The 57,671-nt window shown below is 39.7% G+C and carries 61 protein-coding genes and 2 tRNA genes (1 of these 63 running past the window's edge); 30 read left to right on the top strand and 33 right to left on the bottom strand.

Annotated elements, in window-relative coordinates:
* The 3 genes from VB733_RS17465 to VB733_RS17455 all read right to left on the bottom strand — a co-directional run.
* On the bottom strand, nt 1–806 hold the 5' portion of the coding sequence (locus VB733_RS17465) for an iron uptake porin (RefSeq protein ID WP_323341330.1). 1,198 nt of this gene lie to the left of the window's left edge; only the first 806 of its 2,004 coding nucleotides appear in the window; its start codon is at nt 804–806; its stop codon lies beyond the left edge, outside the window.
* Between the two features lie 205 nt (nt 807–1,011).
* Entirely contained in the window at nt 1,012–1,992 is a 981-nt protein-coding gene (locus tag VB733_RS17460) for a homocysteine S-methyltransferase family protein (protein WP_323341329.1), read from the bottom strand.
* 287 nt (nt 1,993–2,279) lie between these two features.
* Nucleotides 2,280–2,597, bottom strand: coding sequence for a hypothetical protein (locus VB733_RS17455; RefSeq protein ID WP_323341328.1), 318 nt, complete (start codon nt 2,595–2,597; stop codon nt 2,280–2,282).
* 247 nt (nt 2,598–2,844) lie between these two features.
* Between VB733_RS17455 and VB733_RS17450 the strand changes: the two genes are divergently transcribed.
* The 4 genes from VB733_RS17450 to VB733_RS17435 all read left to right on the top strand — a co-directional run bounded on the left by VB733_RS17450 (nt 2,845) and on the right by VB733_RS17435 (nt 5,760).
* The gene (locus tag VB733_RS17450) at nt 2,845–3,204 is read left to right on the top strand and encodes a hypothetical protein (protein WP_323341327.1); all 360 of its coding nucleotides are present in this window, start codon (nt 2,845–2,847) and stop codon (nt 3,202–3,204) included.
* 166 nt (nt 3,205–3,370) lie between these two features.
* Entirely contained in the window at nt 3,371–4,318 is a 948-nt protein-coding gene (locus tag VB733_RS17445) for a sensor histidine kinase (protein ID WP_323341326.1), read from the top strand.
* A 161-nt stretch (nt 4,319–4,479) separates the two neighbouring features.
* Entirely contained in the window at nt 4,480–4,935 is a 456-nt protein-coding gene (locus VB733_RS17440) for a histidine kinase dimerization/phosphoacceptor domain-containing protein (protein ID WP_323341325.1), read from the top strand.
* Nucleotides 4,936–5,103: 168 nt separating this feature from the next.
* Nucleotides 5,104–5,760 (top strand): response regulator transcription factor, encoded by a 657-nt coding sequence (locus VB733_RS17435; RefSeq protein WP_323341324.1) that lies wholly within the window; start codon nt 5,104–5,106, stop codon nt 5,758–5,760.
* A gap of 115 nt (nt 5,761–5,875) precedes the next feature.
* Here the strand turns inward: VB733_RS17435 and VB733_RS17430 are convergent, their stop codons facing one another.
* Entirely contained in the window at nt 5,876–6,376 is a 501-nt protein-coding gene (locus tag VB733_RS17430) for a peptidoglycan-binding protein (protein ID WP_323341323.1), read from the bottom strand.
* Nucleotides 6,377–6,842: 466 nt separating this feature from the next.
* Here VB733_RS17430 and VB733_RS17425 point away from each other — a divergent pair, with 466 nt between their 5' ends.
* From VB733_RS17425 to VB733_RS17415, 3 genes are all read left to right on the top strand, one after another.
* Nucleotides 6,843–7,259: a hypothetical protein gene (locus VB733_RS17425; protein ID WP_323341322.1), complete on the top strand. Its 417-nt coding sequence runs from the start codon at nt 6,843–6,845 to the stop codon at nt 7,257–7,259.
* 135 nt (nt 7,260–7,394) lie between these two features.
* Nucleotides 7,395–9,959 carry a tetratricopeptide repeat protein gene (locus VB733_RS17420; RefSeq protein ID WP_323341370.1) on the top strand — a complete coding sequence of 855 codons (2,565 nt, stop codon included), beginning with the start codon at nt 7,395–7,397 and terminating at the stop codon, nt 9,957–9,959.
* A gap of 4 nt (nt 9,960–9,963) precedes the next feature.
* Nucleotides 9,964–10,119, top strand: a complete 156-nt coding sequence (locus tag VB733_RS17415) for a hypothetical protein (protein WP_323341321.1) — start codon at nt 9,964–9,966, stop codon at nt 10,117–10,119.
* Between the two features lie 86 nt (nt 10,120–10,205).
* Here VB733_RS17415 and VB733_RS17410 read toward each other — a convergent pair whose 3' ends face one another.
* From VB733_RS17410 to VB733_RS17385, 6 genes are all read right to left on the bottom strand, one after another.
* Entirely contained in the window at nt 10,206–10,355 is a 150-nt protein-coding gene (locus tag VB733_RS17410; protein WP_323341320.1) for a hypothetical protein, read from the bottom strand.
* Nucleotides 10,356–10,472: 117 nt separating this feature from the next.
* Entirely contained in the window at nt 10,473–10,763 is a 291-nt protein-coding gene (locus tag VB733_RS17405; protein ID WP_323341319.1) for a GIY-YIG nuclease family protein, read from the bottom strand.
* A gap of 21 nt (nt 10,764–10,784) precedes the next feature.
* On the bottom strand, nt 10,785–11,012 hold the full coding sequence (locus VB733_RS17400) for an addiction module protein (protein WP_323341318.1): 228 nt from the start codon (nt 11,010–11,012) through the stop codon (nt 10,785–10,787).
* A gap of 47 nt (nt 11,013–11,059) precedes the next feature.
* Nucleotides 11,060–11,314, bottom strand: coding sequence for a type II toxin-antitoxin system ParD family antitoxin (locus VB733_RS17395; RefSeq protein WP_323341317.1), 255 nt, complete (start codon nt 11,312–11,314; stop codon nt 11,060–11,062).
* A 152-nt stretch (nt 11,315–11,466) separates the two neighbouring features.
* On the bottom strand, nt 11,467–11,691 hold the full coding sequence (locus tag VB733_RS17390) for a type II toxin-antitoxin system HicA family toxin (RefSeq protein WP_096612447.1): 225 nt from the start codon (nt 11,689–11,691) through the stop codon (nt 11,467–11,469).
* Nucleotides 11,688–11,891: a type II toxin-antitoxin system HicB family antitoxin gene (locus tag VB733_RS17385; protein ID WP_323341316.1), complete on the bottom strand. Its 204-nt coding sequence runs from the start codon at nt 11,889–11,891 to the stop codon at nt 11,688–11,690. The genes VB733_RS17390 and VB733_RS17385 overlap by 4 nt, the downstream gene beginning before the upstream one ends.
* 9 nt (nt 11,892–11,900) lie before the next feature.
* Between VB733_RS17385 and VB733_RS17380 the strand changes: the two genes are divergently transcribed.
* Nucleotides 11,901–12,113: a hypothetical protein gene (locus VB733_RS17380; RefSeq protein WP_323341315.1), complete on the top strand. Its 213-nt coding sequence runs from the start codon at nt 11,901–11,903 to the stop codon at nt 12,111–12,113.
* A 130-nt stretch (nt 12,114–12,243) separates the two neighbouring features.
* Here VB733_RS17380 and VB733_RS17375 read toward each other — a convergent pair whose 3' ends face one another.
* The 3 genes from VB733_RS17375 to VB733_RS17365 all read right to left on the bottom strand — a co-directional run bounded on the left by VB733_RS17375 (nt 12,244) and on the right by VB733_RS17365 (nt 13,250).
* Entirely contained in the window at nt 12,244–12,612 is a 369-nt protein-coding gene (locus tag VB733_RS17375; protein WP_323341314.1) for a clan AA aspartic protease, read from the bottom strand.
* The gene (locus VB733_RS17370) at nt 12,609–12,884 is read right to left on the bottom strand and encodes a hypothetical protein (RefSeq protein ID WP_323341313.1); all 276 of its coding nucleotides are present in this window, start codon (nt 12,882–12,884) and stop codon (nt 12,609–12,611) included. The genes VB733_RS17375 and VB733_RS17370 overlap by 4 nt, the downstream gene beginning before the upstream one ends.
* A gap of 183 nt (nt 12,885–13,067) precedes the next feature.
* Nucleotides 13,068–13,250 carry a hypothetical protein gene (locus tag VB733_RS17365; RefSeq protein ID WP_323341312.1) on the bottom strand — a complete coding sequence of 61 codons (183 nt, stop codon included), beginning with the start codon at nt 13,248–13,250 and terminating at the stop codon, nt 13,068–13,070.
* A 413-nt stretch (nt 13,251–13,663) separates the two neighbouring features.
* Between VB733_RS17365 and VB733_RS17360 the strand changes: the two genes are divergently transcribed.
* From VB733_RS17360 to VB733_RS17350, 3 genes are all read left to right on the top strand, one after another.
* The gene (locus VB733_RS17360) at nt 13,664–13,795 is read left to right on the top strand and encodes a hypothetical protein (RefSeq protein ID WP_323341311.1); all 132 of its coding nucleotides are present in this window, start codon (nt 13,664–13,666) and stop codon (nt 13,793–13,795) included.
* Nucleotides 13,796–14,105: 310 nt separating this feature from the next.
* Nucleotides 14,106–16,082, top strand: coding sequence for a long-chain fatty acid--CoA ligase (locus VB733_RS17355; RefSeq protein WP_323341310.1), 1,977 nt, complete (start codon nt 14,106–14,108; stop codon nt 16,080–16,082).
* A 42-nt stretch (nt 16,083–16,124) separates the two neighbouring features.
* Nucleotides 16,125–16,571, top strand: coding sequence for a YlqD family protein (locus tag VB733_RS17350; RefSeq protein WP_096612455.1), 447 nt, complete (start codon nt 16,125–16,127; stop codon nt 16,569–16,571).
* A gap of 191 nt (nt 16,572–16,762) precedes the next feature.
* Here the strand turns inward: VB733_RS17350 and VB733_RS17345 are convergent, their stop codons facing one another.
* Entirely contained in the window at nt 16,763–17,263 is a 501-nt protein-coding gene (locus VB733_RS17345) for a hypothetical protein (protein WP_323341309.1), read from the bottom strand.
* A gap of 639 nt (nt 17,264–17,902) precedes the next feature.
* Here VB733_RS17345 and VB733_RS17340 point away from each other — a divergent pair.
* Both VB733_RS17340 and VB733_RS17335 read left to right on the top strand, forming a co-directional pair.
* A complete protein-coding gene (locus VB733_RS17340; protein ID WP_323341308.1) occupies nt 17,903–19,198 on the top strand; it encodes a dihydrolipoamide acetyltransferase family protein in 1,296 nt (431 codons plus the stop codon).
* A 189-nt stretch (nt 19,199–19,387) separates the two neighbouring features.
* Nucleotides 19,388–19,861: a hypothetical protein gene (locus tag VB733_RS17335; protein ID WP_323341307.1), complete on the top strand. Its 474-nt coding sequence runs from the start codon at nt 19,388–19,390 to the stop codon at nt 19,859–19,861.
* A 148-nt stretch (nt 19,862–20,009) separates the two neighbouring features.
* On the opposite strand, the gene VB733_RS17330 is transcribed toward VB733_RS17335, so the two are convergent.
* Nucleotides 20,010–20,657, bottom strand: a complete 648-nt coding sequence (locus VB733_RS17330; protein ID WP_323341306.1) for a tetratricopeptide repeat protein — start codon at nt 20,655–20,657, stop codon at nt 20,010–20,012.
* A 341-nt stretch (nt 20,658–20,998) separates the two neighbouring features.
* On the opposite strand from VB733_RS17330, the gene VB733_RS17325 reads away from it, so the two are divergent.
* The 3 genes from VB733_RS17325 (at nt 20,999) to VB733_RS17315 (ending at nt 23,263) form a co-directional block, all read left to right on the top strand.
* Nucleotides 20,999–21,163 carry a hypothetical protein gene (locus tag VB733_RS17325; RefSeq protein WP_416336332.1) on the top strand — a complete coding sequence of 55 codons (165 nt, stop codon included), beginning with the start codon at nt 20,999–21,001 and terminating at the stop codon, nt 21,161–21,163.
* Between the two features lie 240 nt (nt 21,164–21,403).
* Complete coding sequence (locus VB733_RS17320; RefSeq protein WP_323341305.1) at nt 21,404–21,766, top strand: HPF/RaiA family ribosome-associated protein; 363 nt, start codon at nt 21,404–21,406, stop codon at nt 21,764–21,766.
* Between the two features lie 615 nt (nt 21,767–22,381).
* Complete coding sequence (locus VB733_RS17315; RefSeq protein ID WP_323341304.1) at nt 22,382–23,263, top strand: fasciclin domain-containing protein; 882 nt, start codon at nt 22,382–22,384, stop codon at nt 23,261–23,263.
* A gap of 174 nt (nt 23,264–23,437) precedes the next feature.
* On the opposite strand, the gene VB733_RS17310 is transcribed toward VB733_RS17315, so the two are convergent.
* Nucleotides 23,438–24,979 carry a phenylacetate--CoA ligase family protein gene (locus VB733_RS17310; protein WP_323341369.1) on the bottom strand — a complete coding sequence of 514 codons (1,542 nt, stop codon included), beginning with the start codon at nt 24,977–24,979 and terminating at the stop codon, nt 23,438–23,440.
* A 213-nt stretch (nt 24,980–25,192) separates the two neighbouring features.
* On the opposite strand from VB733_RS17310, the gene VB733_RS17305 reads away from it, so the two are divergent.
* From VB733_RS17305 to VB733_RS17290, 4 genes are all read left to right on the top strand, one after another.
* Complete coding sequence (locus VB733_RS17305; RefSeq protein WP_323341303.1) at nt 25,193–26,962, top strand: serine/threonine-protein kinase; 1,770 nt, start codon at nt 25,193–25,195, stop codon at nt 26,960–26,962.
* A gap of 201 nt (nt 26,963–27,163) precedes the next feature.
* Nucleotides 27,164–29,365 (top strand): protein kinase domain-containing protein, encoded by a 2,202-nt coding sequence (locus VB733_RS17300; RefSeq protein WP_323341302.1) that lies wholly within the window; start codon nt 27,164–27,166, stop codon nt 29,363–29,365.
* Nucleotides 29,366–29,686: 321 nt separating this feature from the next.
* Nucleotides 29,687–31,507, top strand: a complete 1,821-nt coding sequence (locus tag VB733_RS17295) for an ABC transporter ATP-binding protein (protein WP_323341301.1) — start codon at nt 29,687–29,689, stop codon at nt 31,505–31,507.
* 189 nt (nt 31,508–31,696) lie between these two features.
* Nucleotides 31,697–32,248: a GNAT family N-acetyltransferase gene (locus VB733_RS17290; protein ID WP_323341300.1), complete on the top strand. Its 552-nt coding sequence runs from the start codon at nt 31,697–31,699 to the stop codon at nt 32,246–32,248.
* A 4-nt stretch (nt 32,249–32,252) separates the two neighbouring features.
* On the opposite strand, the gene VB733_RS17285 is transcribed toward VB733_RS17290, so the two are convergent.
* On the bottom strand, nt 32,253–32,810 hold the full coding sequence (locus VB733_RS17285) for a hypothetical protein (protein WP_323341299.1): 558 nt from the start codon (nt 32,808–32,810) through the stop codon (nt 32,253–32,255).
* Between the two features lie 175 nt (nt 32,811–32,985).
* Entirely contained in the window at nt 32,986–33,792 is an 807-nt protein-coding gene (locus VB733_RS17280; protein ID WP_323341368.1) for a TIGR01548 family HAD-type hydrolase, read from the bottom strand.
* A 429-nt stretch (nt 33,793–34,221) separates the two neighbouring features.
* Between VB733_RS17280 and VB733_RS17275 the strand changes: the two genes are divergently transcribed.
* Nucleotides 34,222–34,521, top strand: a complete 300-nt coding sequence (locus tag VB733_RS17275) for a 30S ribosomal protein PSRP-3 (protein ID WP_096612391.1) — start codon at nt 34,222–34,224, stop codon at nt 34,519–34,521.
* 206 nt (nt 34,522–34,727) lie between these two features.
* Nucleotides 34,728–35,255: a membrane protein insertion efficiency factor YidD gene (gene yidD / locus VB733_RS17270; RefSeq protein WP_323341298.1), complete on the top strand. Its 528-nt coding sequence runs from the start codon at nt 34,728–34,730 to the stop codon at nt 35,253–35,255.
* Here the strand turns inward: yidD and VB733_RS27515 are convergent.
* The 7 genes from VB733_RS27515 to VB733_RS17235 form a co-directional block, all read right to left on the bottom strand.
* A complete protein-coding gene (locus VB733_RS27515) occupies nt 35,252–35,377 on the bottom strand; it encodes a hypothetical protein (protein WP_416336331.1) in 126 nt (41 codons plus the stop codon). The genes yidD and VB733_RS27515 overlap by 4 nt on opposite strands.
* Nucleotides 35,378–35,612: 235 nt before the next feature.
* Nucleotides 35,613–36,509: an ion channel gene (locus tag VB733_RS17260; protein WP_323341367.1), complete on the bottom strand. Its 897-nt coding sequence runs from the start codon at nt 36,507–36,509 to the stop codon at nt 35,613–35,615.
* Nucleotides 36,510–36,816: 307 nt separating this feature from the next.
* Complete coding sequence (locus VB733_RS17255) at nt 36,817–37,143, bottom strand: hypothetical protein (RefSeq protein ID WP_323341297.1); 327 nt, start codon at nt 37,141–37,143, stop codon at nt 36,817–36,819.
* 152 nt (nt 37,144–37,295) lie between these two features.
* Nucleotides 37,296–38,687 (bottom strand): ferredoxin:protochlorophyllide reductase (ATP-dependent) subunit N, encoded by a 1,392-nt coding sequence (locus tag VB733_RS17250; protein WP_323341296.1) that lies wholly within the window; start codon nt 38,685–38,687, stop codon nt 37,296–37,298.
* A gap of 189 nt (nt 38,688–38,876) precedes the next feature.
* Nucleotides 38,877–39,578, bottom strand: coding sequence for a DUF5331 domain-containing protein (locus VB733_RS17245; RefSeq protein ID WP_323341295.1), 702 nt, complete (start codon nt 39,576–39,578; stop codon nt 38,877–38,879).
* A gap of 33 nt (nt 39,579–39,611) precedes the next feature.
* Complete coding sequence (bchL, locus tag VB733_RS17240) at nt 39,612–40,478, bottom strand: ferredoxin:protochlorophyllide reductase (ATP-dependent) iron-sulfur ATP-binding protein (RefSeq protein ID WP_323341294.1); 867 nt, start codon at nt 40,476–40,478, stop codon at nt 39,612–39,614.
* 625 nt (nt 40,479–41,103) lie between these two features.
* Complete coding sequence (locus tag VB733_RS17235) at nt 41,104–41,319, bottom strand: Hfq-related RNA-binding protein (protein ID WP_323341293.1); 216 nt, start codon at nt 41,317–41,319, stop codon at nt 41,104–41,106.
* A 147-nt stretch (nt 41,320–41,466) separates the two neighbouring features.
* Here VB733_RS17235 and dapF point away from each other — a divergent pair, with 147 nt between their 5' ends.
* The gene (gene dapF / locus VB733_RS17230) at nt 41,467–42,306 is read left to right on the top strand and encodes a diaminopimelate epimerase (protein WP_323341292.1); all 840 of its coding nucleotides are present in this window, start codon (nt 41,467–41,469) and stop codon (nt 42,304–42,306) included.
* A gap of 87 nt (nt 42,307–42,393) precedes the next feature.
* Here the strand turns inward: dapF and VB733_RS17225 are convergent, their stop codons facing one another.
* The 3 genes from VB733_RS17225 to VB733_RS17215 form a co-directional block, all read right to left on the bottom strand.
* Nucleotides 42,394–42,996 carry a pentapeptide repeat-containing protein gene (locus VB733_RS17225; protein WP_323341291.1) on the bottom strand — a complete coding sequence of 201 codons (603 nt, stop codon included), beginning with the start codon at nt 42,994–42,996 and terminating at the stop codon, nt 42,394–42,396.
* 543 nt (nt 42,997–43,539) lie between these two features.
* Nucleotides 43,540–45,327: a protein kinase domain-containing protein gene (locus VB733_RS17220; RefSeq protein ID WP_323341290.1), complete on the bottom strand. Its 1,788-nt coding sequence runs from the start codon at nt 45,325–45,327 to the stop codon at nt 43,540–43,542.
* A 234-nt stretch (nt 45,328–45,561) separates the two neighbouring features.
* The gene (locus VB733_RS17215; RefSeq protein WP_323341289.1) at nt 45,562–45,855 is read right to left on the bottom strand and encodes a hypothetical protein; all 294 of its coding nucleotides are present in this window, start codon (nt 45,853–45,855) and stop codon (nt 45,562–45,564) included.
* Between the two features lie 406 nt (nt 45,856–46,261).
* On the opposite strand from VB733_RS17215, the gene VB733_RS17210 reads away from it, so the two are divergent.
* The gene (locus VB733_RS17210; protein WP_323341288.1) at nt 46,262–46,492 is read left to right on the top strand and encodes a hypothetical protein; all 231 of its coding nucleotides are present in this window, start codon (nt 46,262–46,264) and stop codon (nt 46,490–46,492) included.
* Between the two features lie 73 nt (nt 46,493–46,565).
* Here the strand turns inward: VB733_RS17210 and VB733_RS17205 are convergent, their stop codons facing one another.
* From VB733_RS17205 to cobO, 3 genes are all read right to left on the bottom strand, one after another.
* Nucleotides 46,566–46,805, bottom strand: a complete 240-nt coding sequence (locus VB733_RS17205) for a hypothetical protein (RefSeq protein WP_323341287.1) — start codon at nt 46,803–46,805, stop codon at nt 46,566–46,568.
* Nucleotides 46,806–46,921: 116 nt separating this feature from the next.
* Entirely contained in the window at nt 46,922–47,560 is a 639-nt protein-coding gene (locus tag VB733_RS17200) for a ThiF family adenylyltransferase (RefSeq protein WP_323341286.1), read from the bottom strand.
* A gap of 54 nt (nt 47,561–47,614) precedes the next feature.
* Nucleotides 47,615–48,274, bottom strand: a complete 660-nt coding sequence (gene cobO / locus VB733_RS17195) for a cob(I)yrinic acid a,c-diamide adenosyltransferase (RefSeq protein WP_323341285.1) — start codon at nt 48,272–48,274, stop codon at nt 47,615–47,617.
* Between the two features lie 168 nt (nt 48,275–48,442).
* Here cobO and VB733_RS17190 point away from each other — a divergent pair, with 168 nt between their 5' ends.
* Complete coding sequence (locus tag VB733_RS17190; protein ID WP_323341284.1) at nt 48,443–49,618, top strand: WD40 repeat domain-containing protein; 1,176 nt, start codon at nt 48,443–48,445, stop codon at nt 49,616–49,618.
* 91 nt (nt 49,619–49,709) lie between these two features.
* Here the strand turns inward: VB733_RS17190 and VB733_RS17185 are convergent, their stop codons facing one another.
* Nucleotides 49,710–50,294, bottom strand: a complete 585-nt coding sequence (locus VB733_RS17185) for a hypothetical protein (RefSeq protein WP_323341283.1) — start codon at nt 50,292–50,294, stop codon at nt 49,710–49,712.
* Nucleotides 50,295–50,603: 309 nt separating this feature from the next.
* On the opposite strand from VB733_RS17185, the gene VB733_RS17180 reads away from it, so the two are divergent.
* The 3 genes from VB733_RS17180 (at nt 50,604) to VB733_RS17170 (ending at nt 52,813) form a co-directional block, all read left to right on the top strand.
* Nucleotides 50,604–50,678: transfer RNA gene (locus VB733_RS17180), tRNA-OTHER, on the top strand.
* A tRNA-Lys gene (locus tag VB733_RS17175) sits at nt 50,678–50,747 on the top strand. Before VB733_RS17180 ends, VB733_RS17175 begins: the two co-directional genes overlap by 1 nt.
* A gap of 539 nt (nt 50,748–51,286) precedes the next feature.
* Nucleotides 51,287–52,813: a slipin family protein gene (locus VB733_RS17170; protein ID WP_323341366.1), complete on the top strand. Its 1,527-nt coding sequence runs from the start codon at nt 51,287–51,289 to the stop codon at nt 52,811–52,813.
* 33 nt (nt 52,814–52,846) lie between these two features.
* On the opposite strand, the gene VB733_RS17165 is transcribed toward VB733_RS17170, so the two are convergent.
* The gene (locus VB733_RS17165; RefSeq protein WP_323341365.1) at nt 52,847–54,580 is read right to left on the bottom strand and encodes an ATP-binding protein; all 1,734 of its coding nucleotides are present in this window, start codon (nt 54,578–54,580) and stop codon (nt 52,847–52,849) included.
* A gap of 306 nt (nt 54,581–54,886) precedes the next feature.
* Between VB733_RS17165 and VB733_RS17160 the strand changes: the two genes are divergently transcribed.
* Both VB733_RS17160 and VB733_RS17155 read left to right on the top strand, forming a co-directional pair.
* The gene (locus tag VB733_RS17160; RefSeq protein ID WP_323341282.1) at nt 54,887–55,027 is read left to right on the top strand and encodes a hypothetical protein; all 141 of its coding nucleotides are present in this window, start codon (nt 54,887–54,889) and stop codon (nt 55,025–55,027) included.
* 140 nt (nt 55,028–55,167) lie between these two features.
* A complete protein-coding gene (locus VB733_RS17155) occupies nt 55,168–57,402 on the top strand; it encodes a dynamin family protein (RefSeq protein WP_323341281.1) in 2,235 nt (744 codons plus the stop codon).
* Nucleotides 57,403–57,671 lie beyond the last annotated feature (269 nt).

Raw genomic sequence — 57,671 nt, 5'->3', positions numbered from 1 at the left:
TCTTCCAGATTATTTAAGCGTGCTTGAAGGATTGTCAGTTCTGGTTGAAATTCAGCTTGTAAGCGTTGTAGTTCAATTAAATCTTCTTGTTTGGCTAGATTTTCTTGATTAGTGGCGATTAACTCATTGATTTTATCCAGGCAAGCATTTAATCCCGCAGCAAACTCATGGCGAGACATGCTACGGTTCCCCTTAAATGTTCCATCTGGATATCCAGCCACACAACCATAGCGCTCGACTAAAGACTGTGCAGCACTAAAAGCCCAGTGAGAGGAATCTATATCCCCTAACTGCGATACGGATGTTACTTGCGACATGCCATCTGTAGATGTTGAATCTGGAAATGTTGAATCTGGAGACTTTGAATCTAGAGATATTGAATCAATAAATTCGGGAGTGGGTGATTGGGAGATGCGGTGAGGGGGAGACTCGGTGATTGGGAGACTCGGTGATTGGGAGACTCGGTGATTGGGAGATGCGGTGAGGGGGAGACGCGGTGAGGGGGAGAGTTCCTGTATTTCCTCGTCTCTTTTAGCTTTTTCTGTAATTTTATTTAATAATTTTTTTTGCTTTTGGGTTAGTTCCGATATGGTTGGTTGGGAACTATTTTCGGAAAGCGTTAATTCAGGTGGTGCGATCGTATTTTGTAATGTACTTTGAGAGGAAAATTCGGTTTTTCCCGCTTTTTCCTCCTTGTCAGATTCTTGCACGCTGTCTGGCTGAATTGCTGGCTCTTCCGGTAATTCTGACAGCGTTGCTTGCCCTGTCGTTAATATGCCCGCCATCAGCAGACCAATATCACTCATTGTATTCCTATCTACTAGTATCAATAGTCATTTAGACAGGAAAAATAATTGCAGACAGGATGTTTTAGTTATCAATACGTGATAAAAATTACTGATAAATAGTTTTATATGTAATTTTACTGAAGAAGATATCTATAGAAAATAAATCTCCGCGTCCCCGCGTCATCACCTGCTACTTTCTTTTGGAGAATTGGTATCACTATGCTCAGAGCTTGGCAAATGTATTCGCGAAATGTGCCCACAACAGTGGCAAAACGGCTTTGCAGATAGCTTCGACATGGCGTTCATCGGTACCACAACAACCACCCAATACATTGATATGTTTCAAGTTGTTGAGTAATTGACGGTACTGACTTCCAAGTTCTTCTGGGTTGCCATCATCAATTTCTACAGATTCATTTAGTTCCGCATGACTTTTGATCGAAGCATTGGCACGAATACCCCTAATTCTTTGAACCCAGGGTTCATTGGCTGCTAACACATCTGCAAAATGTGTCGGATGGGCGCAGTTGATTGCGTAATAAACAGGTGTATAGTCGGTGACTGTATCTACTTGTTCAATAGCATCTTTCAGGCTTTGACCTGTTGGTAATTTGCCATCAGTTTCAACTGTGAAAGATATTGCTACAGGCATTTCTGCTAATTTTGCTGCACGGGTAATACCAATTGCTTCTTCAGGATAGTTCATGGTGATTGCTGTCACCATATCGGCATCCGTATCACGAAACGTCTGAATTTGCTGGTGATGGTATAATTCCGCTTCATTTTCGGTCATTACCTCGGTGGGAACATAGCCATCTCCCCGTGGTCCAATGCATCCACTAATCACCATTCGTGCCTTTTCAGTCTCATATTCTTGGCGAATTTCATCGAGTAGCGCGATCGCTCTACGGTTCATCTCTGCAAGCGACTCATGATCATAACCAAGTTTTCTCCCCCAATCTGGGTTGGCGCGCCAAGTTGCACTTTCTAAAATGAAGCCGACTCCATATTTTTGAGCCATAGAAGCATAGGTGCGAAAGTATTGCTCAAGTGCTTGATAGCCTTGGCGATGCTTCAACAAATCAAAAGCAGCAAAATCAGGTAGTGTAATCCCTTGACGAAAGATGAGGGTTGTTTCCAGTCCACCATCGGTAAGGAACAAATCACTTGATAATTGGGGCAAACTGTCTCTATATCGTGCCATTTTCTTTCTCCTACTTATTTGCTGTCTCAAGCAAATATCAACTACTAACTAATTACACGATCGCTATTTATATATTATGCAATTGCTAACTAACTTCGTAATTATTAATCGGAGAATAATTTACACAAGAGGCACTTTTGCCCTCTGCAATAGCTGTTACACTGACCTGATTACTGACTCAATATCAACATTTTAGGACTTATGCAAAGAAACCTGGTTTCTGGCTTCACGTGCGTAAGCCCTGTGTTTGTTGGGAAGCAAGCCGCAACCCAACAATTATGTTCAAATTAAGATTTGGGTTGGGTTGGTGGCTTGGGATTCCCATTAATGTAATCGCGACAGGCTTTAGTATCAACAGGTTGTCCTTTTTTCGGATTGCAGGGATTTGCTTTTTTCTCTGCACTTGTGTCACCAGTTGTCACATTATCTTTAATCGGTTTCTGCCAAGGACAGGGAATGGGTTTGCCATGACGATCTTGACATGGCACATGTTGTTCAAGTCCACCAATTTCTGTTCTGAGGGATTGTTGTTGTGCCATCGCAGCAGGAGCAAAAAGCACGGTTGTCAAGAGTGTGATGTTAATTACTTTCTGAAGATGAGACATAATCAATATAGTTTGTGTTAGCTGTGTTCTACTTTGAATATGTTGGACTCTCCAGATTTATGCACTTAGTCACAAACTTGTTGCTATCACGTAGCCTCAATATTTCCTCTCTTCGATTTTCCATCCATCACATTATTTTTTTCAAATTGTGTATATTTTTTGATATAATGTTAGGCTATGAGATATTATAAAAGTAGGGAAACACCTTCACTAATTCCCTTCCACTCCTGTTAAGGGAGGTGAGAGTATGTTTAATAAAAAATTTTTAACTCTCTCTATTGCTGGCATCGCAGCAGTGGCTACCATCCTAGCGACTGCTAGTCGAGTTCAAGCAGAGCAAAGCTTGACCACAAATAAGGTAAACCCAGAATATAGGGTAGCGCAGGTTTATCGTCAACCTGGAAATGATCGCTATCCTGGTAATGGTCGTTACCCTGATCCCTATCGTCCGAACCCTTGGAATAATCGTAGAGCACTTGCAGAAGTATGGGAAAGGGCACGAATGCGCCGCTACCGCGAATGTATGGTTCGCTCCCATCATAATTGGAGGTTCTGCGATCGCATACTTAGGGAGCGCAACCCCTATGAAGGATATCGTTGGAATTAATTGCATAGTGATTGAAATTACCCAGATTTAAATAGCCAGATAATTAACCACCTTGCTGCATAGTAAGGTGGGGTTACTTTACCTTTTCCCATTGCCCAAAATTGCATAACTATTCCTTAACCAGAAATATAGAGAAAGTAGATAAGAAATTAGGGAGAGAGTAACTGTGGTAGAAGAACTATACACACCCGAAGAACTCGCTCAAATGCATGATTCTTTGTGGCAATGCGTGTTACAGTTTGCAAATTTATCAGCAAAACAAGAACGCGATCGCATTGCGCGAGATTTACATGATTCGTTGGGACATTCGCTAACGGCGCTGAATTTTCAATTACAAACTGCAATGAAATTATGTCAACCCAATCCCAGTCAAGCACAGGAGTTTTTAACTGAGGCACATCGATTGGTGGGAATTGCCACACGGGAAGTTCGTCAATCAGTAAAAGCATTACGCAGCGAAGCCGTGGAAACTCAGTCACTGGAAACGCTCATAGAATCATTGGTAAGTGATTTTGAACGAACAACAGGAATTTCACCCGAAGTTAACATAGATTTACCCATCGCCTTATCTTCCTATTTGGTTACACCTGTTTATCGAATTACCCAAGAAGCACTCAATAATATTCGCAAATATGCTAAAGCAACAGCAGTACAAATTAATATCTGCACAACTCCAACAGGGATATATTTAATTATTAAAGATAATGGTTGTGGATTTGATGTGACACAGGTTTCTGGTGGTTATGGCATTCAAGGGATGAAAGAACGGGTTGCAGTTTTACAAGGTCGTTTGCAACTAGAATCAAAACCTGGTCAGGGCTGTTGCATTAGTGTGGGGATTCCCATGCAAATATCTCGCATACCGGAAATTATTAGTCAGGAAGAAAATACACTAATTCAACCTAATTTCCCCAGCGATTTGAGCCAAAAAGATGTAATACCCGAATCTGAGTTGACAACATTATATAATTTCACCAACCTTGAACCTGTCAACATCTCAAATACAGCAACAAGCTTTGACACAGAATATATCCAACAGGAACCAGAGCTTTTGATATCTTCGTCAAAAATGGTCAAGATTAGTGAATGGCAACCTTTAAATTTGAACGCATAAGACTTTAGTATGACTCTCAACCATATGTATAGTGACTTTATATTCAACATAGATTCCCTTTCCAACTAAAGTTGGAAAAATCAAAAACTACTAGAGAATTTCCAATATTCAAGGTATTAATATAAGGAGGTGAACAAGTAAATTGCATTATACATTCACCGATGTTCTATCGTTATCAAGCGAAATATATGCTAGCTGTTCTGTTGTTGGTAGCTTTTCTATTAACTCTAATCTGGCAATTAGTGAATGCTGTTCATGCTAATTATCAAAAACACTGCCAATTAATATTATTTGAACAACAAATAAATCTCTATACATCTCAGATACTAAACATGACTGAGATACAGGAAAAAAATCAAAATTTAATCAACTTATATAATGCTTTAGGGCAATCGATCGCAGCTTTAAATATTCAGTTACAAGTTGCCCAAAAATATTGGTTTATCAACCCCGAACAAGCACATGAATCACTTACAGATGCTTCCCAACTCAGTGCCAGTTTAATGTATGAAGTTCGACAAATTGTCAAAGAAATGAGTGTAGAGCAAGTAATCGGAGAAAACTCAAAATGTTATGCTTCACAAGCAGAAATATATTTATTATCAAGTAAGTATTAAGTATATTTGTGTAATCATAAAAACAGTTTTCCTCAAAAAGTCAGATGATACTTGATACTTAAATCCCAGAAAACAGATTTATTTGCTCTTAAGCCTTATTTGATACATAGCCTCTACAATCTAAACATATCAAACCTAAAAATATCAAACCTAAAAATATCAAATCCTATGATTCGCTTATTACTTGTAGATGACCAAAGTTTAGTTCGTCAAGGTTTAAAAGCAATATTAAGTCTAGAAACTGACCTCGAAATTGTGGGGATGGCAGAAAACGGTGAAGAAGCGATCGCTCAAGTTGAAGCATTACAACCTGATGTCATATTAATGGATGTCCGAATGCCTGTAATGAATGGTGCCAATGCGACTCGAATTATTTGCGAAAAATATCCCCAAATGAAAATTTTGGTATTAAGTACCTACGATGAAGAACGCGATGTTAGTGATGTAATTCGCGCTGGTGCTAAAGGATATTTGTTAAAAGATATGCCTTCAGAAGAACTAGTAAATGCGATTCGCTGCGTTAACTCTGGCTATGCTCAACTAGCACCTGGCTTACTCGAACGAATCGTCAATAAAACATCATCACCAGTAAATACTTCTCCATCCACTTCTCCCCCACTTACCGAACTCACAACCAGAGAATTAGATGTTGCGAAATTAGTGGCAACTGGTGCAACTAATCAAGAAATTGCCGAACAATTATATATCTCAGAAAGCACTGTGAAAACTCATATAAATAGTATTTTTCATCGTCTCAATTTAAAGAATAGAGCGCAACTTGCTATTTATGCAAATTCAGCTTTTGGTCATGCAGCACCTATTTAAGTTTAACTGTAAGATTTAGATTTAGATTTAGTGTTAGAAAAAAATATTTTTACACAAAAATAGAGATGCTAACTAAATTCAACATCTCTATTTTTGTATGCATTTAATTTAGCAATTAGCAACCTTGTGGCTCGAAAATAAAACTGATTCTTTGGTCTGTGGGGATATCATGGGTAGTGAGCGATCGCAACGAAGACCAAGTTTTTGCTCCAACAATCCCATCTGCTGTTAAGTTGCGAGATTTTTGGAATTTAATCACTTCAGCTTTGGTTTTTGCTCCAAAAATACCATCGACTGTAAGTGTACCAAAGTATGAATTATATAACCCTTGGAATGCTTCTACATCAGCGCCTTTAGCACCTTCTTTCAAAACAGGTTGCTGTGCTGCCCATGCTTCATTATCAAGTGCGATCGCTGTATTATTACCAACAATACCATCTTTGGTTAAACCATTGGCTCCTTGAAACTTGATCACAGCTTCTTTTGTTTTCGCGCCAAAACTACCATCAATCTTTCCAGAATATAGCTTTAAAGTTGTCAAAAATCCTTGTATTATCGAAACTCCATCACCCACAGAACCCTCTTTGAGTGGAAGAATAGAAGTAGCTGTAGTCATGAGATTCTCCTGGTTTTAGTGAATTACTAATTTCTACTACGGTTGGATTTATTAACTAGTAGATTTACAGGTTAATAAATTTCTTTTTCAATTCAACCACGACAACTTCAATGTATATATAAAAACAATCTTAAGAATTGGAATCAAAGTCGATTTCATTAAATCAATGCACTTCCAGTAAGGATTTGAGATTATTTATGAGTTATTTTTTCTGTGGGATGTACAGTAAAAAGACACACTAAATTTTAGTTATAGTATAAAAAATCATACTTTGGATAGATGCAAATAATACTAGATGAGTTGCACTCAGAGATAGATTAATCTAGTATCTAGCGACACTTTAGCTAATTTCAAATCTCCAACGAAAAAACTGTAGATTGGAATTCAAAAAATATGTACATTTCCGGAATCAAATAAATTGAGCAGGTATCATTTAAAATAATATTTAGCTAGAGCAAAGTGGTTTATGGAACCGATAACAGCTGCAACGATCGCAACTCTCGCTTTTACTAAAGTTTTTGAAAAAACGATTGAGAAATTTACAGAAGCAGCACTACAAAAGATGGATGAGTTGCGGAAAAAGATTTTTGACAAGTTTCGTGGGAATGTCAAAGTCGAAACAGCATTGAGAGCAGCAGAAAAAGGTTCCAAAAAAGATTTAGATACAGTTGCCGCTTACTTACAAGTATTAATGCATGAAGAACCACTTTTTGCTGACGAAATTCGCGCGATCGCAAGAGACATAAAAGCGGGTGAAAAGCAAGATAATAGCACTATGACTCAGATTAACCAAGATAATGCTAGAGGTTGGCAAACAAAGGTTGACGGTGGTACTGCTTATATAGGCGAAAATACCATCAACCAAGCACCTCCCAATTCTTAAGGAATGCGAATTAAATAAAGTATAAAAGTAGGGTGCTGTTAGCGCAGCGTAACGCACCATTTCATATTTGTTCGCATTATATTTGTTCAGAATTATAAGTTATTAAATTCCTGTTCCTAAGATGATTTGGTGATGATGAGCCAAGAAAATAGTGGGAATGCCCAAGGTTTCCAAACTCAAGTTAATGATGGTGGTACCGCTTATGTTGGCACTAACCATATCAATATCAATCATGTACCCAAAAAAACTGCAACTGCCGTCAATTCTATTCCCTATCTTGGTGTTTCTCATTTCGTTGGACGTAGGAATGAGCTAACAATAATTCACGAAAAATTGCACAAAGAAAATAACACTGTGGCAATTTCTGCGGTGTCAGGGATGGGTGGGATTGGAAAAACAGAATTGGCGGTGAAATACGCCAGAGAACATATAAATGATTATCCCGGTGGAATTTGTTGGTTAAATTCCAGAGATACTAATTTAGCTGCGGGAATTATTCAATTTGTGCAGTTGCAAATGGGTTTGGAAGTTCCCCAGCAAGATTTCCAAGGAAATCCACTGACGCTGATTCAACAAGTAGCTTGGTGTTGGCAACATTGGCAACCAGCAGAAGGTTTGGTATTGGTGGTTTTGAATGATGTGACGAATTTAGATGGTTTTGCTGAATTACTTCCCACAAATAACCGCTTCCGGGTTTTGATGACAACCAGGTTACGAAATCTGGACACAAATATTCAAGAAATACCCCTTGATGTGTTGTCAGCAGAGGAAGCATTAGAATTATTGATTAATTTAGTTGGTGAAAAGAAGATAAATAAAGAATTAGCCACAGCGAAGGAATTATGTAAATGGTTGGGATATTTACCTTTAGGAATAGAATTAGTCGGACGATATTTAGTTAAAAAAACTCCCCATTTCACTTTAGCGAAAATGTTGGAGCAGTTGAAACAGCAACGACTGCATCAGGAAGCGATTAATCCGCAACAAAAAGGATTGAGTACCGCACAACGGGGGGTTTTAGCTGCATTTGAATTAAGCTGGGTGGAATTGAATCCAGAAACACAAAAAATCGCCGGGTTATTAAGTTTATTTGCAGCAGATATTTTTGTGTGGAAATGGGTAGAGTCGATGACTAAATCCCTCAATTGGGATGAGTCGGATGTGGAGACAGCAATTGAGCTACTTTACCAACGTCATTTCGTGCAATGCTTAGAAGAAGATTTATATGGTTATAAAATTCACCCCTTAATTAGAGAATTTTTAAAAGACAAATTAACCGCAGATGGGGAAAGCAAGGAAATTAAACAAGCATTTACCAACACCTTTATGGAAATTGCTCAAACAATTCCCCATACACCAACTTTAGAATTTATCAACTCACTCAAAACAGCGATTTCCCACTTAACAGAAGTCGTCGAAAATTTTATCGATACTGTCAGCGATAAAAATTTAATTTGGGCTTTTACTGGTTTAGCATGGTTTTACGAAGGACAGGGTTTATATGCATTAGCAGAACCTTGGTATCAACAATGTGTATCAGCAGTAAGATTGCGCTTGGGAGGAAATCATCCCGATGTTGCAAGTAGTTTGATGAATTTAGCTGGACTCTACACATCTCAGGGAAGGTACGAAGCTGCGGAACCTCTTTACATCCGAGCTTTGGAGTTATTTAAACAGCTACTGGGAGAAAATCATCTCCACGTTGCAATTAGTTTGAACAATTTAGCTAGACTCTACGATTCCCAGGGAAGGTACGAAACTGCGGAACCTCTTTACATCCGAGCTTTGGAGTTATATAAACATCTGCTGGGAGACAATCATCCCGACGTTGCAACCAGTTTGAATAATTTAGCTGCGCTCTACACATCTCAGGGAAGCTACGAAGCCGCAGAACCTCTTTACCAACAAGCTTTGGAGTTAAGAAAACAGCTACTGGGAGAGAATCATCCCCACGTTGCAACCAGTTTGAATAATTTAGCTGCACTCTACAAATCCCAGGGAAGGTACGAAGCTGCGAAACCTCTTTATCAACAAGCTTTGGAGTTAAGAAAACAGCTACTGGGAGAGAATCATCCCCATGTTGCAATGAGTTTGAATAATTTAGCTGGACTCTACTATTCTCAGGGAAGCTACGAAAATGCGGAATCTCTTTACATCCAAGCTTTAGAGTTAAGAAAACAACTACTGGGAGAAAATCATCCCCACGTTGCAAGTAGTTTCAACAATTTAGCTGCACTCTACAAATCCCAGGAAAGGTACGAAGCTGCGGAACCTCTTTATATCCAAGCTTTGGAGTTACATAAACAGCTACTGGGAGAAAATCATCCCCACGTTGCAATGAGTTTGAACAATTTAGCTGGACTCTATGAATCCCAGGGAAGGTACGAAACTGCGGAGCCTCTGTACATCCAAGCTTTGGAGTTACATAAACAACTACTGGGAGAAAATCATCCCCACGTTGCAACCAGTTTGAATAATTTAGCTGGACTCTATGAATCCCAGGGAAGTTACGAGGCTGCGGAACCTCTGTACATCCAAGCTTTGAAAATATGCGAACAAAGTTTAGGTATTGCTCATCCCAATACAATGACCGTTCGAGGTAATTATGCAGCTTTTTTAAAGGAATTATGTAAGAAAAAAAGGGATTTGGGAGTGTTTAACAGTGATGAGAGAAATTGGGATCGATTTACATTGGAATAAATGTGTGGTTTGGGAGTGTGATCATGCCGATCGCGTATTGGGTGCAAATCATCCCAATACAATGACTATTCGGGGAAACCTCGAATATTTACGCATACAGCAGCAAGAAAGTGGGGATAATTCTTGGTGGCAGAGGTTGAAAAGGCTGTTTTTCGGTTAATGGTTGTGGGGTTTGGTCAATTGACTCGTTAGTGTTGAGAGATATTGCGATTGCTTCATTACGCTTCGCTTCATTCGCAATGACGGTTAGGGTTTTGTGGTTTTGGAATAGATGGCGATCGCATATCGCAATGACTCGTTGGTAGTGAGAGATTCTGCGATTACTTCCTTCGTCGCAATGACTGGAGGGGCTTTTGTGTTATTTTGGAGCGCGATCGCATTCCCAATCTCCGTCATTGCGAGGAGGAACGACGACGCAATCGCAATGACTCGTTGGTAGTGAGAGATTCTGCGATTGCTTCCTTCGTCGCAATGACAGTTTAGTATTTGTTGTTTTGGATTGAGATGTGAACTTTACAGCACATCGTCGTATAAATCACACCATTCTGGATTTACGCTATTGACTAAATCAATTTTCTTGTTTCTGGAACCAGCTTTGATTTGCTTCTCTCTTGCTATAGCATTATTAACATCTGTAAAAATTTCGTAATAAACCAGTTTATTCACGTTGTACTTTTTTGTAAAGCCTGCAATTAATTTTTCTTTATGTTCGTAAATCCTTCTAATTAAATCATTCGTAACACCTGTATAAAGCACGGTATTAGATTGATTTGTGATTATATAAATATAGTATTGCTGGCTCATTAATTATAATTAACTGATAACTCATTTATCAAAACCCAATCGCTGCTTAACCTCCTCCCAAGTGGAACCCTGTTGCGGATTTTGACGGTGTAATTCTAAACGTCTATCTAATTCTTGTTTTTGACCTTCACTTAAGGAAAATTCCGAAGCATCGCATTCCAATAAAATACTATCCCATAAATCTTCAGCTAGTTGTATTCGCTCGGATACACTTAATTCGGAAATATCAACCTTTAATATAGGGTGCATACTTGTTTAAATTGACTATTGTTGCTCATTTTAAGTTAATCGACTTGTTAACGACGCTGCTGTAATTTCTGCTCTAGTTGACGAAAAACTATCTCCCCGTCAATGACTTCCCCACGTTCGGAAGCTTTAACCCCAATCGCAATTTCCCGCTTCAATTCCTCAAATCTACCTTTGTAAATATTTTCCAGTTCCTCCAGCAGTTTAATACCCGCAATAATCACCTCTTCCGTGGAGGTATATTTACCACTTGCTACCTGATTTTGGATAAATTGCTCTAATTCAGGAGTTAGGGAAATACTCATAAATATTGTTTGTTTTACTTTTTTCTATATTCTTTAGATTATAAATCAGGAATGATTTGCTTAATAGTTGGAGAAATTGCGATTTTGCGATCGCTTTTCCACAATGACGAATTTACGATTATTAGTTAGTGGTTAGGAGTATTGCGATCGCTCTAATCAGTTTTCCATTCAAATTCTGGAATATCCGCACCAATCATAATATTACGCAAAGTTCCAATCGGTAAATCACGACCTTTATGATAGGGTACAATTACTTGGAGTTGGCGATCGTCATTTCGCCATTTGCGATGACTACCTTTTTGAGAAATCAATTCAAACCCGTAACTTTGTAAAATTCTTTCCACCTCATCTGCACCCATCCGTCTGATACGAGTCATCCAACCATAATCTCACGGAAAATTGCACCTGGTGCGAGTTTAATTGGATCAGTTTCAAGATATAGTTGAATTGCTTCGCGGATATTTTCTAAAGCTTCTTCCTCAGTATCTCCTGCGGAGGTACAACCAGGTAGTTCAGGACACCAAACAGCCCATTCTCCTGTTTCTGGATCGGGTTCGAGAACTACTCGCCATTTCATATTCAATATGTGTCCTTTACGCTTACAGTTAAGCTATTGCTAAATACAATCATAGCTTGCTTGCGATCGCTTGTTGGAAATGATAAACCTTGGGATTGCTTCCTACTCTGCGGGAAAACTAAAAGCGAACATCGCAATGACAGTTTGATTTTTGTCGTTTTGGATGTGCGATCGCTTTTCTTTGAGGAGGCGGTGAGAAATTGCGATCGCTTGTGTTTTTAGTCAAAGTTGTCACGCAAATAATTATATTTTAGTATTTCCACTCAGACAATTCCGGCTTTTTACTTCTCTATTGAGAAAATAAATATACAAATATGGGGATAAATCGAGTTATTTTGCAAGAGCGATCACATTATCCAATTTTTGCTAAAGAAACCAAACCATTATCTGCAAAATCGATTTCCAGATGATATCCTTCCATCATTGCAGTTCCCAGTAAAGGCTTATAACCAGAAGCTAAAACGGGAACTACTTTTTCTAAATTATCCCAAACAATAGTCGCTAGATGTACCGACAATAAGGCTTCACTACCATCAGCGAATCTTGCAGGTATGGTTGAATACAAAGGAATATTCATTGCACTAATTGCTTGTGCTGGTAGAGTAAGATAGTCGTTGAATCCAGTATCAATGACAAAATTCACAGAAAAATCAGGCTGCTGTGGTAAACGAAAAATTACTGGAACTATTGCTTTGCGCTCAACTAATCTTCCGTAAATCATTCAACTGTACGCAGCATGGGAGCATGACCAAAAGTAACTGCAACATCATAACCAATTCGCATAGTAAATAATCTAGCGTTAGGATTTTTCTGTTTTAATTTCAATCCTGATTCGACACCACTTTGATCAATTCCATATTCGCCAGTTTCGGCATCAATCACAATCATCTTACCAAGATTATCGCCATGTTCGACTTGTTGGCGAATCCCGTTTTCGTAAAATTCTTTGGCTCTTTGGGCAACTTCCTCTACAGTCCAAAAAAGAGCTTGCATAATTACACCTGCTTCCAGCTAAGACTTTTGCATATTCTCATTATAGATACAAGCGTCAATATACTGATTATGGTGTGGCATGAAGCAGGGTACGCATTGACAGTTTTTGGTGTTTTGGGCGAAAGTGCGATCGCTTCTCTTTGAGGAGGTGGTGAGAAATTGCGATCGCTGTTCACTAAATTACTAATATGGATAACTGGGAACTTCGGAAGTGATTTCTGGATTTGCCTGAGTCGATTTCGCCGTTGCTAATACTACTTCTCTCTGCTGACGTTTCGCTACTAATATCGTATGCAAAAGTTTGGGAAAAACAATACAAACAATGGCGTTTGCAGCAGTTAGGAATAAACCATCTATTAAATTCATAGAAAATCCCCCTGTGGAACATTTGGACTACGATTAGCTTCTACTGTTTAATGTGCTACAAAAACCCCAGTCATTGCTAGTCATAATAGTTAGGAATTTCTTCTATCTATCATAAGCTTTAGTTAATGTTAATTTATATAAAGTTTGATCTGAATGGGAAAACACATCCTTAGAAGGATGCTTTGATTTTTTTTGATTTAAACACCATGCCCATTTGTAAAGATTATTAATAATGTATGGCTTTCTCCTTGACACTTATTCTTTTTTGTTATTGGTGGGAGCATTGACCACAAAAATGCGGGCTAAATTTACATGCCGGTGTTCTGGTCAAACTATAGGTCGTGCAGAAGGGAAAGCTAGTAACTTCCTGTCTAGAATTTTGTAAGGTAATAACATGATGTTTTTGAATTGATTTGCCTCCCAAAGCTAGAATCATTGATATTAGTCTTGGTAATGCAATACAAGCGACTGCGCTGACTAAAGTCAAAAACAGAATATCCATCAAATTCATGGGTAATTACCTCTTGGCGATCGCCGGAAATTAAGGATTTTAGATTTTAAATTGTGAATTTTGGCAAATCCCAAACAACTAACCTAAAATTCATATTGGCAGAAGCGGTCTTTCAGAGGCAGCACAAGGTGCTACCGGTTCGACTGTCGTTATTTAGTTGCATAGCTATTTAACTATACCACTTTATCATACCATAGACTTTTATTTATGCATCAATCAATATTCCCTAGGAAAAACCAAGGGAACGAAATGTATTATTTGCAATTGGTTATCTTAACTACATAGCAAAATATGTTGGCAGTAAAATCAATCGAAATCAAGTTAATTTTTTAAGTGAGGTACTTATGGTGAGAACATCTGCTGACCCCAATTTTTTCTCAAGCTATACAGAGCAGGAACGCATCTATGCCAAGGATTTAATCGATTATGCTGATGTGGAAACGTTGCCGGAGATTTGGTCTTTGGTAGCACAGCGATATCCTGATATTGTTGCAGTTTGTAACCCTCATGCCAAGCCAGAAGTTCTTTTCACATACACACAGCTATATGAAAAAATTCAGTGTTTCGCGACTGGTTTGCAAGTTTTGGGAGTGAGGGAAGGAAATCGGGTTGCCTTAATTTCTGATAATTCTCCGAGTTGGTTAATCGCCGACCAAGGGATTATGATGGCTGGTGCGGTGAATGCGGTGCGGAGTTCCCTGGCAGAACGGGAAGAATTGCTGTTTATTATTAGCAATAGTGGCAGTACCGCTTTGGTATTGGAAAATTTGAAAACTCTGAAAAAGCTGCGGGAAGGTTTACACGAGTTACCAATTGAGTTTGTAGTTTTGCTCTCGGACGAACAACCAGGTAGCGATGATAGTTTAAAGGTGCTGACTTTTAGCCAATTGATGGAAATTGGTAAGCAGCATCATTTGCAAACAGTTCAACGTCAACGCCAAGATTTAGCAACTTTAATTTATACCTCTGGAACAACAGGTAAACCCAAGGGTGTAATGCTCACACATGCAAATTTAATGCATCAAGTTACATCATTAGGGTCAATAGTTAGACCAAAACCTGGAGACATTGTTTTAAGTATTCTCCCAACTTGGCACAGTTACGAACGCAGTTGTGAATATTTCCTTTTTAGTCAAGCTTGCACGCAGATATATACCAACTTGCGATCGATTAAGTCTGATTTGAAAAAATTTGCACCCAACTATATTATTGCCGTACCACGTTTATTGGAATCGATTTATGAGGGCATACAAAAGCAATTTCGCGACCAGCCAGCCTCGAAACAGCGTTTGGTGAGTAATCTTTTGGGTATCAGCGAAAATTATATCAAGGCACGACGCATTGCTCAAGGTTTAGATTTGGAGAATTTTCAGGCATCAGCTTTACAGCGCTTGCTTGCAAGCCTGAAAGCAACTGTATTATCGCCCTTACATGCTGTCGGAGATAAGTTAGTTTACAGTAAAGTCCGGGAAGCAACCGGAGGCAAGGTAAAACAAATGGTGAGTGGTGGTGGGGCGCTACCAAGACATATTGACTTATTTTTTGAGATAGTTGGAGTTGAGATTTTGGTGGGGTATGGCTTAACCGAAACATCCCCTGTCACCCATGTACGCCGAGTCTGGCGCAATGTACGTGGTGCTGCGGGACAGCCAGTACCGGGAACCGAAATCAAAATTGTTGATCCAGAGACACGCAAACCTTTAGCTGTGGGTGAACGGGGTTTAGTGTTGTTACGAGGACCCCAAATTATGCAGGGTTATTACCAAAACCCAGAAGCAACAGCAAAAGCCATAGATAGTCAAGGTTGGTTTGATAGCGGCGACCTAGGTTGGGTGAGTGAGAAAAATGACCTAATTTTAACCGGACGTGCCAAGGATACGATTGTATTAACCAATGGTGAGAATATTGAACCCCAACCCATCGAAGATGCTTGTTTGCGATCGCCCTATATCGATCAAATCATGCTTGTTGGACAAGACCAACGCTGTTTGGGTGCATTAATAGTCCCGAATGTTGAAGCCTTGGAAAAATGGGCAGAATCGCAAGATTTAAAACTGTGTATACAGGAAGACAATGTTACACTGACAGGCAGTCAAAAAATAAATCTTGAGAGTAAAATTGTCCAGGATTTATTTCGCCAAGAAATGAATCGAGAGGTGCAAAATCGTCCAGGCTATCGTCCTGATGATCGCATCAATCCATTCAGATTAATTGTAGAGCCGTTTTCGATTGAAAACGGTTTGATGACTCAAACATTGAAGCTGCGGCGACATGTTGTGATGGAGCGCTATCGCGATACGATTAACAACATGTTCGCCTAAAGCCTCCACACCTGCAAACTAACGAGTGAACGTGAACCATTTATGGATGTCTCCAAACAACTACTTTTAAAACGTGCTGTCAATGTCAAGGCGATTGTCACCCCGCTTTGGAAAGAAGAAGTACAGCAACAACTGCAAGCACAAATTAATCAGATCGACCAGCAACTACAACAAATCGACATCCAAGGACAAAGAGCAGTTTCCGAAATTCAAAAGCAATCAATGCAACCACCGGGACCTCAAACCTTGCAACAAATCGATAATATTCAAGCACAGGTGAATGAGAAGAAAAGCGAACTCCTTGAACAAAAAAACCAGAGTTTGCAAAACCTCCAGCAAGTTCAGTTGTTGGAATTAGATCAAGAAGTCAATCAGTTCCAAATGGAAGGTTTTTTCCGTGTTGAACCAGGTGATAACTTGATTAGCAAATTACAAGTTGAAGTTGTTATTCGCGATGGTGTTGTTGAAGAGATTCGCGGCGATATTTAATTAAATGCTGATAATTTACTGAGTGGAAGAGACGCGATGTTCCTCGCGTCTCTTGTTTTGTATTTGGTGCAAATTAGTCAATCGCAAATTCCAGCATTCCTCTATCATTTATTTTTCTCCGCCTCCCCATATCGCCCATCTCCATCGATTTGCTCGTAATTATTTAGCGTAACCTGACATCACTTCCTCAATCAGCAATATCTCTTTCCACATTGTTCTTGGGAACCAACCCAAACTATTTGCCACATGGGCGGAGAACTAGCAAAAATAGTTCTGCCAAAACTGGTAAGTTCAACACGATAGCGAACTGCACTGCGGTAGTTTTGGTTTCGCGTTGGTTTGTTTTGGGTAATAGTGACTAAAGCTTGGTTGGGATATGGATAAACTACTTCGACTTGGCGCTTTGTGCGATCGCCGTGAGGAGTATCAAATACATCCATTGCTAATGACGCTGGATCAGTACCTTGAAGCCCGGAATTAATACTTTCAAGTGGTATTGTTTTATACTTAGCTCGTTCTGGATTTATTACCAGGCTTGTAGTTTGAATTGCCACTGGTGGTTGTTGCGCTTGCACGTTTTGATTTGTAGAAATCGCTGTGATTAGCTGGCGGTTTGTGAAAATACTACCAACTGCGGCTGTGGCAAAGATACTCAGTATAAGTATCAGAAAAATCTTCAACTTTGCCGACATAATAAAAACCGTGTTTCCAAGATTTTAGTAGATCAATTTTGAATTTTAGTATTGATGTGTCACCAAATCTCCTATTACTTTAGGTATAAATCATGAGTTTGGGGTTAGGGGAAGAGGGAGACGCAGGGAAACGGAGAATAAGAAATCCTGATTGTCCAGTGCTTGCCAATATATCTTAGATATCAGACGACATCTAAATATACCAGTCGTCACCAGAAATACAGTATTTATAGACTTTGGAAGTGTAGGATAGTTCCTCCTAGCGATTGTAGATTTTAAATCATCAGTTTTGGGTAGTTCTTGCTAATTTCTTGATGAAAACTTCATAAAAATCAAGATCAAGGGAACTCAGGGGACGTGGGGACGCGGGGACAAAAAGAAAGAGGTTTCTTTTAGAGGTCTCCCACTCTCCCCCTCTCCCACTCTCTCCCTCTCCCACTCTCCCACTCTCCCACTCTCCCCCTCTCCCACTCTCCCCCTCTCCCACTCTCCCACTCTCCCACTCTCCCCCTCTCCCACTCTCCCACTCTCCCCCTCTCCCACTCTCTCCAATTACCGAATGCTCAAATTCAAGCTACAATTCGATCTGGCATTCATCTGCTGTCCATTCCTACAATTATCGATTTCACTAACCACCGTATGAGCATTCACGAAGTATTCATGCCCGCACTTAGTTCCACCATGACTGAAGGCAAAATTGTCTCCTGGGTGAAATCTCCCGGCGACAAAGTGGAGAAAGGCGAAACAGTGGTGGTTGTTGAGTCGGATAAGGCAGATATGGATGTAGAATCCTTTTATGAGGGATATCTAGCACATATCATAGTCCCAGCTGGCGATTCTGCACCTGTTGGTAATGCGATCGCGTTTATTGCGGAGACTGAAGCGGAAATTGCTGATGCTGTCGCTAAAGCCAGTTCCATCTCGGCAGCAGTTGTAGCACCCCTCGCCGCCGCAAGCAAGGGCAGCAGCGCAACAGCAGTTGTTGAACCAGTAACAACATCTCAAAATGGCTCTAACCACCGCGAAGGCAGAATTGTCGCCTCACCCCGTGCCAAAAAATTGGCAAAGGAACTCAAAGTTGATTTAAATGCGATCGCAGGTAGTGGTCCTTTTGGGCGGATTGTGGCGGAAGATGTGGAAACTGCTGCGGGTAAAGTTTCTGCACCTCCCACAGTAACCCCAATCACTGCACCAGTCACAACACCAATTTCCACGCCAGCAGCACCAAAACCTTTACCAGCCCCTGTGAGCGCAGTTGTTCCTAGTCAAACTACGCCATTTACGACGCTCCAAAATGCCGTGATTCGTGGGATGGTAGCGAGTCTTGCTGTACCTGAGTTCCGTGTTAGCTACACCATTACTACCGATGCACTCGACAAATTATACAAACAGTTGAAATCGAAGGGTGTAACAATGACTGCCCTGTTAGCGAAAGCTGTTGCGGTAACATTACAAAAACATCCTTTATTAAATGCTAGTTATTCTGACCAAGGTATTGTTTATCACTCTGGTATCAATATTGCCGTTGCGGTAGCAATGGATGATGGCGGATTGATTACACCTGTATTACAAAATGCTGACCAAGTTGATATTTACTCGTTATCCCGTAATTGGAAATCGTTAGTTGAACGCGCTAGGGCAAAACAACTACAACCGGAAGAATATAGTACAGGTACTTTCACTGTTTCCAATTTGGGAATGTTTGGCGTAGATACATTTGATGCGATTTTACCACCTGGACAAGGTTCAATTTTGGCGATCGGTGCATCGCGTCCTCAGGTTGTCGCTACTACTGATGGCATGTTTGGTGTGAAGCAGCAAATGCAAGTAAATATTACCTGTGACCATCGTATTATTTATGGCGCTCATGCGGCAGCATTCTTACAAGATTTGGCGAAGTTGATTGAAACAAATACACAGTCGCTGACAATGTAATTAGTTGAGTTAATGTAATAATCAATAATTTTTACCAAGAATATTGATTTTTATATCTCGAATAATTTATCTGACTTGGGTTTTTCAAAACTCAAGTCTTTTTTTACGAATCTTGTCATCAAGAAAATTAGAAAAAGTGTTACATCTAGCTAAAATAAATTATCAGTATTGTTTTCTTTCAATATCTATATGAATAGTAAATTTAACTGGATTGCTTTTTGGCTATGTTTATCGACGATTTTATCCTGCTCTATTTTGATAGCCAGCGCACCAAGCAACAGCGAAATTCCCAAAGTTAATCATCGAGAAGCTTCTATGGAAGAATTGAAAATAGTCAAAAATCGTGAAGATTTGGCTGCTTTGAGTGGCAAAAAAGTCAAACTCGTGGGATATTACACATCACAATCTAGCAAGCCTCAAGTAACAGGAAATCCAGGTTTTCGAGGTGTTTATATCAAATCTCAAATTGTCCTGGAGGATGGTACAGTCATACATATTTTTCCATCCTGGAACAAACAATCATTGCGATCGCCTTCTGAAGTAGAGAATCATCAGGGAAAAATTGTCACAGCCATTGGTATAGTAGAGTATACAGCCATTTCTCGCATCAATTCCCAAACACGCGAATCCTTCATTAATTTAGAAGAATTAACAAATAATTAAAACTTGAAAATTTAATTCACTTTCCTGAATATGATGATTCGGAAAAATAATGAAATACACCCACCACGCATTCTCTGAAAATTTTGTTAATCATAAGTAAATGATGCGTGGAGAGTAATATCAAGAATAAAGGTTTGGTTATTTCTATTTATTGATCAAATTGCTTCATTGTATTCATAATCTCTTCGGCATCAACTGCTGCACCTTGACTCTTATAATGTTCAGCAAGTATTTGTGCATCTCTGGCTGCGGCTTGCTGTTTGCCTAATTTGTAGTGTGCAACTCCTCTATTGAAATAAGCATTATCATATTTTGGATTGATTTTAATCGATTGATTATAATCTGTGATCGCTTTTTGATAAGCTCCTAAACTAGCATATAATAGTCCTCGGTTAACATAATCTTTAACTGAAAGTGGATTAATTTGGATAGCACGCTTATAATCTTTAATTGCCTCTTGATGCTTTCTTAAACCAGCTTGTGCAGCGCCTCGATGACTATAAATTTCTGCATTGTTGGGATTCATTTGTATCGCCAGATTATAGTCTGCGATCGCACCTGCATAATCTCCGGATTGATATTTGTTAAAAGCTTTTTTTAAGCCAATATTATTGTTAGGATAAACTTGTAAAGAATGTTCAAAATCACCTAATCTAGAATGACGATTTACTTCTAAAGGAATCGTGGCAGAAACATTGTAAATATCGGCTTGACTGATATTGCTGGCACAAATTTTCCAAGCAGATGCTACTGCCCCAAATGCGATTACTGCAACAGTTAATTTCCATATCTTCATATTTATGTCTCCTTTGAAACTAAACTGGTTAATCACAAAAATGCTATACATCATTTGTGGGTTCTCAATCTGCCTAAATCAAGTTGATTAAATAACAGTTCATCTATATAAAGTGAAGGGATAATGTAATTATGAGCAGTTCAAATTAGCATCGACAACATAATTAGATATACAGCTTCCTTATTCATCAATCGAGAAGCAGTTTCCGGATGATATAATAATAGTATTTTTCGCCAAAAGCCCAGTAAAATGTATTGAAATACACATACATTTAATTATAAAATTATTCTAATTTAGGGTTATCAATTTTCTCAACCAAAAAACACATACAACTATTTGGCTTGGCATTTAACCTTAATGGCTTGAACTTCAACCTCTCAATATTAGATAGCACAGGTGCAGTCATCAGGACAGAAGCTGATATGCTCAATCGAGCAATGCACGCTCCTAATGTTTACCACTTCCCGGTGGTTATGTCGGCTGGTGAACTGATACCAGAAAACTAAGTATAATTTTGGGCTAGATGTCATCTCAAAACTGTAGGGATGCGGTTAATCTAAGTTAATCCTACGGAATTATGTTTTATTGCCATCAAAATCACATTAATCCCAATTCTTCCCCAATATATCCTCACAACTTCCTCACAATTTTCTTCTAATCTAAAGGATGTAAGCAAAAGGTAATTATTCAACCAATCCTGAATTCGGAATTAGGTTTTATCAACAGATTTTCCAACGAGGTTTCTTATGAAAGATAAGCTACAAATCACCTTTCATAATGTCCATGCATCGCCAGTATTAGAAGCTAAAATTACCGAGAGTGTAAATAAATTAGAGCGTTTTTATAATCGAATCATTAGCTGTCGAGTCGCTGTTGATACTCCCCATCGTAATCAAAACAAAGGCAATCTTTATCATGTGCGAATTGATATTACAGTACCGAATGGAGAAGTAATAGTAAATCGTAACCCCTCTGATGATGCTAGCCATACTGATATTTATGTTGCGATTCGCGATGCTTTTGAGGCTGCAAGACGGCAATTACAAGATTATGTGGGCTTGCAACGGGATGAAACGAGAAAAGCTGTTGTGGTGACAACAGAGGATTAATCTAGTTTGCACAATTTAGAAAGGGGAAAAAGGCTGTCTTGATTTGTAAATTTTATCTCATCTAGATTTAGATTTAGGTTAATTAATCAGGGTAAGTGTTTTACTTACCCTTTTTGCCAAAATGTAATTTATCTTCCTCAAATTCTCAAATTATTCGCCTAAAAAATATATTTTTAACTTAAACATTTAACTTCAATATTTAACTCAGTTAGGACTTACGCAAAAAACCGGTTTCTGGCTTCACGTGCGTAAGTCCTGTCAGTTATTCTAGTGCCATTTTCTGAGAAATATTATGTATATCCCCAAGTGGGAGGTAAATCGATGCGGATTTTCCAAAAATTAAGCGATCGCATGGTTGAATGTATAATTTGTAGCGTAAAAATATAAGTAATTTGCTTCTGTAACTAAGTGGAAGTTAAATTGAACACAATATTCGGACTGGAGAGTAGCAGAAACCAGAAAATATATTCTTTTTGAAAATTAGCAAACTATTTGTATACAATCAATACAGCCATTATTGGCATCAAAAATATCAATCTTTAATTAGATTTTGTGCATCAAAAATGTTATAAACTTCCTATGTAGTGTGTGGATAATTTAGCCAAACATATTTTTATGAAGGTTGATAACAGCAAATTGCTGACCAAGTTGGCTGGCATTGTGGGAGTAACGGGCATCGGTCTCTTGATTAACTTGCCTGCGGGGGCACAAGAGAAACTGAATCCAAATCCCAGTATTTTCTCGGAGGCTACCTACAGCCGGACTCAGCGTGTGCTGACAAACACACAGTATTTACCAAGCGAACCGGCTCTTGCTCAGGAAAAGCAACAAAATTCATCCGGTAAAAAGAAAAAGACTCAAACTGCTCAAACAACGACTATTGGTGGAAAGCTCAATCCTTCCCCCAGTATCAAAAATGAGTGTCCTTACAACCGTGCAGCTTGCCCTGGTGCTGGTACATCTGCACCAATAACAAAACCTGCCGAACCAGATGTAACTCCGGCTCCAAGCGAACCAGAGGTAAAACCACAAACTGAAGGAACAGACAAGCCAAGCGAAAGCAGCGATACTAGCAAAAACATAGTTGCTGTAGCAGAATCCAACGGTTCTTTTACAACCCTAACCAAACTATTGAAGTCAGCAGGATTAGTCGAAACCTTGCAAGGTGCAGGTCCATTTACTGTTTTTGCACCTACTGATGCTGCATTTGCGGAATTAGAAAAAAAATCGCCAAATGTCATCAGAGACTTGCTGAAGCCTGAAAATAAAGAAGTGTTGGTCAAGGTATTAACCTACCATGTTGTCCAAGGTCAAATTCTCTCCAGTGACTTGAAGGCTGGCGAAGTCAAAACCATTGAAGGTGGTCCACTCTCTGTTAAAATAGACTCTGCTACAGGTGTCAATGTTAATGATGCGAAGGTGACTCAAGCTGATGTGAAGGCGAGTAATGGAGTTATTCACGTTATCGATAATATCCTTGTACCTCGCGATTTGTAAATCAGATTTTTTGCATAACAATGTGTTAAATCCTGAATAACTTGTTTTTACAAACAAGCTTTTTTGGAAAGTTTTTAACTCAAATCCCGTTCAAATCAATATTTGAACGGGGTTTTTGTCGATTCTATTTGTAACCGGATTTTGGAGAATTGGTATAACAGTACATCAGGGAGTTTACTTTCTTGTATACCGATGCTTGACACCAACGGGAAAATATTCACTATCACCATGTAATTTTAATGTCACCTGGGGAGTTTGGTATTCCTCAGGAACATAATTGGTAAATTCGCTATTGAGCCGCTTTAATTGCACCAGAATTGAAGTTGTTATTTCTTGTCTCTTTTCTTCGCTTGCCTCGACTCCCGGTGCTAATTCCACCGTCACTGTTAAAAATCGATTTTTGTCGCTATTTTCAATCACTTGTAAAACAAATTTACCTGTAACCCATTCTTTAATTCCCGACTGTTCTAATCCCACTGAGATATTTTCTGGGTATATATTGGCACCAAAATAAGAAACTGTAAAATTAGACCTGCCAAATACATAAACAAAGGGTAAATTTCTAATCCCCCTGCATGTCTCTTCTTTGGCTATTTCTAAGTTCTTTTTGCTACTTGAGCTTAAAGACGCAACCGGATTAAATTCCCATTCAGCAAGGAATTCCAGCATAGCTGCGTATGTAATTATCCCGCCATTGTCTAATATATTATACCTAATTAAAGGAATGCCATTATTCCCAGAGAATAATAATATACCGTCTTTGACTTCAAAAAAACGACTGAGGGGGTCATACTGTACCAAAGTTGGTAAGCGCGATTCGCCAAATAAAGCTTTTGCGGCTTCCGGATTTTCAGCGAAGAAGCGACGAATGCAAATGCTCAAAGGTGTTTCATTCCCTAATACCCCAGCATCCGCAGTTCCATACAAAGAAGCAAAATCGTAACAGGGATTTTGGGAACCGATTCTTTCGGCGACTAAACTTCGCCATTCTTCACTAAATACTTCCCCGGCGGTGACGAACTTGATGTTGTATTGTTGCCATGGCACACCTCTGGCAATTCCGGTATCGATGACATCTTTGAGAAATGGTGGATACCCCAACAATACAACTTGCTCAAAGTTTGTGCCGAGTTCGGAGATAACACGCAAAATTTCGTCTTTATTATTACCTGGAGTTACGATGGTGATGGGATAACCTTTGCTGGCAAGATATCGACAACAGTTACTTGTGAACATCCCACCTACCCACGTCCCCAGGGTAAAACATATTACAGCTAGGGTAGGTTTTGTATCTGCAAAGAAGCTATCGTGAAATACTTGCTCGAAGCGGGTAGCAATTTCCAACTCATCGCTGAAAAATCGACACCAAAATGTGGGTTTACCAGTGGAACCGGAGGATGCAGCAATGAAGTCACTACTGTGAATTTCCCCATTCCGAGATAGTTCAGCTAACGAAAAGCGTTGCAGGTAATTTTCCTTTGTTAATGGTGGTAAAGTTTGAAAGTCTGTCAGGGTTTGGATACTGGCAGAATTAATACCATTTTCTGTGAGGAAATTCTTGTAGGCGGGAACAGTTGCCACAACATGATGAAATAGCTCTAATGTTGCTGTGGCTGGTTCTGTGTGCAGATGCTGCTGAAGTTTTGTGTCGAGGGGAGTGTGTAAAAAGTGGGAAAATGTTTGTATGGCATACTGCCGTCTTTCTTCGGGATTCATGGCACTTGTCACTGTCAAAATTTGTTGTTATTAGTTAATGGTTAATCCACAAGGGGAAGGTAATTGAATAATTAACTTAATCCAGTGTTACGTTTTTTTGTTTATGCATCATTCCTTGTCTTTCCCCTATCAACTCTGCTTCTTTTCCGTAATAGTTACATTTAATTTTGTAGCAATTTAGTAAAAAATCCTTTAATTCGTCCCTGAAACACCATGCAGGTTTATTGCAGTAAAAAACACGCAAATACAGATAGGAATCGCTTTTGTACTCAATGTGGTGAGGCTTTACCGTTACCACAGGGAAAAGTTATTGCTAGTCGTTATAAGATTTTACGTCAGTTGGGGCAGGGTGGTTTTGGACGTACTTATTTAGCTGAGGATTTAAAGCAGTCGAAGGAAAAGTGCGTGTTGAAGGAGTTTGCGCCACAAGTTGAGAATCCGCAAGATGTGCAAAAAGCGAAGGAGTTATTTGAGCGAGAAGCAAGTGTTTTGAAGGAGTTACAACATCCGCAAATTCCCAAGTTGCACGATTCCTTCCAAACTCGATTTGGGACTCAGGATTTTTTCTTTTTGGTGCAGGATTTTGTGGAGGGTGATACCTACTGGGATTTGTTGGATAAGCGTTTAAATCAGGGTGAGAAATTTAGTGAAGAAGAGGTGATTTCCCTACTACAAAAAATCTTGCCTGTGTTGGCTTATATTCATGGTAAAGGTGCGATTCACCGGGATATTTCCCCAGATAATCTGATTTTGCGAAGTTCCGATAACTTACCAGTGCTGATTGACTTTGGTGGTGTGAAACAGCTACCAGCTTCCCAGGGATTGTGGATGACGCAGTTGGGCGGGAATGTGACTTTGTTGGGGAAAAAGGGTTATGCACCTGAAGAACAGTTGCGTCAGGGTAAAGCTTTTCCTTGCAGTGATTTACATTCTTTAGCTGTGACGGCTTTGGTATTGCTGACGGGGAAAGAACCGCAGGAACTTTATGATAGTTATCAAGGCATTTGGAGATGGGGCACAGAAATTAAAGTTAGTCGCAGTTTAGAAGCGACTTTAAAGAAAATGGTCGCATATAAACCGAGCGATCGCTACCAAAATGCAGAAATAGCAATTAAAGAGGTGCAAAAACTCTCCCATCAAAGGTTATCAAGTGGTTCTAGTTCTTCTGGTTTTACTTCTGCTAGCTCTGCGATTGTCACCTCTGTGAATAAAACAGTTAATCCTTTAATTACGAAAATGAAGACGATGATTGCTGCACCAGCTGCACGTGTTGGTGCTAGTAAGTTACATCGAAAAACACAAATAGCTATCCAAGCATTGCCTTTACCTATTTGGATGCGTCCATTTGCCATTACCTTTGTGGGAACAACAGTTGTGGTTTTGGTTTGCGCTGGCACTTGGGGTTTAGTTAATGCTGTCGTTAAGGGTGTCTCTTCGATTTCAATCCCAAGTATCTCGCTTCCGAGTCTCCCTAACATTCCTGGTGGCAACCCTGAACCAAAAACTGGGGATAATAATCAAGGTTCTAACCGCAACAAAAATATTTTGGTTCGTCGTGATGAATTAAAAGTACCTGAAGGCTTTTTCAATCTCATGGTAAACGAAATATTTTACACAAAACATCCAGAATTACGGGGGCGACGTTTGACTGGGAATCCTGAAGATGAACCTCTACGGAAAGAGTGGGCAAGTATTGGACAAGATATATTGAATAAATTAGAACAAGAAAAAATCAGTAGTCAAGTTCTTCAAAAACTTGGAAGCTATAGTGGACAAGATTACGAGGATTGGCGTAAACAAGCTGAAGCAGGTGATTTGGGTGACTACAGCATCGAAAAATTAAATGCTGACACAAATCGTCAATTTGACAAATTATTCCCCAGAGTGCGGCGTGCAGAAACGAAACTGAATCAACAAACCTACGGACAAATTTGGTATGCGATCGCGGCAGAGAAAGTGGGTAAACTAGATTCTGGCAAGTAGAACGAGGAATGTGGGATGTGGAGACGCGGGGATATGGAGACGCGGGGACGCGGGGATGTGGAAAAAAAGAGATATATAAGAGATGTATATAGAAAAATAGAAAATTTTATTCGTGTCTCTCCCTCTCCGTGTCTCCCCCTAATTTCCACTAACTATTAACAACTAACTTTTAACTTTAAATTAATCTACTTTAACCTTTATATGTATTGTTCTCAAGGACACGAAAACCCAGCAGGTAGTAAATTTTGCCTTCATTGTGGCGAAAAAATTGAGAGTGAAAAAAATCAAGCCGGAATGTATCCAACTATACAGGCTGGGATAACTTTGGGCGATCGCTATTTAATTATCCGTCAATTGGGACAAGGTGGATTTGGTAAAACCTATCTAGCTGAAGATATCAACCGTTTTCGTGAGTTTTGCGTCATTAAAGAATTTTCTCCCCAAGTACAAACTGCTTACGTACTCCAAAAAGCTGAAGAATTATTTCAACGGGAAGCAACGGTTCTCTACAAACTCCAACATCCGCAAATTCCCCGGTTTCGCGAATTTTTCCGCAATAAATTAGGCGAAAAAGAATATTTATTTATTGTTCAAGATTACGTCGAAGGACAAACCTATCGTTCCTTGCTAGATATGCGCTTGATGCAAGGGACACGCTTTAGCGAAGCCGAAGTCAAGCAATTATTACAGCAAATTTTGCCAGTTTTAGATTACATTCACTCCATGGGTGTAATTCATCGCGACATTTCCCCCGATAACTTAATCTTACATAACCAGAAAGGATTACCCATCCTCATTGACTTTGGTGGTGTAAAACAGGTTGTCGCTGCTGTCGCTTCCCAATATTATGCTCCAGAAGCCGGAACACCTTCCTCTCCGGCAACGTTATTAGGTAAAATTGGCTACGCACCACCCGAACAAATGCAAACGGGTAGCGTTGAACCCCATAGTGATTTATATGCCTTGGCAGTCACACTGTTAGTTTTACTGACAGGGAAGCAACCACAAGAACTAATTAATACCTATAATCTCACCTGGCAATGGCGACAGGAAGTTAATTTAAGTGACAATTTTGGGCAAATACTCGATAAAATGCTATCACCCTTGCCAAGCGATCGCTATCAAAGTGCAAACCAAGTTTTACAAGCCTTAAACTCCCCCAGCAGCTATCCACCAACCCTATATCCCTCTACCCAAGTACCGCCAACAGAAGCTGCCACCTCAGCCACTGTGGCAGTCTCACCTGCTGTTCCCCAAGCGACTGCCAATACATCGGCAACGGCAGCACTCAATCATGTCTCCATTCCCCCTTTACCTAATTCCACCCCGGAGAAACCCTGGTGGACACCGGGAAAAATTGCGATCGCACTTATTGGGTTATCTTGTACTACAGTGATTGCAGTTTGGGGTGTAAGAAGCTTATTTAGTACCCCTGATACCAACGGCAATGGCACACAAATAACAGCAACCCCAAGTCCAACACCAACCATCAACCAACCTACCGAACCCGAAGCCAAGTTCTCACCGGAAGAACGGGCACGTAAAGAACGCTTGAATACACGCCGTCAAGAATTAGGTATAAATTCGACCTTCTATGTGAATTTAGTTAACCAAATATTTTGGGATGAAAATCCCAGTTTACGGGGGAAAGAATTGAGCGATCGCCCGGAGGATGCCGCCCTACGAACGAGGTGGGATACAGCAGCCGCAGAAGTGCTAGAAAAGCTCTCACCATTAACTTCTGAGTCGCGCCGCAAACTGGGAACCTATACAGCAGGAGAACGCGATCGCTGGAAAGTGGAAGTGAATAAGATTAATGTTGGCAGTTACTCGCTATACGACTTAGGGGATGCGGCATTTTTCCGTAGATTCCCAGAGAGAAGAGGTAAAAATTTTATTGACCAACCCATCGGTCAAGTTTGGCATGGATATGTCAATGATAGACTCAGAGCAATTCTCGCTGGTAGTGCTTTCCAAAGAATTAGCTTTGAGCCAGGTGCAACTAGTGCGACAACAAGCGGCACTCTCAAAGCTGGGGATGGTAGAGTTTTTATCGCTCAACTTTCGCAAGGACAAAAAATGGAGCTCAAGCTCGATGCCAGTTCCAAAGTTTTACTTTCAGTTTATTCTCCAAGCGGTAGCCAGCGCTTTCTCGAAGATTCTCTACAACGAAATCTCTCGTTGACGCTACCGGAAAATGGATTTTACGAGTTTGTTGTTACTTCTTCTACGGAAGCTAGCTATACCCTGAATCTAACTGTGACTAATTCGGTATCACCGACACCGACTCCCACGGATACAGCGACTCCAACACCAACTCCCACAGATACACCAACACCAACACCAACTCCCACAGATATACCAACTCCAACACCGACTTCCACAGATACACCAACACCATAATGTATTCGTGTAAAAACAAACTGAACAAGTAGTGTGGAGAGGAGTTTCCGGGGAGATGTTCTTCACGGAAAACTCCGGAGCCGAAAAGCCCACCTTTGGGAAATAGCAAGCGAGACGCTTGCACTACTTCTTTTTACATGATTCCTAAGCTGTGGCGCATTTAATTTGTATATTAGACGTGGGCAAGATGCCCGCACTACAGTAATTTGACGTTTTCGCCTTATACAATTTAGCCGCACATCAGCTTAATACCTGATATTGTCCAGAATCGACTTCAATAATTTTCCGAAATTGGCGTAATTTTGTACTATTTTATATAGTATGAGTATTCGCAAATTCAGTAACGCTCTTCGCCAATCGATTGCTGTTTTTCGTTATAGCGATCGCGCCGTAAAATTGGTATGGACTACTAGTAGTCGGCTGACGGCAATTTTTGGAATATTAACTCTAGTTGCGGGTGTATTGCCTGCTGCTGTTGCCTATATTGGCAAACTAATTGTTGATGCGGTAGTTTTCGCCACACAAACGGCTGCAAATCCCCATATTTCCCATGTATTAGGATTTGTCGGTTTAGAAGCATTAGCAGTTGCTATTTTAGCAGCTAGTCAACGCGGTCAAAATATTTGTCAGTCATTATTACGCTTGCTGTTAGCACAAAGGGTTAACGAACTCATCTTAAACAAAGCCCTAACCTTAGAACTGACTCAATTTGAAGACTCGGAATTTTACGACAAGATGAGTAATGCTCGTCGCGAAGCCTCATCTCGCCCTTTATCGTTAGTGACTCGCACCTTTGGTTTAGTACAGAATGCTCTGTCATTAATTGCCTACGGTGCATTATTAATTAAATTCTCAGCCTGGGCTGTATTCATTCTCGTTCTCGCATCTATACCCCCCTTCATCTCGGAAACCAAATTTGCCGCTCAAGCCTTTCGTTTATTTAGTTGGCGTGCGCCAGAAACAAGACAGCAACATTATTTAGAAATATTAGTAGCTCGCGAAGACTTTGCCAAAGAAGTTAAACTCTACCAGTTAGGGGAAATGCTGGTGCGACGCTACCGCAATATTTTTTATCAAATATACAATGAAGACCGTGATTTAACCTTAAAAAGGGGATTTTGGGGATATTTCTTGGGAATGTTGAGTACCGCAACCTTCTACATTACCTATGGTTGGATTGTCTGGGAAACAGTTGCCGGAAGAATTTCTTTGGGAGATATGACGATGTATATTACCGTCTTCCGTCAAGGGCAAGCGACATTTTCCAATACCCTCACGTCAATTGGGGGAATGTATGAAGATAATCTCTATCTTTCCAATCTTTATGACTTTCTCGAAGCAGAGGTTCCTGTTTCTCTGGGGAATGCAACTACAGGATTAAAACCGGATGATGGAATTAGGTTTGAGAATGTCAGTTTCACCTATCCGGGGAATACACAACCAGCATTGAGAAATATTTCACTACACCTCAAGCCAGGGGAAAAACTAGCAATTGTCGGCGAAAATGGTTCTGGTAAAACTACCCTCATTAAACTGCTCACCAGACTTTATAATCCAGATTCCGGGAGAATATTACTCGATGGCTTAGATTTGCAAGAGTGGGATATCGATGTACTCAGACAGCGCATCGGCGTAATTTTCCAAAACTTTGTGCGTTACCAGTTTACTGTCGGCGAAAATATTGGTGTTGGTGATGTCAAACGCCTTGATGATGAGGAATTGTGGCAATTGGCTGCTGAAAAAGGCATGGCATTATCATTTATTGAAAAAATGCCCGCACAATTTGACACACAACTGGGGAAATGGTTCCAAAGTGGACAAGAATTATCGGGGGGACAATGGCAAAAAATCGCCCTGGCTCGCGCCTTTATGCGGAAAGACGCAGATATCCTGGTTTTAGATGAACCCACTTCAGCTATTGACGCACAGGCAGAATATGAGATATTTGAAAGGTTGCGATCGCTTACTCAGCATCAAATGGTATTCTTAATATCTCATCGTTTTTCCACCGTGCGAATGGCAAACAAGATTGTAGTTATCGAAGGTGGAGAAATTATCGAAGTCGGAACCCACGAAGAATTATTACAAGCAAAAGGAAGATACGCAGAGTTATTTTTATTACAAGCTGCTGGGTATCAGTAATAATCATATCCGCCTAAACAATTAAGGTAAAGCTGATACGGGTAAGCGGGACAAAAAAGAAAAGGTTTCTTTTATTAATCTCCCCCTCTCCCCCTCTCCCCCTCTCCGCGTCTTCCTCCCCTCTCCCCCAATTGCTATATTTAACTATATTTAGGTTTAGATTAAATCTGGCAGGAAATGCTCTAATCAATGCAAAATCGCTTTTACCTACCGCCTAATTTCTTCATACGTCGCGCTCGTGCAAAAGATAAGTGGAAAATCAAAAAACTTTTGCTCACTTGGAACGATGGTGTTAATATCCTGCCAATTAATCTATATTGGTTGGGATTAATAATTCTTTGTCTTTTCTTCTTATTTATTCATGTAATTGTTTTTGTGGCATTAGTTGGAATATATCTCCTCTACGAAGTTCAAGTTAGAGATTATTCCGGTTTTTGGGTAATAGATTACAACGGTGCTGCGGTGGGATGTGCTGAACTACGTGTTTGTAACAAGTATTCCGTCGTCTTTAATCTTTGTATAAAGAAAATATATCGACATCAAAAATTAGGTTCCTGCATGGTAGAGCATCTTATCAATGAAGCCAAAAAGCCGATATACTTATCATGCGATCGCGAATTAATTCCTTTTTACACTCGCTTCGGTTTTGCTACTATTCATGCAGAAAATTTACCTAGGGAATTACCAATAGTGCTAGGATTAACACAAAGTTTATCAATTGTTCCCATGGTATTGCTTTGAAGAATTAACCCAGAAAATCAAAACAGAAAATCTCTGTGACTTTGCCATTCTTCATGGTAAAAATTAAACCAGCAGGGCTAGGTTTGTCAACACCATAATTTAAAGTAGTTTTATTTCCATCTTGGGATGCGGCGATTTTCCCGTAGGTTTTTAACACTTGTGATTGTCTATCGCCAACTTTAATTCCATCAATGGTGGCATATTTAGAACTAGTCACCTTGATTTGATAAACAGAAAAACTACCTGGTTTGGCATCTTCACCTAAGTCAACTGTGATACCTCGATACTTCAGAGTTCGCACCTTGCCAATAACGCCCAAAAAACCATTTTCTACTTTTACAGGTTTACCCAATATTTTCCTTACCTGTGCCTCCGACATCGAAAGTTTTATCCCACCTACCCCGATGCGTTTATAAGTGATTCCTGGGGATTGCTTGACACTCTGAGAGATTTGATATTCCCTTCTAGAGGCAATATTGCTATTCGCACTCACGGGACTGTGAATAGAGCTAGCAAAAGGGATAATAATTGCGATCGCTAAAGAAATTGCTTTGAAATTCATGGTATGTTCAGTTATTACTGTAATTTACGTGATTAATAAATTCATAGGGTTATTTTTCCAGGAATATGCAATTTTCCATTGAGCGATCGCTTTTTTACCAAATTAATATGTAAGTTCGACTAATATCCCCTATCTCCTCCGGGTATTTAGACGAACCTAACATGAGAAACTAATATCACTCACCTACCAATGCTTGAACCCTAGCTGGTGTCAAATCTTGCACATTACAAAATGCCACCTCAGCACCCGCATCTATAAGTAATTCCGCGTAAGCATCACGTCGTGAAGGCAACTTCTGGACATGGGGAGGTAATACCCCAACACCCAGCCATTTACGTTTTGAATCCTGACTGCGAGCTTTCTCCACCGTATACATATCAGCAACGGTATCCCCTACGTACAACACAGTTGCAGAGTTGCTAATTTTACTATTATTTTCTTCGAGATGACGCACAGCAGCAAATAGCCCCGTTGGATCAGGTTTACCCGGCGCATCTTCCATCGCAATCAGAACCGATGGTTTAATATTCAGCCTTTTTTCTAAAACATAGGTGGCAGAAGCACGAGTTGCACCACTAAAAAATCCCCACGCGATTCCAGCATTGGTGAGATTTTCTAAGTATTTACTTTGTAATAATAACGGCTCATCGCAGATATAACCATTCCAATTATCAGGGTCTGTACCTCGATACCGAGATTGGAAAAAAGCTACGATTGTTTCATAATTAATTTGATTCTGATGTCGAGATTTACCTGTTTGCTCAAAATATCGATGGATTAATTCTTGCGATGCTTCCCAATCGTTATTCCAAATACCTTCAGATTTCAGATTATCAATATCTGTTGAAGTTGGACGATAAGCGTTATTGGTGAAATATTCTACAGTATCAGCTAATGCACGGCGATAAGAGCCACTCACATCGCGAATAACACCATCTATATCAAAAATAATAATTGTCTGTGTTGATGATTGTGTGGTCATGGAATAATTTATAGGCTGGGCTAAATTCATAAGTTGAAGTTGGGCAAGCATTCTGAAGACGGGGAGAGGGGGAGACACGGAGAGTGGGAGAGGGGGAGAGGGGGAGAGGGGGAGAGGGAGAGACTAATAAAAGAAACCTCTTTCTTTTTTGTCTCCGCGTCTCCGCGTCCCCAAGTCTCCGAGTCCCCAAGTCTCCGAGTCCCCAAGTCTCCGAGTCCCCAAGTCCCCAAGTCTCCGCGTCCCCAAGTCTCCACGCCCCCTGAATTACTTTACCTTTTACTTTTTACAGTGGGTTGTGGCTGAATCCCCACAATGGTTTGGTAAGGTGGTAAAGAATTGGGTTAGAATAAGCGATCGCAGCAGCTAATCCCGCAAACCCAAGGATAGCTCAAGTAGTAAGTTAAACCCGGATATGTCCCGGAGGTGTGATTGTCCAAGTTTATTTTGAAAATTCTCTGGTTAGACGAGAACGTCGCCCTAGCGGTGGATCAAGTTGTCGGTAAAGGTACTAGCCCTTTAACAAAATACTTCTTTTGGCCCCGAAATGATGCCTGGGAAGAACTCAAAAAAGAGTTAGAGTCCAAACATTGGATTACAGATGTAGATCGAGTTGAACTACTCAATAAAGCTACAGAAGTAATTAACTATTGGCAAGAAGAGGGCAAAAATCGCCCCATGCTTGAAGCCCAGTCTAAGTTTCCTGAAGTCACCTTCACGGGTAGCGCTTGATGTTTTTTCTCGCCGACTTTGGCTGATAAAGCTGAAAAGTTTTAGGTTTTGGATTTTAAAAACCATGCCACTTCGCCCACGGGAGTGGCTCCAAAATCCTAAATTTACCGCCTTGTACTGCATCTTTGACTAATCTAAAACATCACAAAATCAAAAATATGAATTATAAAGTGGATTAACACTACCAGTAATTACTTATTTTTGAAATGCATTCTGCCATATTTGATACAGCGACGCGAAAACTTAGCATTGCGGCGATTACCGGATACCAAAAATATATATCACCACATAAAGGATTTGCCTGTGCCCATAGAATCCTCCATCAAAGGGAATCATGTTCGCAGTATATTAAAAGAATAGCCGCAGAAGAAGGTTTAAAAGCAGCTTTAAAAAAATCGCGATCGCGTTTTCAAGAATGCAAGCAAGCTCACCAAATTTTAAAAGAACGTAAATTCAATAACTATACTAATCTTTCTTCTAATTTATTTGCAGCAAATCTTAAAGATATTGAAGAGGAAAACGAAGAAAGTTATCAACCCCGTAAAGGCAAAAAACGAGCTTGGATTAATCATCAATGCTCTCAATGTAGCGGTTCTATAGATGTTCTGGAACTACCCTGTGAATGCGTTGACATGGGTTGTTTAGATACATCATGTGATTCACTAGATTGTAGTGGTGCTGATTGTAGTGGCGCTGACTGTAATTTTCTAGACTGTGGTGGTTGTGGAAGTTAGTTGTAGAGACGGGATAAATTTTCGTCTGCTTGCTGTGGCGACTGCTGCACTTGTTGGGGAATGGGATTAACTTGTGCATCTTGAGGCTTTTTCTGTCCAAATAGTCTTTGTAACCAGCCCATAAATTTTTCCTCCTGTGAGGATTAAGAATAGCTGCATCGTAGAAAATTAAATATGTAAAGCACATCTATCGAGAACAAGAAAAATGTTGCCCGAAAAACCTACTCTTAGAATGATTTCAAGTTAATGCAGCATTCCTAATTGTTGAAAACCAAGCACTTTGAGAGATAAGCAACGATTTTTCACAAATCAAAAAAACAAATAAAATTACTATAATAATTTACAATTAATTACCAATTAATCATCAAGTGAGATTACATCATGAAAACGCGAATAATCAATACAGCGTCTACCATCGCTTGTCTTCGATAAAATATCTACAAAACGCATATTCCAAGCTATTTCTTCGGCAAGGAATGAATGACGGGCATGAATTGTTTGCGATACTGTTTCATCAATTCCTGTGAGAGTCACAATAATTTCCATCTCATGATCAATCATTTCTTGAGGAGTGACTTCATATAACGGACTATCTTCGTTAATTTCGTGCATGATTAACCAAGAAAGTGCAAATAGAGGTGATTGACTGCGAACTAAGGGAACATCATAAAATCGTCGCATAAAATCACCTTCCTTAGTCAATTCACTCTTTACCAGACTGACGCGAACTTGCGCTTCTAAAATCCAATTTTGGCGCTTGTTAGCAACTCGAAACATCAAAGTTGGTAATCCATTGTGTGGTGCAATCAAAGCTATGCGACTAAATATCACCCTGGCTTTGGGTAAGGAAAAACGAGCAAACATCAGCCCGCTTGCCATCGCCAAACCTAGTAACCCAAATAAAGCCTCAATTGTCACTAAAATATTGACATACGGAGTTTTCGGATACATGGCTCCATAGCCAATTGATGCCATTGTTTGCACGCTAAAGAAAAATGCATCCCCAAAGTTACCTGGACGAGCATTTTCAATCCCATCTCCACCCGCAAGATATGCAAACGCAAATAAAACATTCGCAATTATGTATCCCAAACTGATAAAGGCAATAAATTTAACCCAACTCAGTTTTATGAGTACATGATATAAATCGTAGTGCCAGCGCGAGTATGATAATCCCTTACGGACAACGTTAAAGCTCCCATCCCGATTAATCATCCGATTTTGTGGGGAAACTTGGCGATGGTTTTTAGTCATATTTGGCAGTGTATTCACTGTAGCGATACTCCTTCAGAGAATCGTACTCAGAAACTTAAAGGTAAGTATAGTCTCTTACTAAATCTAATATATTGAGTATTAGATATTGATACCAATTCTCCAAAAGAAAGTAAAAGTAACAGATGGTAACGCGGGGATGGAGAGACACGGAGATTTATTTTATGTGTTGCCAGATTTTGGAGAAACGATATGGGTATTGGGTTGTAGACAAATCTAATAAAAAAAGAAACGATGCTTTCCAGCACCGCTCCGAAATTCATATTCAATGCATAAATAGACCAAAAAATCAAGCTTCAACGCTAGAATTTTCGTTCCCATCGCTAGTTTCGCTCTTCTCTTCTGTTTCTTCTGCAACAGCCTCAGACTCAACTTCTGGCTCAGTTTTAGCGACAACTGGGGGTTTGGGCTTTGGTGGACGTGCAAAGGCTGGGTTAACAGGAGGTTTAGATTCTTCCGAGTCAAATGACTTTTTGCCTCTACCCTCACGTTTATTGCCCCTGGAAGCACGATCGCTGCGATCGCGATTTGATTTTACAGGCTTGGCATCCGAATTATCAGCACCACCGTCAGGATTTGGCTGGCGGTCTGATTTCTTGATTGGCTTTTCTACCATCGTGAATTTATATTAAATCATTTCGTATGATACACCGCTTTCGTTTAAGGGGAAAGAGGAAGCGGTTTCTCGATGATTCTAGATGCATTTGCCCAAGGGAGAAAATCCCAGACTTCCCTATTCCTGTCTTCTCAAATACCCAATAGCCAAAACTAGATGTCCTTGACTAACTTATCCCAACCCAAATCTTTGAGGTTATTATTCCGCCGTAATGGACGTGTCACCAATTCCAAGATATCTCGTGCATTACTAAAGCCGTGAATTTGGGCAAAGGTAAATTCCACAGACCATTTGGTATTAATTCCCCTGGCTTCCAGTGGGTTTGCATGTGCCATTCCCGTAATTACCAAGTCTGGCTTGAGTTCGTAAATGCGCTGCACTTGGTTATAATTATCCGGTTTTTCCACTATTCTCGGCAGTGGTACACCCATTTCGATACATGTTTTTTCTAGCATTGCTAATTCCGCAGCTTGGTAGCGCTTATCCATGTAGGGAATACCGATTTCGGGTACTGTCATACCGCAACGCACAAGGAATCTGGCTAGGGATATTTCCAGCAGGTTGTCACCCATGAAGAATACTGATTTTCCCCGAATTAACTTGACGTATTCTTCCAAATTTTCCCAAATTTTGGCTTCCCGTTCATCCAAACCTATGGGTGTAATTCCAAAAACTGAGCAAATTTTTTCAATCCAAGCACGGCTGCCATCAGGTCCAATTGGGAAAGGTGCGCCGATTAATTTACACTTGCGACGACGCATTAGGGTACTCGCTGTGCGGCTGAGGAAGGGATTGACACCACACACATAATACCCTTCTTCAATCGTTGGTAATTCTGTGAAGCGTTTGGCGGGCAACCAACCGGAAACTTTGATACCTTGTCTTTTCAGTTCTAAGGTTAATTGCGTGACTACGGGGTCTGGCAATGAACCAAATAATACCAGAGGCGGATGGTCTTTATATTCCGATTCTTCCTGTGCTACTTCTTCTTTTTTCTTACCGAAGTTGAGTAGCTTTTGAATGGCATTCGCATCATTTTTGGCGGTTTCTGTCACTGGTGCTTTATCGGGGCAGCGATTTGCCATTGCCGCCAATACGGTATCTTCACCTTGAGTAAAAGCGTAATCTAAACCGTTAGCACGGGCAACTACAATGGGTATACCGATTTCCGATTCTAATTTCGGTGCTAACCCTTCCAAATCCATCTTGATGATTTCTGTTGTGCAAGTCCCAATCCAAACTATGACACTAGGATTGCGATCGCGTTTAATTTGCGTACATAATCGCTTTAATTCCTCATAATCATTTAGCTGTGCGGAAATATCACCTTCTTCCAACTCCGCCATTGCATACCTGGGTTCGGCAAAAATCATCACTCCCATGGCATTTTGCAGAAAGTAACCGCAGGTTTTTGTCCCAATTACTAAAAAGAAACTGTCCTCGATTTTTTGATACAACCAGGCTACACAACTAATTGGACAAAAAGTGTGATAGTTACCAGTCTCACACTCGAAAGTTAAAGTTTGTGATTCTGCAACAGTCATTTTTAGATTTTCTCCCCTTTTTTTATAAGTTAGGAGTCAAAAGTCATTTGTCATTAGTTATTGATTGTTAATTACTTGAATGAGAGCAAAACAACAATACAGCACTAACAACTCTAAAATACTCAACACTAATAGCAAAGGACTAATGACTAAAGACTAAGAACTAATGACTCCCAACTATTGATTTATCTATCCATTGGGGAAGAGACGAGCAATCTCCGAATCTTCTTCAAATCCATTAGTTCCAAACTCTTCCCCTAAGAGCATTTCGCTATCTACGTCGCCTGTTTTCGCTTGTGATTCTTCACCCCAAACATCCATCAATACTTCGTTAAAAGCATTTTCTTCATCGGGTGTGTTGATATCTTCCAGGGCGTTATATTCCATTTTGGCTGCGGCAGCCTCATTCTCAAAGGAAATATCGCCGCCAAAGTCATCTTCTGTTTTCGCAACCGGGACATGAGCAAATCCAGAAACCTCTGGTTCCGAGATACTTGCCATGCCTTCCAATCCAGCCGCAGCCGTAAAGTTACTGATGACAGCATCTTCTGTGATTCCAGTATTATCACTGATTTCTATCTCTGAATCTTCTCCAGCTTGTGGCATGGCGGAGTTACCAAGAGCCATATCTGGATCAAAATGTAAGCCTAATACTTCGATGAGGGTATCCGCATCTGGGTTCAATTTCGAGAAAGGTAGCATCAACTGCGACAATTTCGGCTCTAGGGCATTTGCCACCCCTAAAATCAGGTAAGAAGGTGGGCGCTTGCCTCCATCCGGTGTGTAAACAGATTCTACCTGCATGTGTAGGAGAATCCAATCGCGGTTAACCTGGAAAAATTGCAACCACTTTTGCTTCAGAGATTCTGTAAAACTGTAAAAGAATGCCATATATACCCCCATCCTTCAGAGAGAATTAATGATTTATACAATCATCAAGTCTAATTCCTCTTCCGGATTAGGAACTGCGGGTTTACCCGGATTTAAGTAAAAATCGGATAACAAAGCGAACAATTCCCGATCTGGGGAATCGTTGGGAACTACACCTTCAGGACGCGCTAAGATTTGGTCGGCGATGCTGAGATAGTAGTCACAGACAAAGTTCAATGATGGATCATGCTCTGCCATCTCAAAAAGTGTTTTTCCTTTGACACGGGAAACACGAATGTCTTCGATTAATGGCAGCACTTCTAACACAGGCATGGGAACTGATTCGATGTATTTATCGATCAGATCACGTTTCGAGGTGCGATTTCCAATTAACCCAGCCAAGCGTAAGGGGTGGGTGCGAGCTTTTTCGCGTACCGATGCGGCAATCCGATTGGCGGCAAATAGGGCATCGAATCCGTTATCGGTGACAATCATGCAGTAGTCGGCATAGTTGAGAGGTGCTGCAAAACCGCCACAAACAACGTCACCGAGTACATCAAACAGGATTACATCGTACTCATCAAAGGCATTAAGTTCCTTCAGTAATTTCACTGTTTCGCCGACTACGTAACCGCCACATCCTGCACCCGCAGGTGGACCACCTGCTTCTACGCAATCAACACCGCCGTAGCCTTTGTAAATTACATCTTCTGACCAAACATCTTCGTAATGATAGTTTTTTTCTTGTAGTGTATCAATAATTGTGGGAATTAAAAATCCAGTCAGGGTGAAGGTACTGTCATGTTTGGGATCACATCCAATTTGCAATACTCGTTTACCCCGTTTGGCTAGGGCAACAGAGATATTACAGCTAGTTGTGGATTTGCCGATTCCACCTTTTCCATAAACTGCTAGTTTCACTTGCGATCGCCTCTTAATCTAGGGAGTTGGAAGTTAAAAATTGCGCTTCTACGAGTATTGCGAATTAGCAATCTCTGTAAAGCCATTATTGTGCAGATGCTTTGTTAAATAAAGGGGGTGTTTATTTATAAAGAGGCGAAATCAAGATTAATTAAGTCTATCTAATCTGCCTGAATCTACAAATACCGCATTAATTCTCTTTTAAAACTGAAAAAACATTATTTTTAATCTTTGTATAATTAAATTTATAAAATTAGTAACAATAAACAAAAAAATTAGAACTTATTTTTGTTGTCGGGAAGTCAGGTTTTGAGGTGGAATCGCCGGAATGAAGATGGGGTTGTCGGACTTGGGAATTACTCCTCTAGGTATGTATTCCCCACATTACAGGGGAAATACTTTCACATGGGAATACAGCAAAGGGACTGAAAACGTAATCAAGTAGGTATTTATTACAAGCTGATTTATGGGAGTTTATCAAATATTATTACAATTGCAGATTGTCTGGAAATAATGTCTTTGTTTGCTGGAAATTGGGAAATCGAGACAAAAGTCAGAAATTGTGCTGGAAGCATAAATCTCCCAGCCATTTCTCCTCAGAACATAACTAATAACTAAATAATGACTAAGCTTGAGGTTTAATATAAGCGATCGCCTGCTTCCACACAGTCGTTTTCTGACCATTTTGATCGGCAATTGCCACACACTGGGGGTCTTGCCATAAAATTTTGCCTGTGAGAATATCACCAGTCAGCAGCTTTAACTCCACAGTTGCAGTGTCTTTAATCAAATTCTGGACTTGGCGGATGCTAGGCAAAGAAGTATCGAAATCTGTAAGCATTTTGAGTAGATATGATTGGTTAATGGTTAATAGATAATGGTTAATAGGTAATCAGCAAGAGTTATAAGTCAATGGATACTTGACAACTAAACACTGACCATTAACCATTAAGCACTAACCATCTTTGATAATTCATCTTTAAGGCAAATGGCAATCGAATTTACTAAGTATCACGGTCTGGGTAACGATTTTATTTTGATTGATAATCGCTCAAGCTCAACACCTGCAATTACTCCAGAGAAAGCGATCGCCATCTGCGATCGGCATTTTGGTATCGGTGCTAATGGTGTAATTTTTGCACTTTCTGGTGAAGATGGTACTGATTACACAATGCGAATTTTTAATTCCGATGGTTCGGAGCCAGAAATGTGTGGGAATGGGATTCGCTGTCTGGCGGCATTTTTAGCTGATTTAGAGGGTATATCTCGTCAAAGCGATCAATACCGCATTCACACCCTTGCAGGGGTGATGATACCTCAACTTACCCCCGATGGACAAATCAAAGTCGATATGGGTGAACCTCGGTTACTAGCTGGCGAAATCCCCACTACTCTTTGTACCCCTGAACAAAAGGTTGTCGAACATCCAATTGAAGTCGCTGGTAAAACTTGGGATGTCACCTGCGTTAGTATGGGCAATCCCCACTGCATTACCTTTGTTGATGATGTCGCAGCCATTAAACTCGAAGAAATTGGACCCCAATTTGAACATCATCCGGGATTTCCCCAAAGAACAAACACCGAATTCATTCAAGTAGTCAGTCGCGATTATGTGAAAATGCGTGTTTGGGAACGAGGTGCGGGGATTACATTAGCCTGCGGTACAGGTGCATGTGCTTCTTTAGTGGCTGCTGTATTAACTGGAAGATGCGATCGCATTGCGACTGTAGAACTTCCAGGTGGTTCTCTAGAAATCGAATGGTCTGATATTGATCAACGAGTTTACATGACAGGACCCGCAGAACGAGTATTTACTGGCAAATTTTAGGTCAATTTTCGTTACTGTTTAGGTAGGGACATGGGAAATAGGGAGAAGGAATATATCCTGTCCCCATATCCCTCTATCTCCGCATCCCTATTTTTTCTGTTCTTGGATGTCCTCTGTGCGTAACTCAGTTGCACAAACGCTACCAGTGGCACTATCAAGTTTAAATTTATCGCATTCCCGTTTCTGTGGGCGTTGTAACGACCATCCGTAGGGTTTATCTGCGGTGACAACGCTGGTAGGCATTGTGGTTAAGCGAAAATATGCGCCGCGAAAATTGGTCATCATCGTATTTGCACCTTTGAGATTTGTTGCCTCTAAATTGGTACTCATAAAACTAGCAAAAGCTAAATTGGCGTTTTCTAACGATGCTGATTTCATCAGTGCCCCTGTTAAAGAAGCAGCAGTAAGATTGGCATTATTTAATAAAGCGCCCTCCAGGTTGGCACCAGTTAAATCAGCACCCCTCAAGTCAGACTGGGAAAAGTTTGCTCCTTTGAGGTTAGCGTCACGCAAGATGACTCTGGGTAAATTAGCCCCACTCAAATCAGCCCCACTCAAATCGCACCGAGGACAGCTACCTGTGGTTTTGAACTGTTCTAAATCTTGTTGGTTAAGTGCTTTGGCTTGTTGAGCTAGTCCCAAGCAAGCTAATACGGATACAGCTAGAGTAGCAAAAATTGCGTGTTTCATATTTTTACAGCTATTACCTAAGTGCGTACAGATATACTTACATATACGACTTTTTTTGGAAATAATAGGAATAAAATAGAGATAAAGAAGCTGTGAAGTAATTATAAAATATAGCTATTGGGGAATAAAAACATTATTCCCGGTTAAATGCTTAATAATTTAGACGGGCATAGTTACCCAGAGGCTATGTATAAAGTAAACCTCAAAACTAAAGAAATTTTGTTTTTGGATTAAGTTGCGAGCATCATTTGAACTTTTTGATGAGAAACCGGGTTTCTCCGCACACGAATATAATCTGTGGATAATACAGTCTTTTGCAAATAAAGAATTTATGAACTGCCTGTGAAAATACGATAAAATCATGTGTTCAAAGCACCGATTTCATTACTGAGCGACTAGAATGGGAGCAACTACGAACTATACAGAAACTCTATAGCCAAGCTTTATGTAATCCCCCAGTCAACTATGGCTGGGGGATGTTATTTTGGGAATTATTTTGGGGATATCTCTTCCAGGAAAAGCAAGACAGAGGGAAGATGTCAATCAATTCCATCCCAACAGACGCAGCCAGGGAACAATTAAATAATGGCTAACCGCTAAGTAAAAGCTGAGGAAAATACCGATGCTGCTAAAAAAGATAATTTTAAGTGGTAATTCCGAGCCAATAGATACAAGTTGAGCGTTGAAGATATCCGGGGAAAATAGATTAAAACCAATTAATAGAGCAAAGGTAATGGCGGTTCCAAAAGCCGTAATCACTGAGTGGACAAGATGATGGCTGCGAAGTCCAATACCCAGTGTGAGAAAGGAGACAGCAATGAGTATTAATCCCATTAGTGCTTCGCCAATGCTTTTAGGTGCTATTGTTTGCAAAACTATCCAACCTAAGCCGTAGCCAATAATACTTGCCAAAGAAGCGATTATGTAACGCCGTTTTTGACCAAAAACCCCAGTGATTGTTAATCCCCAGGCGGTTCCTAAGCCAGCGATCGCAAACACAATTATCCCCGCACCAGAACTATTTTCGGTATTGGGTAATACTCCGGGTAGTTGATTGGAGACGAATAATGATAGTTGATTTCCCCAATTGGTTTGATTTGCCAGTAAAAATCCAACAATTGTGCCGATGCTAGCGCCGATACCAGTTAGCAGCATTGCCCAAATGGTACTCAAACAGGCAAAGATAATGCTAATGAATGTTTTGGCGGTAAAGATGATAGTTTTTGAGGTTGCTTGGGCTAATGCAGTTGTAACTTGTTGGCAAAATTGCTTAGATTGGAGGAAAAAGTTGAGTGCTGGGGAAGGTTGAGCTTGACTAACTTGTTGAGTAATTTTACTAATAGTCTGTTGGACATTTTGCTGAACTTGCGAAAATACCGATATTGCCGGGGATGCTTGGGAAATTTGCGCCAGTCGTTTTTGAATATTTATTGCAGAAGTAGGACGCGATCGCGAATCCGACTTTACCATCTCATCGAGCAAATCGGCTAATTTGGGTTTGATATTTACCAAATGTCTCCAGCGCAATTCCCCTGTGGCTGAGTCTTCTAAATCCGCCGGATTTTTCCCTGTCAGTAACTCAATCATAGTCCGACCAAGGGCATAAAAATCAGCTTGAGGTCCGACATTACTGCCCAAAAGCTGTTCGGGAGGACTGTAACCCGATGAAAATAACCGCGTGGAACGATTCGGAAAGCGTAGCATTGCTGTACTCACTTGCTTAACTCCCCCAAAATCAATTAAAACTAATTGATCCCCCCTTGCCCCACCCCGTGAAAATGCCGCCGATCGCAGCATAATATTAGAAGGCTTAATATCGCGGTGAATAATTTTACGCTGGTGCAGATGATTGAGAATATCAATTGCTTGCATGAGCCAATTTAACACCAATGCTGGCGGACATCCTTGGGGGTAATGCTTTTGAATTTCCTCCAAAGTCAAGCCGTTGATTTTCTCCATGACTAAACAAGTCAATTTTCTCGGCTTGGGATAGGATAATTCCAGCTGAAAAGAACCGCAAAGATCGACCTCCGGGACACCAGGATGTTCTAAGTGACATAAAATATCAGCTTCTTGGATAAATAACTCCAAGGCTTTTGGTGAATCTTCGATCAGTACCTTGAGAACTTTGTCTGTTTCTGTTATGACATCCCAAACCGTATAGATTTGGGCAAATCCACCAGAACCCAAGGGTTGTAGGGGAACATAACGCTCTAGTAGCTGTAGGGAAGCACCACAGCTATTGCAAAATTTATTACCCCAAGGTTGCGGATAGGGACGCGAACATTCAGGGTTTATACAATGAATCGCACTCTTATTAACCTGGGACACAACCGCTCTCTGACACTGGCTTTAGTTGATTGTACTAAAGACAGGGTAACGCGAACTGTCATTGATTAACCATTATTAAGCGGATATTAGGTGGGAATGGGATTGCAATAAGAAATAAATGCCTCGCTGTCGTCAAAAAATGGTTGCCGCTCAAGAGCAACATCTAAAATGACGTTTGTGTCTAGCAAAACTTTCACAAGTTATGTTTCTCCTTCAAATAAATAGCTCACTATTTTATTTTCCTTCTACAGCTTCATCAAATATCTTTATTTGTTCCGGAGTCAAGTCATTTAAAGTACCTGAAACCGCTTCTAAAGTCAATAATTTTTTAATTCTCCGCGTCAATTCATGTTCGGAAATGGCTCGAAATTCTTCAGGTGGAAGTTCGCCAAAAAGTTTTATCAAGTCTTCTATCCTTTCTTGCTTTTTCAAGCGTACCGTGTAAAAGCTACTAGCTTTAAATAATTTATCTACAATTGGTGAGATGCGGTTTGTGACTTCTTGAGTATAATTAGAGACTTCTTGCATAAATTTATCCCCAATTTTGTAATAGGGAGTATTTATCTATTTTAGATCGGCATTTAATGAAGCGATCGCGGCAACCCCTCCTTTCAGAAGTATCGCCAAACATCGCACTATTTACCTTGGCGCTCGCAGCTGGGAATAAAGGATTTTTAGCAAAATTGCTTATTTCTAGGTTCACAAAGTCGCAAATCTGAGATGCTAATTCAGGATAACACAACCCCAAGACGTATATTTTGTTGCAGACATTTTTATAAGTAATAACACTGAGTATTCTTGAACTACGCATTTTTGCGGTTTATTAGTACCTACAATCAAGGCAATACTTATAGAGAATGAGTAATTAAGTAAGTAATTAAGTAAATAAGCTTTGTCAGATCAAAACAAAATGACTAAATGAGGAGGGCAAAGAATGAGTACAAAAAATTTAGAGTTTTTCAATGCCAAAGAAATAACAGTGACTTTACCTAAGCACTATGTCCAGAGGCTATATAATCTTCTCCGAGATAATTCTCAAGGCAGGGGGGCTAACAAAGAAAAAGACAGCGTCAACCTACAAGAACGTGTAGAAAGAATGCTGCAAAACCCCGAAGACAGGGATATATTGGCGTATCTAGATTGGATATTAAAGGACAATGATTAAACAGTTAGTGGTTATATAGTTTAGTGGTTAATGTCTAGTAGTAATTAGCAAATAGTAGTTAGTGTTGGTTGGATTAAGTTGAAGAAGTTCTGTTTTCAAGATATTTTTCAATATCAGCGACAGCATCTTCCCAAGCTGCTAAATCAAATTTCTGATCAGATTCGCTTTCAGAACTTTCTTCTGGTTGAATTTCCACCAATGCTGCTTCTTCCTCATCCGGAGGACTTTCTTGAAGGATATCCCCTAACTGATTTAGGGCTTCAATAAATTCTTGGTTGGCGACAGTTCGCAGTTCTTTTTGATTTGGCTCCATTGTTTTAAATAGCACTCACTCTCGATTGACTAATTTATCAACGTAATAATCAAATTGAAACATGATTATATTATCTTTGCCATTTCTGCACCAAAGTTGATCAATCCGTATTTAATTTATATATTAAATGGCTTGACGGCAAAATCAGCTAGGGTAACGGTGAAACTTTGTTGCTGTTGGGTGGAAATAAAATTGATAGCCGTTTCCGATGCGATCGCAACTGCAAGTATAACTAAATTTCGGGCTAAGGGATAATCGCAAACATCATCATTTGCAGCTGAGGGAACTCGATAAACTGGGTTCCAAATCATTTCAGCATAATCTGCGGCTAAACCAACATGCAAGCAAGGAATTTGCAAATTACTACAATTATCAGTGACGGCTTGACGGGCAATACTATTATCGAATGCATCAATAACGAGTTTGCTGCCTGATAATAATTGTGTGGTATTGGCTGCGGTTAATTCTTTGGTTATGCCTTCTACAGTGATTCCCAAAGCGCGATAAATTATATTTACGAGAATTTTGGTTTTGTATGCGCCGACATCGGAACGGTAATAAGGCTGTGTAGACAAGTTACGTTCTTCAATTCTGTCTCTGTCGATGATACGCAGTTTAGCACAACCAGAACGAGCTAGATTTTCGGCAATATTTGCACCCAATGCCCCAGCACCACAAATGGTTACGGGGAAATCCCGCAATTTCTTCATGAGTTCCGGAGTGCGGTGGAGTTGTTCGTGGAAATAAATAGACATAAATGGTTTGAGAATTACCAATAGTAAGGATTTTGAACAAGATTTTCTCAAAAATCAAAACTCTATCCCTGCTTGGGCTTTAACACCTTGTTCGCGAAATGGATGTTTAACTAGAGTCATTTCGGTGACTAAATCTGCGCGTTGGATTAATTCTGGAGGTGCGCCTCTACCTGTTAAAATTACATGGCTTGGCGCGGGTTTTTCTGCTAGCCCTGCGAGAATATCTGCAACTGCTAAATAACCGAGTTTGAGAGCAATATTAATTTCATCCAAAAGTACGAGGCGAAAATCAGGATTACGAATATATTCTAATGACTTTTGCCATGCAGCTTGGGCTATTTTAGCATCGCGATCGCGATTTTGAGTTTCCCAAGTAAAGCCTTCTCCCATTGCATAAAATTCTAACTGGTCTTCCCAAAGGCTGAAAACTTTTTTTTCGGCTGGTTCCCAAGTGCCTTTAATATATTGAATGATTGCAACTTTATAACCATGTCCTAAGGAACGTAAAACCATGCCTAATGCTGCTGTGGTTTTACCTTTCCCATTACCTGTATTGACTATAATTAAACCTTTTTCGGGTATTGCTTCGGCAATACGTTGTTCTTGCACTTGCTTACGCCGTTGCATTTTCTTTTGATATTGCGCGTCTGTCAAACCCGCAGCTTCTAATACTGCTGCATCGCTGGTAGTTTCCCAAGATTTATCAATTTCCATAATGTCCTAGCTCCGCTAATACTTAGATTATTTTAACTGTAATCAATGCAACAAAAGAAAGAAAACTCACGTCGATATTACTAAATCAACTATGTATAAATTCATGTCAACGTGAAAAACTGTATTTTATCTAATCATCTATTGGGAATTCAAAAAAACTTTCTACCCATGGCTCTATTACTCTCAGTTATGGGAGTAAATATAGTTCATATCAATTTAGTCAAGGCAAATATTGCTGACTTCAATGAAAAAAATCATCTTAGTGATATTACTAGCCAATTAAAAATAAATCACAATCATTTTCTGGCATCTCAGCACAACAATACATCTATAAATCAACCATGTGAATTAGTTACTTCTGAAGCTGCCGACAACTTTCTATTTACTCTCAAAGGACAACATAATTATGATATTGATTCTTTAGCTTTTACTCCTGATGGCAAAACATTAGTTAGTGGAAGTATTTACAATAAAATTAATCTTTGGGATTTTGAAAAGCGGCAATTAAAAAGAGTAATTAATGCTGGTAAAGATGGAGTCAATACAATAGCTATTTCTGCCGATGGCTCACTATTAGCTGCTGGAGGAGGTTTTAGTCAGCCAGAAACAGATAAAACAATTAAAGTTTGGAATCTGAAAACTGGCAGAATGATTTTCAAATTTACAGGACATACGCAAGGAATTAATGCTCTAACATTTACTCCCGACGGTAAAACTTTGATTAGTGGAAGTTCTGACAAAACAATCAAATTTTGGAATCTTAATAACGGTAAATTAGTTCGCACTTTAAGAGGACATACCCACTGGGTAATGTCACTAGCAATTAGTCCAGATGGGAAGACACTTGCTAGCGCTGGTGGGGCTTATAAAATAGATAGTGATACCGCAATTCGACTATGGGATATGCAAACAGGTAAATTATTAAAAACTTTCCCCAGAACTCCAGAAGCGATTGGAATATTAGTATTTAGTCCTGATGGTAAAACACTTGTTAGTAGTACAGGGAAGTTACAAACCAATACAACAATTAATTTTTGGGATATAAATTCGGGAAGATTAGTAAACAATATTTTGGAGAATGCTGTATCTTTAATCTTTAGCAAAGATGGAGAAAATTTACTGACAGTCAATTCTTCCTATGCCGTAGATTTGTGGAATATTAGTAATGGTAAGAAAATAAAAAACTTGATTGCAGGAATCAAGCTAGATAATGACCAAAATATCGGTAGGATTTATGTGAGTGCTGCAACTTTGCATCCAGATGGTAAAACCTTAGTAATTGGTGAAGGTGGTGTATTGTCTGGTTATAGAATTGGAATTCGCCAAATATCATTTGATAAATAAATGCACCTTGGCTAACCAAGGTGTATAAAATTGCAGTTTTATGATTCTATTTGCATGATAATCAAATATCACATTCTGAAATTAAATCAATCTAACCGCGATTTTTCTCCAGTAGTAACATCATCATCAAACTAAGTAAAACTTGCTTTTCTTCTTTCTCATTGAGTGAATCCAAAGCTTTGATAGTAAATTGTCGCGATAAAAACGAAGGAATTTTTTCTAACCGCATCACAACTGCACCATCAGCACGAAGAACTAAATAAGTCGGGTTAAAAACAAATCCACTCAACATCCCCACAAGTGGAATTTCTTGAAAAAGGGCATCAGCAACTTTTACCCAAGGGTTTTTTTCTTGAATTGTAAAACTTACATTTTCACCATTGAAAACATCATAACGCGCTCGCCATAATGATTTTAAGCCTTGCCGTTTCACCGCACCTATGGATACACCATTTTCATCTGTAAAGTCATAGCGTGCTGAAAAATCAATAATCCGGTCAGCTTTGATATAGTATAAGGGACGAGTACGCTCCGCATCTGCAAAAACCGTAATCGCTTCCTTGAGTTTGAACAGTTTCTGTTTAACGTAAAACTGTAAACTTCCTTGAGCATCAACAACAGAGATTTGGGGAGAAAAAGCCCAAAATTTGAAGGTTAGTTGGAGGGGATACTGCATAATTTGGTAAACTTGCCAAAAATCTACCTACATTATTCCCATTAATTCTAATTGACTAACATCTTCTCTCAAATTGAGGGAGAAGGGTTATTATTTACTTGTACTTGACAAAACTGACAATTTAGTATCCATTCTGCTCATTGAATTGATTGCTGATATTTTCGTCCCCTACCACTTCAGATTTTTGTGTGTTACATTAAGTAGTAGAATAGTAGTATGGCAGCCAAGCAATGGTTTGGGTTTTGTATACCCAACTGGTGCGCGAACCTCTGGATGAAGCGTATACCGCAAAGCGCAGACTATTCTATCGTGCGATTAGCTCAGTTGGTAGAGCAATCGACATTAATCGATTGGACGCAAGTTCGATTCTTGCATCGTACACCAAAAAGTTAGCTCATTTGGTAGAGCGATCGACATTTAATCGATTTGTAACAGGTTCAAATCCTGTACTTTTAGCAAAACCTTGTCCGGGTTCAAGGACACAATTATGGAACGGGAGAAATCCCAAGATGGTTCGAGTCCATTACTTTGTCAACTCTGCAATGTAGGCTACTATTAGATGTCATTCGTGATATTTGATAGTAAAAATAAAGATGCCAGAGTAATTGGTATTTCTCTAACTTGAGTATGTCCTTCGTTTATCAAATCTAGTTTTTCTTGGTAAATTCTGGAACTGGTAAATTGAACGGCATATTTGAAGGCTGTTTTGATCTTGAATTATCCAAGGATAGTTTGGGAAAATCTCAACTTTCTTAATCCAGCTTTAGAAATATATTTACCCGCATTCGCATTGTCAAACCTACACTTGCAGAGTTTAAAAATATTTTGTAGTATATGTAATACAAGCTAGATAAATATGTGATTATCCAGTATTCCTGACTTTTCTGCAAAATTGGGAATATAAAAACTGTGGGATTCCTCAATTAAATATGGTTATGAACTCCAATTTATTTAATCGCTTGAGACTACCTCAATTATCTATTAATATTAATATGTGGAAATCCTTTTATATCAAACCCAATGAAATCGGTATTTTATATAACCGTAGTGATTTTAAGAAAATTTTACAGCCTGGAACTTACACTTATTTTGGTCGAAATTGGCAAGTCAAAACCTACGATTTAAACGAACCAGAAGCGAATATTGAAAACCTGGAATTGTTGCTGCGGAATCATGGTAGCGAACTCCACGAGCATCTAGTGATTGTGCGAACTACATTTAAGCAAGCAGCTTTAGTTCGTTTAGGTCAAAATTGGGTAAGCGTGAAACCAAACCAATTACGGGCATTTTGGCGCGGTTTTATTGAAGTTGAAACCCATATTTTTGACTTAGAAGAAAACTTAGAATTACCTGGAAACTTTGTCCAACAAATTCGAGGAATTAGTTTATTTGGTTTGAATAAATTTCAAATCTCCGAGGCGGAAATTGGTTTATTATATGTCCAAAATAACTTTGTGCGTCCTCTCCAACCTGGAGAATATGCATTTTGGAATTTAGATAAAAATATCGCCGTCAATAAAGTTAGTCGCATTATTCCCAACCCCGATTTTCCCCTTCCTGATGTTTTAATTGAAAGACATCCCGACTTCGTGGCAGCATACTGCGAAATTGTACAATTACAAAATAACCAAGTTGCAATTGTGCGGTATCAAGGTAAAGTTATTGTAATCTTAGCACCATGCGATCGCAAATTATTCTGGCAAGGTGTAGAAGTGGAAGTAATTGACATCGGTACTGATGCTAAGTTACCTCAACATCTGGCTGCAGAATTGGTATCGGGTGTGCCAGTAACATATACCTTGAGTCACAACTCTTTACATGTGTGCGAAGTGCCACCTCAACATGTTGGTTTACTGTACATCAATCAGGAATTTCAAACCCAACTCCAACCAGGTTTACATGCATGGTGGATATTTGGACACAATTTACAAACTCCTGTCTTTGATTTACGTCAACAAAATTTGGAAATATCCGGACAAGATATTCTCTCGAAGGATAAAGTTCCTCTCCGCTTGAATCTTACCGCAGGTTATCGGATTGTAGACCCATTACAGGCAAAAAATACTTTGGTGGATATTCCTGGATACTTGTACAAAGAGCTACAGTTTGCGTTGCGTGGTGCTGTTGGGGAAAAGACTTTGGATGCTTTATTAGAAGATAAAGGTGCAGTTGACATCAGTATCTCTGAATACATTCGCCACAAGACATCTGCATATGGAATCGAAGTCGATTCTGTGGGCGTGAAGGATATAATTCTGCCTGGAGAAATTAAGACGATTTTGAGTAAAGTTGTGGAAGCCGAAAAAACAGCCCAAGCAAATGTGGTACGTCGTCGGGAGGAAACCGCAGCCACTCGCAGTATGTTGAATACAGCCAGGGTAATGGAAGACAATCCCGTTGCCTTGAGATTGAAGGAGTTAGAAGTATTGGAAAGGATTGCCGAGAAAATTGAGAAAATTCAGGTGAATGGGAGTTTGGATAGTATTTTAACCGACTTAATTCGGATGAATCGAGAATAGAAGCATGTGAAATCCGACTTTTCAAAAGTCGGGCTAAAATCCTAAATCTGCTTTGGCTAATTCTGCCGCCGCAAACACCTCATCATCAGCTTTTTCTTCCCAAATTTGATCACCAATTTCGGCATAAAATTTCTCATCATAGGGACGAGTTCTGACAACCACTGGCATCGGTACAGCATGTCCTAATATTAATGCTTGTTGTTTAGAATCTAACTTCGCTAAAACGGAGCGCAAGGCGGCACCACCAGATACCCCGGTAAATATGGCTTCGATATCTTTTTCGTCGTTCAATAATGCAGTCACACGAGTCCCAATTTGGGACATAACTTCATTATCAATTCCCGATGGACGCTGGTCTACTACTAATAGGGTGACGAAATATTTCCGCATTTCTCTGGCAATTGTACCGAAAATCGTACTGGCGACAATTGCAGGATCGAGAAATCTATGGGCTTCTTCAATTGTAATCACTAATTGGTTCGGTTTATCAACAACATTACCGCTTTGGAGAAATTGCTCTGCCTTACCTACATAATGTTGGTGGATACGTCGGGTAATCATATTTGTCACCAACATATAGGAAAGCATATCCGACTGCGAACCAAATTCAATCACAATATTTTTACCTGCTTCCAAGGTTTTTAAAATTTGATTGACGTAGTTTTGCGGACATGCAGAACGCATATACTTCAGATTTTCTAAGCGCAATAATTTCCGTTGCAATGCGGTAATTGAACCTTGGTGCCCACGTTTTTCTTCGCAAAACATCTTGATTTCTTCATTTGTCATATTGATTAACTGAAGAATCCAAGCTTTACCAAATTCTGCACTCAAAATATTCGCATTATCTAAACTTGCTTCCGATAATCCCAAATCACGACTACACAAGCGAATATCTTCAACTTCAATTTGGTCGTAACTAAGATATAATTCTTGAGCATTTTGTACCCCACGACGCTTGGTTGATGCCGGGTCAAGGGTGTATACTTCCACGCGATCGGGGAATAATTGTTTTAATCCTTTCACAGTGCTGTAGGTTTTTCCTTCACAAACAGCCTGCCAACCATATTCGGAGTGCATATCAAAGATTAAATTCACCCCGGCATTTTTGCGGACAATTCCCGCTAAAAGCAAACGAGTTAAAAAAGATTTACCAGTACCAGATTTCCCGAATACACCATTACTGCGCTCGACAAATCGATCTAAATCTATACATACCGGGACATCCATATCTAAAGGCTTGCCGATGGAAAAATTCTTGCGATGGATGTCATCCTCCCAACCAAAAACGCGACGAAAATCCTCTTCCGACGCTTCGTAAACTTGGCTAAAATGACTAGGAATTGTTTTTACTGGTAACAATTCCATTGTCGTACTAGTTTGGGGTTGAAACGATGCTAAACCTTTTGTGGCTGCTTTGACTAATGCATTTGCAGATTTTCCATTTTTACTGGGAAAATCCTCCTCAACCTCCGGAGTAAACATCAACATTGGAGCCAGATTGATGGTTCCAAAAGTACCGCTACCCGCCAATACATCTCGTAAAAAAGTATCTTCCCAATTCGGGGGATTGGCAATGATGCGCTGATTTGCCATACCCAACGCCACATCAGTTAGCATACAGAAAAAACGCGATCGCATCCCCTGCACAACCAAAAATTTTCCTACCCGCATATCTTCTACAGAAATATCGGGGTGCAAACGCACTTCGAGTCCACCTGTCAGCGAACCTTGAGTAACTGAACCTAACGGCTGTCCCAACTGCATTGGATTCACTACATAATTACCAGATTTATCTTATGTTGCATTTTAATAGTTATGTCAAAAAAATGCGAACAAAATTTAATACAAAGTCTATCTTAACAACGCCAAATTTGATTATGAATTTATCTTGTATAGAAATGCCAGGAGTAAAACTTTTATTGCAGATGTCTCTTTCTCTCATTGGAGACTGCAAGCAAGGAAATACCAAAGCCAAATATTTCTAGAGATTATGCGAACATTACTCTTCAGGTTACTGCTAAGTATTACTAGATAAAGCGCATTGAAAAATCAGGTCGCCTAAAATATAACGTGAGCGAATTCGATTCAGTCAATACGACGATTGCTAACCAGGTAACTTCCTCAATTCTGCCCTTGGAAAATCGTGATCGCCTCACCCATGAATCATTTGGGCGGTGTTATCCTAGCATGACTAAGCAGAAAAAAGCATAATTGATTGAGAAAAAAGTTTAATACACGAATTGTCAATAAATTGTGAAATTTATGTGTTTAGCACATAAACTAAGTATTTTTCCGATAACAAAGCTTATGTATTTAATGCATAATATTTTCAAGAATTTAAAAATAAATTTATGAACATTAATTTGCGCGGCGCGCGTGAGGGAGCAGGGCTAAGTCAGTCAGAGCTTGCCATTATACTTGGAATTTCTCAGACACAAGTGAGCCGATATGAACAATATCCGGGAGCCATACCGGCTGAACTTTTATTGCGTTGGGCGCAAGCATTAGGAACAGATATTCAAACGCTCATGGCGAGTGCTATCCCATTATCACCTCCTATTGATGCTGGCGATCCGTATTTACAATTGCGGAGAGATTTGCATTTGGTCGAACAGTACGTGACTAATTCTTATCCAGATGGAGAACTCAATATTCCTTACAAACCTCCAACAGCAAACGATATCATTCAGAGGATTCATCATTATCGCCAAAAGCCAAATTTAGTATTAGTAGGTCGATTCGATTCTGGGAAGTCGCATTTGGCTAATACCTTAATGGGGGCAAAAATACTACCTTCGCAGTATCAACCTGCTACCAGAGTCATTACTTTTGTGAGGCATATTAGCGATCGCCCATCCTGGTTTAAAGAGCAGGTTGGTATTCTGGCTGAAGATTTTTGGACAAGAGATGAAAAGGGAAATCAGGTTTTTGACTTAAATTTGTTAGACTCTCAACTTTGGCTTGAAAGACACTCTATCAAATTAGGTTCTTTAGAAGTTTTACGAGAGCATGGAGTACACAATCATCTTAGCGAAATTGAGATTGAGGGACACTCAGCAGTTGTATACGTTGACTCACCAATTCTTAAATCGTGTAATATCGTAGATTTCCCTGGCTACTCAGACCAAGCAGATCAAACATCAGAAGATGTAAAGAAAGCGAATAGTGCTGTTCAAATAGCAGATTTGATTTTGTACACTTCACCCATTAATGGTTTTATGAATGCTGAGGATTTTAGCCGTCTTAGTTATCTGCTAAGGGTATTACCATCACCTGAAACTCATAATCAAGAGTTCCCGATACTTGGAAATTTATTCATTGTGGGTACTCATGCTAATCCAAGCATTTCAGACCTAGACATAAGTTCGATTCTGCAAACTGGTTCGATTAGGTTTTATAAACATATCGAGGAAACAGTCCTTATCGAACGTAGCAAAAGGATTAGCCGCCCTATTAAAAAGGAAAGTCTACAGAGACGTTTCTTTGCCTTTTGGGAAGAAACGCCTCGCCGTTGGGAAAGCCTAAGAAAAGAGTTGATTAAAATTCTTGGAGAATCACTCCCTAAAGCTCGAATAAATAGAATAGATCGGGAAATTGACTTGCTTCAAAATCAAGCTACAAGACGAATTTCTGAGCAAATTCGTGCTGATGAGGAATCTGAGACAGAGCAACGACAGCCAGAGCTTGAAGAGTTAGATAAAGAAGAAACTGAAAGGCTAGCTGCAAGAGAGCAAGGGTATCGTAAATGCCAAAATTATGCCCTAGAACTGCGCGATAAAACTAAAAACTCCTTTAAACAGGCTTATACAAGCTTGATTGATATTTGTATTATTCAAAAACTAATTTGCGATCGTTACCAAGATAAGAAAGAAGCACAAGAGTACATTGCAGTCTATCTGAATGAACAACTTGGCAGTAAACTTACACATTATGTTATTGAAAATGCAGAGTTTTTCAAGATTGAAGTGGAAAAGTTTTTGGACACTTATGAGGAAGCACTCCTTAAACTTCCTAAGCTCAATCTTGGCTCTGTTTGTATACCTTTCGACACAAAAGGTGCATTTATAGGAGGTATTGCAGGTTCAGGTAGTGTTGGTGCGCTTGCTGTTTGGGCTGCCTCATTGGGAAATCTAGGTGCTTATATCCTGGTAGCTAAATTTGTCAGTCTTCTCTCTGCATTAGGTATCAGCATTAGTGGGGGTGTTGCGACAGTCGTATCTTTTGTTGCTGCGATTGGTGGTCCAATCACACTAGGAATAGGATTATTGGCAGCAGTTTTTTCACTAGGTTTAGCCCTATTTGGAGAGTCATGGGAGCGTCGCCTGGCAAAGAAAATTGTTGGTCATTTCGAGGAACAGAAAGTATTAGATAAATTTTTACAAGCTAGTGATGAGTATTGGCAAGATACAGCTAAAGCTTTTGAAAAGGGAGCGAATGCTGTTGAAGAAGAATTTCAAGAGTATATTCAGCATCTTCGAGAACTTTGCTCTAATGAGGAGGCATCCAGAGAAAAAGTTGAGAATATTTTACTTTTGCTTAGAAAATTCAAAACATTTTTCGCCGAAATTCCCTGGAGGGGTTTATGAGCTAGCAGAGGCTTTATCTGCTTACATCTGGAGATTACCTGTTTTTAGCATTGACATGGAATTGTTCGGAAACCTGGAAACCTTTGCAGTATTAACCCTAAACAGGATTTAGAAACTTTTTATTAAAATACTTTACAAAAATAAATAAAGACGTTAGTATTTACTCATCAGGTAAAAAGACCTACCCGATATCATTCATCACAATAAAGCAATCATAAAAACATGACCGCAACCTTACAAAGACGCGAAAGCGCCAACGTATGGGAAAA

It is taken from the genome of Calothrix sp. UHCC 0171 (assembly GCF_034931845.1).
Lineage (GTDB): Bacteria > Cyanobacteriota > Cyanobacteriia > Cyanobacteriales > Nostocaceae > Brunnivagina.
This window is presented reverse-complemented; position numbering and strand designations above follow the sequence as displayed.

Bases quoted from the DNA above. Each gene is read 5' to 3' on its own strand.
- VB733_RS17200 (WP_323341286.1), bottom strand. From the start codon at position 47,560: ATGTCTATTTATTTCCACGAACAACTCCACCGCACTCCGGAACTCATG.
- VB733_RS17355 (WP_323341310.1), top strand. From the start codon at position 14,106: ATGGTGAGAACATCTGCTGACCCCAATTTTTTCTCAAGCTATACAGAG.
- yidD (WP_323341298.1), top strand. From the start codon at position 34,728: ATGCATTCTGCCATATTTGATACAGCGACGCGAAAACTTAGCATTGCG.
- VB733_RS17435 (WP_323341324.1), top strand. From the start codon at position 5,104: ATGATTCGCTTATTACTTGTAGATGACCAAAGTTTAGTTCGTCAAGGT.
- dapF (WP_323341292.1), top strand. From the start codon at position 41,467: ATGGCAATCGAATTTACTAAGTATCACGGTCTGGGTAACGATTTTATT.
- VB733_RS17155 (WP_323341281.1), top strand. From the start codon at position 55,168: ATGAACATTAATTTGCGCGGCGCGCGTGAGGGAGCAGGGCTAAGTCAG.
- VB733_RS17235 (WP_323341293.1), bottom strand. From the start codon at position 41,319: ATGCTTACAGATTTCGATACTTCTTTGCCTAGCATCCGCCAAGTCCAG.
- VB733_RS17260 (WP_323341367.1), bottom strand. From the start codon at position 36,509: ATGACTAAAAACCATCGCCAAGTTTCCCCACAAAATCGGATGATTAAT.
- VB733_RS17340 (WP_323341308.1), top strand. From the start codon at position 17,903: ATGAGCATTCACGAAGTATTCATGCCCGCACTTAGTTCCACCATGACT.
- VB733_RS17215 (WP_323341289.1), bottom strand. From the start codon at position 45,855: ATGCAAGAAGTCTCTAATTATACTCAAGAAGTCACAAACCGCATCTCA.
- VB733_RS17385 (WP_323341316.1), bottom strand. From the start codon at position 11,891: ATGAAATGGCGAGTAGTTCTCGAACCCGATCCAGAAACAGGAGAATGG.
- VB733_RS17310 (WP_323341369.1), bottom strand. From the start codon at position 24,979: ATGAATCCCGAAGAAAGACGGCAGTATGCCATACAAACATTTTCCCAC.
- cobO (WP_323341285.1), bottom strand. From the start codon at position 48,274: ATGGAAATTGATAAATCTTGGGAAACTACCAGCGATGCAGCAGTATTA.
- VB733_RS17205 (WP_323341287.1), bottom strand. From the start codon at position 46,805: ATGGAGCCAAATCAAAAAGAACTGCGAACTGTCGCCAACCAAGAATTT.
- VB733_RS17255 (WP_323341297.1), bottom strand. From the start codon at position 37,143: ATGGTAGAAAAGCCAATCAAGAAATCAGACCGCCAGCCAAATCCTGAC.
- VB733_RS17430 (WP_323341323.1), bottom strand. From the start codon at position 6,376: ATGACTACAGCTACTTCTATTCTTCCACTCAAAGAGGGTTCTGTGGGT.
- VB733_RS17440 (WP_323341325.1), top strand. From the start codon at position 4,480: ATGTTCTATCGTTATCAAGCGAAATATATGCTAGCTGTTCTGTTGTTG.
- VB733_RS17170 (WP_323341366.1), top strand. From the start codon at position 51,287: ATGTGGAAATCCTTTTATATCAAACCCAATGAAATCGGTATTTTATAT.
- VB733_RS17335 (WP_323341307.1), top strand. From the start codon at position 19,388: ATGAATAGTAAATTTAACTGGATTGCTTTTTGGCTATGTTTATCGACG.
- VB733_RS17420 (WP_323341370.1), top strand. From the start codon at position 7,395: ATGAGCCAAGAAAATAGTGGGAATGCCCAAGGTTTCCAAACTCAAGTT.
- VB733_RS17390 (WP_096612447.1), bottom strand. From the start codon at position 11,691: ATGACTCGTATCAGACGGATGGGTGCAGATGAGGTGGAAAGAATTTTA.
- VB733_RS17425 (WP_323341322.1), top strand. From the start codon at position 6,843: ATGGAACCGATAACAGCTGCAACGATCGCAACTCTCGCTTTTACTAAA.
- VB733_RS17350 (WP_096612455.1), top strand. From the start codon at position 16,125: ATGGATGTCTCCAAACAACTACTTTTAAAACGTGCTGTCAATGTCAAG.
- VB733_RS17190 (WP_323341284.1), top strand. From the start codon at position 48,443: ATGGCTCTATTACTCTCAGTTATGGGAGTAAATATAGTTCATATCAAT.
- VB733_RS17375 (WP_323341314.1), bottom strand. From the start codon at position 12,612: ATGATTTACGGAAGATTAGTTGAGCGCAAAGCAATAGTTCCAGTAATT.
- VB733_RS17455 (WP_323341328.1), bottom strand. From the start codon at position 2,597: ATGTCTCATCTTCAGAAAGTAATTAACATCACACTCTTGACAACCGTG.
- VB733_RS17305 (WP_323341303.1), top strand. From the start codon at position 25,193: ATGCAGGTTTATTGCAGTAAAAAACACGCAAATACAGATAGGAATCGC.
- VB733_RS17245 (WP_323341295.1), bottom strand. From the start codon at position 39,578: ATGGCATTCTTTTACAGTTTTACAGAATCTCTGAAGCAAAAGTGGTTG.
- VB733_RS17450 (WP_323341327.1), top strand. From the start codon at position 2,845: ATGTTTAATAAAAAATTTTTAACTCTCTCTATTGCTGGCATCGCAGCA.
- VB733_RS17410 (WP_323341320.1), bottom strand. From the start codon at position 10,355: ATGACGGAGATTGGGAATGCGATCGCGCTCCAAAATAACACAAAAGCC.
- VB733_RS17250 (WP_323341296.1), bottom strand. From the start codon at position 38,687: ATGACTGTTGCAGAATCACAAACTTTAACTTTCGAGTGTGAGACTGGT.
- VB733_RS17365 (WP_323341312.1), bottom strand. From the start codon at position 13,250: ATGAATTTAATAGATGGTTTATTCCTAACTGCTGCAAACGCCATTGTT.
- VB733_RS17280 (WP_323341368.1), bottom strand. From the start codon at position 33,792: ATGACCACACAATCATCAACACAGACAATTATTATTTTTGATATAGAT.
- VB733_RS17285 (WP_323341299.1), bottom strand. From the start codon at position 32,810: ATGAATTTCAAAGCAATTTCTTTAGCGATCGCAATTATTATCCCTTTT.
- VB733_RS17345 (WP_323341309.1), bottom strand. From the start codon at position 17,263: ATGTCGGCAAAGTTGAAGATTTTTCTGATACTTATACTGAGTATCTTT.
- VB733_RS17290 (WP_323341300.1), top strand. From the start codon at position 31,697: ATGCAAAATCGCTTTTACCTACCGCCTAATTTCTTCATACGTCGCGCT.
- VB733_RS17185 (WP_323341283.1), bottom strand. From the start codon at position 50,294: ATGCAGTATCCCCTCCAACTAACCTTCAAATTTTGGGCTTTTTCTCCC.
- VB733_RS17165 (WP_323341365.1), bottom strand. From the start codon at position 54,580: ATGCAGTTGGGACAGCCGTTAGGTTCAGTTACTCAAGGTTCGCTGACA.
- VB733_RS17370 (WP_323341313.1), bottom strand. From the start codon at position 12,884: ATGCAAGCTCTTTTTTGGACTGTAGAGGAAGTTGCCCAAAGAGCCAAA.
- VB733_RS17295 (WP_323341301.1), top strand. From the start codon at position 29,687: ATGAGTATTCGCAAATTCAGTAACGCTCTTCGCCAATCGATTGCTGTT.
- VB733_RS17405 (WP_323341319.1), bottom strand. From the start codon at position 10,763: ATGAGCCAGCAATACTATATTTATATAATCACAAATCAATCTAATACC.
- VB733_RS17210 (WP_323341288.1), top strand. From the start codon at position 46,262: ATGAGTACAAAAAATTTAGAGTTTTTCAATGCCAAAGAAATAACAGTG.
- VB733_RS17460 (WP_323341329.1), bottom strand. From the start codon at position 1,992: ATGGCACGATATAGAGACAGTTTGCCCCAATTATCAAGTGATTTGTTC.
- VB733_RS17300 (WP_323341302.1), top strand. From the start codon at position 27,164: ATGTATTGTTCTCAAGGACACGAAAACCCAGCAGGTAGTAAATTTTGC.
- VB733_RS17315 (WP_323341304.1), top strand. From the start codon at position 22,382: ATGAAGGTTGATAACAGCAAATTGCTGACCAAGTTGGCTGGCATTGTG.
- VB733_RS17400 (WP_323341318.1), bottom strand. From the start codon at position 11,012: ATGCACCCTATATTAAAGGTTGATATTTCCGAATTAAGTGTATCCGAG.
- VB733_RS17320 (WP_323341305.1), top strand. From the start codon at position 21,404: ATGAAAGATAAGCTACAAATCACCTTTCATAATGTCCATGCATCGCCA.
- VB733_RS17330 (WP_323341306.1), bottom strand. From the start codon at position 20,657: ATGAAGATATGGAAATTAACTGTTGCAGTAATCGCATTTGGGGCAGTA.
- VB733_RS27515 (WP_416336331.1), bottom strand. From the start codon at position 35,377: ATGGGCTGGTTACAAAGACTATTTGGACAGAAAAAGCCTCAAGATGCA.
- VB733_RS17395 (WP_323341317.1), bottom strand. From the start codon at position 11,314: ATGAGTATTTCCCTAACTCCTGAATTAGAGCAATTTATCCAAAATCAG.
- VB733_RS17225 (WP_323341291.1), bottom strand. From the start codon at position 42,996: ATGAAACACGCAATTTTTGCTACTCTAGCTGTATCCGTATTAGCTTGC.